This is a genomic window from Nocardia sp. PLKS1-43 (genome assembly GCF_059510335.1).
On sequence record NZ_JCAJZQ010000002.1, the window covers coordinates 804,334 to 862,004 of the forward strand.

General features: G+C 68.0%; 51 protein-coding genes and 1 riboswitch (2 of these 52 only partly in view). Of the genes, 27 read left to right on the top strand and 24 right to left on the bottom strand.

Annotation, left to right across the window (positions count from 1 at the left end; translation table 11 throughout):
- Together sigJ and AC5WS7_RS11565 are read right to left on the bottom strand one after the other, a co-directional pair.
- Positions 1-318, bottom strand: partial view of an RNA polymerase sigma factor SigJ gene (sigJ, locus tag AC5WS7_RS11560; protein WP_495954543.1) — the start only. Its footprint begins 582 nt before the window's first position; only the first 318 of its 900 coding nucleotides appear in the window; the start codon lies at positions 316-318; its stop codon lies off the left edge, out of view.
- The gene (locus tag AC5WS7_RS11565; protein WP_495954413.1) at positions 315-1,391 is read right to left on the bottom strand and encodes an NAD(P)/FAD-dependent oxidoreductase; all 1,077 of its coding nucleotides are present in this window, start codon (positions 1,389-1,391) and stop codon (positions 315-317) included. Before AC5WS7_RS11565 ends, sigJ begins: the two co-directional genes overlap by 4 nt.
- Positions 1,392-1,647: 256 nt before the next feature.
- On the opposite strand from AC5WS7_RS11565, the gene AC5WS7_RS11570 reads away from it, so the two are divergent.
- From AC5WS7_RS11570 to AC5WS7_RS11585, 4 genes are all read left to right on the top strand, one after another.
- Positions 1,648-3,165 carry a DUF7782 domain-containing protein gene (locus tag AC5WS7_RS11570; protein ID WP_495954414.1) on the top strand — a complete coding sequence of 506 codons (1,518 nt, stop codon included), beginning with the start codon at positions 1,648-1,650 and terminating at the stop codon, positions 3,163-3,165.
- Between the two features lie 163 nt (positions 3,166-3,328).
- Positions 3,329-4,297 (top strand): sigma-70 family RNA polymerase sigma factor, encoded by a 969-nt coding sequence (locus tag AC5WS7_RS11575; RefSeq protein WP_495954415.1) that lies wholly within the window; start codon positions 3,329-3,331, stop codon positions 4,295-4,297.
- A gap of 185 nt (positions 4,298-4,482) precedes the next feature.
- Entirely contained in the window at positions 4,483-4,770 is a 288-nt protein-coding gene (locus AC5WS7_RS11580) for a DUF427 domain-containing protein (protein WP_495954416.1), read from the top strand.
- A gap of 52 nt (positions 4,771-4,822) precedes the next feature.
- On the top strand, positions 4,823-5,257 hold the full coding sequence (locus AC5WS7_RS11585; protein ID WP_495954417.1) for a DUF8021 domain-containing protein: 435 nt from the start codon (positions 4,823-4,825) through the stop codon (positions 5,255-5,257).
- 16 nt (positions 5,258-5,273) lie between these two features.
- On the opposite strand, the gene AC5WS7_RS11590 is transcribed toward AC5WS7_RS11585, so the two are convergent.
- The 3 genes from AC5WS7_RS11590 to ppc form a co-directional block, all read right to left on the bottom strand.
- Positions 5,274-5,714, bottom strand: a complete 441-nt coding sequence (locus tag AC5WS7_RS11590) for an SRPBCC family protein (RefSeq protein ID WP_495954418.1) — start codon at positions 5,712-5,714, stop codon at positions 5,274-5,276.
- Between the two features lie 2 nt (positions 5,715-5,716).
- A complete protein-coding gene (locus AC5WS7_RS11595; protein WP_495954419.1) occupies positions 5,717-6,073 on the bottom strand; it encodes an ArsR/SmtB family transcription factor in 357 nt (118 codons plus the stop codon).
- Between the two features lie 243 nt (positions 6,074-6,316).
- On the bottom strand, positions 6,317-9,094 hold the full coding sequence (gene ppc / locus AC5WS7_RS11600) for a phosphoenolpyruvate carboxylase (RefSeq protein WP_495954420.1): 2,778 nt from the start codon (positions 9,092-9,094) through the stop codon (positions 6,317-6,319).
- 108 nt (positions 9,095-9,202) lie between these two features.
- Here ppc and AC5WS7_RS11605 point away from each other — a divergent pair, with 108 nt between their 5' ends.
- Positions 9,203-9,712: a DUF3291 domain-containing protein gene (locus AC5WS7_RS11605; protein WP_495954421.1), complete on the top strand. Its 510-nt coding sequence runs from the start codon at positions 9,203-9,205 to the stop codon at positions 9,710-9,712.
- A gap of 27 nt (positions 9,713-9,739) precedes the next feature.
- Here the strand turns inward: AC5WS7_RS11605 and AC5WS7_RS11610 are convergent, their stop codons facing one another.
- Both AC5WS7_RS11610 and AC5WS7_RS11615 read right to left on the bottom strand, forming a co-directional pair.
- Positions 9,740-12,430, bottom strand: coding sequence for a bifunctional acetate--CoA ligase family protein/GNAT family N-acetyltransferase (locus AC5WS7_RS11610; RefSeq protein ID WP_495954544.1), 2,691 nt, complete (start codon positions 12,428-12,430; stop codon positions 9,740-9,742).
- 43 nt (positions 12,431-12,473) lie between these two features.
- Positions 12,474-13,718, bottom strand: coding sequence for an acetoin utilization protein AcuC (locus AC5WS7_RS11615; protein WP_495954422.1), 1,245 nt, complete (start codon positions 13,716-13,718; stop codon positions 12,474-12,476).
- A 246-nt stretch (positions 13,719-13,964) separates the two neighbouring features.
- On the opposite strand from AC5WS7_RS11615, the gene AC5WS7_RS11620 reads away from it, so the two are divergent.
- Both AC5WS7_RS11620 and galE read left to right on the top strand, forming a co-directional pair.
- Complete coding sequence (locus AC5WS7_RS11620) at positions 13,965-14,651, top strand: iron-dependent transcriptional repressor DtxR (protein WP_495954423.1); 687 nt, start codon at positions 13,965-13,967, stop codon at positions 14,649-14,651.
- 3 nt (positions 14,652-14,654) lie between these two features.
- Positions 14,655-15,635: a UDP-glucose 4-epimerase GalE gene (galE, locus tag AC5WS7_RS11625; RefSeq protein ID WP_495954424.1), complete on the top strand. Its 981-nt coding sequence runs from the start codon at positions 14,655-14,657 to the stop codon at positions 15,633-15,635.
- 32 nt (positions 15,636-15,667) lie between these two features.
- Here the strand turns inward: galE and AC5WS7_RS11630 are convergent, their stop codons facing one another.
- Both AC5WS7_RS11630 and AC5WS7_RS11635 read right to left on the bottom strand, forming a co-directional pair.
- A complete protein-coding gene (locus AC5WS7_RS11630; protein ID WP_495954425.1) occupies positions 15,668-16,864 on the bottom strand; it encodes a DUF4192 domain-containing protein in 1,197 nt (398 codons plus the stop codon).
- Positions 16,865-17,038: 174 nt separating this feature from the next.
- Positions 17,039-17,761 carry a sensor domain-containing protein gene (locus AC5WS7_RS11635; RefSeq protein WP_495954426.1) on the bottom strand — a complete coding sequence of 241 codons (723 nt, stop codon included), beginning with the start codon at positions 17,759-17,761 and terminating at the stop codon, positions 17,039-17,041.
- A 321-nt stretch (positions 17,762-18,082) separates the two neighbouring features.
- Here AC5WS7_RS11635 and AC5WS7_RS11640 point away from each other — a divergent pair, with 321 nt between their 5' ends.
- The 5 genes from AC5WS7_RS11640 (at position 18,083) to AC5WS7_RS11660 (ending at position 24,810) form a co-directional block, all read left to right on the top strand.
- Positions 18,083-19,039, top strand: a complete 957-nt coding sequence (locus AC5WS7_RS11640; protein ID WP_495954427.1) for a proteasome assembly chaperone family protein — start codon at positions 18,083-18,085, stop codon at positions 19,037-19,039.
- A 149-nt stretch (positions 19,040-19,188) separates the two neighbouring features.
- Positions 19,189-21,696, top strand: coding sequence for a DEAD/DEAH box helicase (locus AC5WS7_RS11645; protein ID WP_495954428.1), 2,508 nt, complete (start codon positions 19,189-19,191; stop codon positions 21,694-21,696).
- A 259-nt stretch (positions 21,697-21,955) separates the two neighbouring features.
- Positions 21,956-23,074 carry a type III PLP-dependent enzyme gene (locus AC5WS7_RS11650; RefSeq protein ID WP_495954429.1) on the top strand — a complete coding sequence of 373 codons (1,119 nt, stop codon included), beginning with the start codon at positions 21,956-21,958 and terminating at the stop codon, positions 23,072-23,074.
- Between the two features lie 8 nt (positions 23,075-23,082).
- Positions 23,083-24,300, top strand: a complete 1,218-nt coding sequence (gene speD / locus AC5WS7_RS11655; protein ID WP_495954430.1) for an adenosylmethionine decarboxylase — start codon at positions 23,083-23,085, stop codon at positions 24,298-24,300.
- A 63-nt stretch (positions 24,301-24,363) separates the two neighbouring features.
- The gene (locus tag AC5WS7_RS11660) at positions 24,364-24,810 is read left to right on the top strand and encodes a hypothetical protein (protein WP_495954431.1); all 447 of its coding nucleotides are present in this window, start codon (positions 24,364-24,366) and stop codon (positions 24,808-24,810) included.
- Positions 24,811-24,957: 147 nt separating this feature from the next.
- Here the strand turns inward: AC5WS7_RS11660 and AC5WS7_RS11665 are convergent, their stop codons facing one another.
- From AC5WS7_RS11665 to AC5WS7_RS11685, 5 genes are all read right to left on the bottom strand, one after another.
- Complete coding sequence (locus AC5WS7_RS11665) at positions 24,958-28,443, bottom strand: indolepyruvate ferredoxin oxidoreductase family protein (RefSeq protein WP_495954432.1); 3,486 nt, start codon at positions 28,441-28,443, stop codon at positions 24,958-24,960.
- A gap of 236 nt (positions 28,444-28,679) precedes the next feature.
- Positions 28,680-29,177 carry a gamma-glutamylcyclotransferase family protein gene (locus tag AC5WS7_RS11670; RefSeq protein ID WP_495954433.1) on the bottom strand — a complete coding sequence of 166 codons (498 nt, stop codon included), beginning with the start codon at positions 29,175-29,177 and terminating at the stop codon, positions 28,680-28,682.
- A complete protein-coding gene (locus AC5WS7_RS11675) occupies positions 29,174-29,368 on the bottom strand; it encodes a hypothetical protein (RefSeq protein ID WP_495954434.1) in 195 nt (64 codons plus the stop codon). Before AC5WS7_RS11675 ends, AC5WS7_RS11670 begins: the two co-directional genes overlap by 4 nt.
- Before the next feature lie 58 nt (positions 29,369-29,426).
- Positions 29,427-30,245, bottom strand: coding sequence for an MBL fold metallo-hydrolase (locus AC5WS7_RS11680; RefSeq protein ID WP_495954435.1), 819 nt, complete (start codon positions 30,243-30,245; stop codon positions 29,427-29,429).
- A gap of 114 nt (positions 30,246-30,359) precedes the next feature.
- Positions 30,360-31,268 (bottom strand): hydrogen peroxide-inducible genes activator, encoded by a 909-nt coding sequence (locus AC5WS7_RS11685; RefSeq protein ID WP_495954436.1) that lies wholly within the window; start codon positions 31,266-31,268, stop codon positions 30,360-30,362.
- Between the two features lie 115 nt (positions 31,269-31,383).
- On the opposite strand from AC5WS7_RS11685, the gene AC5WS7_RS11690 reads away from it, so the two are divergent.
- Both AC5WS7_RS11690 and AC5WS7_RS11695 read left to right on the top strand, forming a co-directional pair.
- Positions 31,384-31,971: a peroxiredoxin gene (locus tag AC5WS7_RS11690; protein ID WP_495954437.1), complete on the top strand. Its 588-nt coding sequence runs from the start codon at positions 31,384-31,386 to the stop codon at positions 31,969-31,971.
- 24 nt (positions 31,972-31,995) lie between these two features.
- The gene (locus AC5WS7_RS11695) at positions 31,996-32,535 is read left to right on the top strand and encodes an alkyl hydroperoxide reductase (RefSeq protein WP_495954438.1); all 540 of its coding nucleotides are present in this window, start codon (positions 31,996-31,998) and stop codon (positions 32,533-32,535) included.
- Positions 32,536-32,632: 97 nt separating this feature from the next.
- On the opposite strand, the gene AC5WS7_RS11700 is transcribed toward AC5WS7_RS11695, so the two are convergent.
- Positions 32,633-33,241, bottom strand: coding sequence for a DUF5134 domain-containing protein (locus AC5WS7_RS11700; RefSeq protein ID WP_495954439.1), 609 nt, complete (start codon positions 33,239-33,241; stop codon positions 32,633-32,635).
- Between the two features lie 110 nt (positions 33,242-33,351).
- Entirely contained in the window at positions 33,352-34,575 is a 1,224-nt protein-coding gene (locus tag AC5WS7_RS11705) for an aminotransferase family protein (protein WP_495954440.1), read from the bottom strand.
- Positions 34,576-34,761: 186 nt separating this feature from the next.
- Here AC5WS7_RS11705 and hrpA point away from each other — a divergent pair, with 186 nt between their 5' ends.
- Both hrpA and AC5WS7_RS11715 read left to right on the top strand, forming a co-directional pair.
- Positions 34,762-39,870, top strand: a complete 5,109-nt coding sequence (gene hrpA, locus AC5WS7_RS11710; RefSeq protein WP_495954441.1) for an ATP-dependent RNA helicase HrpA — start codon at positions 34,762-34,764, stop codon at positions 39,868-39,870.
- Positions 39,871-40,074: 204 nt separating this feature from the next.
- A complete protein-coding gene (locus AC5WS7_RS11715; protein WP_495954442.1) occupies positions 40,075-40,491 on the top strand; it encodes an SRPBCC family protein in 417 nt (138 codons plus the stop codon).
- A 48-nt stretch (positions 40,492-40,539) separates the two neighbouring features.
- On the opposite strand, the gene nrdR is transcribed toward AC5WS7_RS11715, so the two are convergent.
- The gene (gene nrdR / locus AC5WS7_RS11720; protein WP_495954443.1) at positions 40,540-41,031 is read right to left on the bottom strand and encodes a transcriptional regulator NrdR; all 492 of its coding nucleotides are present in this window, start codon (positions 41,029-41,031) and stop codon (positions 40,540-40,542) included.
- A gap of 126 nt (positions 41,032-41,157) precedes the next feature.
- Entirely contained in the window at positions 41,158-41,658 is a 501-nt protein-coding gene (locus AC5WS7_RS11725) for a LysM peptidoglycan-binding domain-containing protein (RefSeq protein WP_495954444.1), read from the bottom strand.
- A 347-nt stretch (positions 41,659-42,005) separates the two neighbouring features.
- Here AC5WS7_RS11725 and lexA point away from each other — a divergent pair, with 347 nt between their 5' ends.
- Positions 42,006-42,755 carry a transcriptional repressor LexA gene (gene lexA, locus AC5WS7_RS11730; protein WP_495954445.1) on the top strand — a complete coding sequence of 250 codons (750 nt, stop codon included), beginning with the start codon at positions 42,006-42,008 and terminating at the stop codon, positions 42,753-42,755.
- A gap of 50 nt (positions 42,756-42,805) precedes the next feature.
- Here the strand turns inward: lexA and AC5WS7_RS11735 are convergent, their stop codons facing one another.
- Positions 42,806-43,783 carry a cytochrome c oxidase assembly protein gene (locus tag AC5WS7_RS11735; RefSeq protein ID WP_495954545.1) on the bottom strand — a complete coding sequence of 326 codons (978 nt, stop codon included), beginning with the start codon at positions 43,781-43,783 and terminating at the stop codon, positions 42,806-42,808.
- A gap of 159 nt (positions 43,784-43,942) precedes the next feature.
- Positions 43,943-44,932: a cation diffusion facilitator family transporter gene (locus tag AC5WS7_RS11740; RefSeq protein WP_495954446.1), complete on the bottom strand. Its 990-nt coding sequence runs from the start codon at positions 44,930-44,932 to the stop codon at positions 43,943-43,945.
- Between the two features lie 138 nt (positions 44,933-45,070).
- Positions 45,071-45,239, top strand: a riboswitch (M-box (ykoK) riboswitch).
- Positions 45,240-45,563: 324 nt separating this feature from the next.
- On the opposite strand from AC5WS7_RS11740, the gene AC5WS7_RS11745 reads away from it, so the two are divergent.
- From AC5WS7_RS11745 to AC5WS7_RS11765, 5 genes are all read left to right on the top strand, one after another.
- Entirely contained in the window at positions 45,564-45,734 is a 171-nt protein-coding gene (locus tag AC5WS7_RS11745) for a hypothetical protein (RefSeq protein ID WP_495954447.1), read from the top strand.
- Between the two features lie 93 nt (positions 45,735-45,827).
- Positions 45,828-47,573: an NRAMP family divalent metal transporter gene (locus AC5WS7_RS11750; protein WP_495954448.1), complete on the top strand. Its 1,746-nt coding sequence runs from the start codon at positions 45,828-45,830 to the stop codon at positions 47,571-47,573.
- Positions 47,574-47,615: 42 nt separating this feature from the next.
- Complete coding sequence (locus tag AC5WS7_RS11755) at positions 47,616-48,089, top strand: MarR family winged helix-turn-helix transcriptional regulator (RefSeq protein WP_495954449.1); 474 nt, start codon at positions 47,616-47,618, stop codon at positions 48,087-48,089.
- 329 nt (positions 48,090-48,418) lie between these two features.
- Positions 48,419-48,754, top strand: a complete 336-nt coding sequence (locus AC5WS7_RS11760) for a histone-like nucleoid-structuring protein Lsr2 (protein WP_067898431.1) — start codon at positions 48,419-48,421, stop codon at positions 48,752-48,754.
- Between the two features lie 134 nt (positions 48,755-48,888).
- The gene (locus AC5WS7_RS11765; protein WP_495954450.1) at positions 48,889-50,199 is read left to right on the top strand and encodes a diguanylate cyclase domain-containing protein; all 1,311 of its coding nucleotides are present in this window, start codon (positions 48,889-48,891) and stop codon (positions 50,197-50,199) included.
- Between the two features lie 425 nt (positions 50,200-50,624).
- Here AC5WS7_RS11765 and AC5WS7_RS11770 read toward each other — a convergent pair whose 3' ends face one another.
- On the bottom strand, positions 50,625-51,641 hold the full coding sequence (locus AC5WS7_RS11770; RefSeq protein WP_495954451.1) for an alpha/beta hydrolase: 1,017 nt from the start codon (positions 51,639-51,641) through the stop codon (positions 50,625-50,627).
- Positions 51,642-51,981: 340 nt separating this feature from the next.
- Here AC5WS7_RS11770 and AC5WS7_RS11775 point away from each other — a divergent pair, with 340 nt between their 5' ends.
- Positions 51,982-53,253, top strand: coding sequence for a PucR family transcriptional regulator (locus AC5WS7_RS11775; protein ID WP_495954452.1), 1,272 nt, complete (start codon positions 51,982-51,984; stop codon positions 53,251-53,253).
- Positions 53,254-53,300: 47 nt separating this feature from the next.
- Here AC5WS7_RS11775 and AC5WS7_RS11780 read toward each other — a convergent pair whose 3' ends face one another.
- Positions 53,301-53,492 carry a hypothetical protein gene (locus tag AC5WS7_RS11780; RefSeq protein WP_495954453.1) on the bottom strand — a complete coding sequence of 64 codons (192 nt, stop codon included), beginning with the start codon at positions 53,490-53,492 and terminating at the stop codon, positions 53,301-53,303.
- 377 nt (positions 53,493-53,869) lie between these two features.
- Here AC5WS7_RS11780 and AC5WS7_RS11785 point away from each other — a divergent pair, with 377 nt between their 5' ends.
- From AC5WS7_RS11785 to AC5WS7_RS11800, 4 genes are all read left to right on the top strand, one after another.
- The gene (locus AC5WS7_RS11785; RefSeq protein WP_495954454.1) at positions 53,870-54,772 is read left to right on the top strand and encodes a Scr1 family TA system antitoxin-like transcriptional regulator; all 903 of its coding nucleotides are present in this window, start codon (positions 53,870-53,872) and stop codon (positions 54,770-54,772) included.
- A 158-nt stretch (positions 54,773-54,930) separates the two neighbouring features.
- Positions 54,931-55,755: an SAM-dependent methyltransferase gene (locus AC5WS7_RS11790; RefSeq protein ID WP_495954455.1), complete on the top strand. Its 825-nt coding sequence runs from the start codon at positions 54,931-54,933 to the stop codon at positions 55,753-55,755.
- A 72-nt stretch (positions 55,756-55,827) separates the two neighbouring features.
- Positions 55,828-56,226 (top strand): hypothetical protein, encoded by a 399-nt coding sequence (locus AC5WS7_RS11795; protein WP_495954456.1) that lies wholly within the window; start codon positions 55,828-55,830, stop codon positions 56,224-56,226.
- A gap of 277 nt (positions 56,227-56,503) precedes the next feature.
- Positions 56,504-56,782, top strand: a complete 279-nt coding sequence (locus AC5WS7_RS11800; RefSeq protein WP_495954457.1) for a LysR family transcriptional regulator — start codon at positions 56,504-56,506, stop codon at positions 56,780-56,782.
- An 18-nt stretch (positions 56,783-56,800) separates the two neighbouring features.
- On the opposite strand, the gene AC5WS7_RS11805 is transcribed toward AC5WS7_RS11800, so the two are convergent.
- Together AC5WS7_RS11805 and AC5WS7_RS11810 are read right to left on the bottom strand one after the other, a co-directional pair.
- Complete coding sequence (locus AC5WS7_RS11805) at positions 56,801-57,490, bottom strand: SCO2521 family protein (RefSeq protein ID WP_495954458.1); 690 nt, start codon at positions 57,488-57,490, stop codon at positions 56,801-56,803.
- Positions 57,487-57,671, bottom strand: the final stretch of a protein-coding gene (locus AC5WS7_RS11810) for an NtaA/DmoA family FMN-dependent monooxygenase (protein WP_495954459.1). 1,180 nt of this gene lie beyond the right edge of the window; only the last 185 of its 1,365 coding nucleotides appear in the window; the start codon falls outside the window, past its right edge — the gene reads right to left on this strand; it ends in the stop codon at positions 57,487-57,489. The genes AC5WS7_RS11805 and AC5WS7_RS11810 overlap by 4 nt, the downstream gene beginning before the upstream one ends.

The following is a 57,671-nucleotide window of genomic DNA, read 5'->3' on the forward strand; positions in this document are numbered from 1 at the left end:
ACCGGTGAGCACGTGCCGGATACCCTCGGTCTCCTCCTGCCCGTCCGCGGCCAGCGGTTCGGGCAGCCACGGACCCACATAGGTCTCCCGGCGCCGCGCGGCCGACCGCAGCGCCGTCATCGCCTGCCGGGTGACGATCTGCGCGAGATAGGCACGCGGATTGCCGATTTCGGCGAAATCCACCGTGCGCCAACGCAGATAGCTGTCCTGCAGCACGTCCTCGGCGTCACCGACAGAGCCGAGGATCTCGTAGGCGATCGAGAACAGCAGCGGCCGATGCGCGGTGAACTCCTGGTCCGGATCCGGCGGCGAAGTCACCCCGGTCCCCGCAACCACGCGTAATTCGCCGTCCTCGCACCGTATTTCGCCCACCGGCACACAGTCTCCTTGACGACCGCGCCGCCGCGCCCGGCCAGGAACATCCGGCGGACCGAATCGTCCCGGCGGACGAGCTGGATCACCGCGTCCCGGCGACCGAGACTCAGCCCCTGCCCGGCATAGCCCATGGAGTACGGCCTCGGTGCGCGCCCGGCCGCCAACCGGGCCAGCGTATTCGCGGCGTGTGCGCCCTGCGGTTCCGCGGTCGCACATGCCAATCGCGCGCCCGGAACCGCCGCGCAGTCCCCGATCACGAAGATTCGCGGGTCGTCCACGCTTCGAAGATAGTCGTCCACGACCGCGCGGCCGTCCCGGCGCACGGTCAGACCGCTGCGCGCGGCCAGATCCGGTACGGCGGCCACGATCGCCCAGAGCGTCAGATCCGTGGGAAGCCGCGCACCCGAGCGCAGCAGCACGGCGTCCCGGGCGACCTCCTCGACGGTGTCCTCCACCACCTCCACGGCCAGGCGTGCCAATCCGGCACGTGCTCGGCGCCGACCACCCTCGGACAGGCTCGCCGCGATCGTGGAGCCCACCAGGCGCACACGCAGATCCGGCCGGGCCTCGGCGATCTCGGCGGCGGTCTCGATTCCGGTGAGACCGCCGCCGACGACGGTCACCGCCTGCCCGCCGGTCAATGCGGCCAGTTCCGTGTGCGCGGTCCGCGCACCCTCCCACGTGCCCACCGCGACCGCGCCCGCCGGCGGTTCGACGGTGCTGCCGATGGCCAGGAACAGATGGTCGAAGGGGATGCTCGCCCCGTCGTCGAGCCGGACGGTGCCGTCACCGATCTTCTCCACGGTGCCGATCCGGGTGTCGATGCCCGGGCGCAACATCGCCGTGAGCGGCGTCGCGGCGGCTCCCGAACCCGCGATCTGCTGATGCAGCCGCACCCGCTCGACGAATTCCGGCCGGGGATTGATCACCGTGATCTCCGCCTCGGAGATCTTGCGCGCCAGCCGATTCGCCGCGATCGTGCCCGCATATCCGGCACCTACCACCAGGACCTTCATCTCTATCTCCTGTCGTCGAGGGTCCTGTATGAGATGCCGGGCGGCCGTGGTCTGTGATGGGGCTCGACCGTGACGTGCGTCACCCAGGACGAAACAGCTGGTCATCTCGTTTTCGCCGGCGGAGGCGGCCGTCCTCGGCAGCCCGATTCGCTCCCGCGTGGCGATTCCGGCCGGTCCGCGCGAGCAGGCTGTCGCAGCTCCCGTGACGGCCCCCGCCAGCAGGTGATCGGCGGTGATCCTGGCAGAGTTCCGAGTCATGTCCCCCAATCCGACGACCGTCGTCTCACCGCTGGCCGCACTCGCGCCCGATCTGCGCACCGCGCTCACCCGCGCCCGCTACGACGCGGACACCCTGCTCGAGGTGCTCGGCAACGACGCGCACACCGCCCTGGGCCGGTCCGAGCCCGTGCCGGTGCGCCGGGCGGTCCGTGACGCGGGCGAGCTGGGCACATTGGTCCGGCTGCTGTTGCTCGGTGATCCGGAACCCGAACGCGACGTCGCGGCGGCGCTGGCCCCGCTGGATCTGGACCGGGCGGTGGCCGCCGGACTGCTCGAACGGGACGGCGGCATCGTGCGGGCCGCGCTCGATCTGCGGCCGCTGGATCTCGGCGGTGGAACTCGCTGGGTGCTGTCGGATCTGGACGACTCGGTTCAGCGCCGCACGCTCAGCGCCGATCACGTCCTGGGCGTCGGCCACGCCTCGCTGTCGCTGCTGCGCGCCACCCCGACCGACCCCGTCGGCTCGGTCCTGGATCTTGGCACGGGGTGCGGGGTGCAGGCCGTGCACGCCGCCAGCTACGCGCGGGCGGTGACCGGCACCGACGTCAGCGCGCGAGCGCTGTGGCTGGCCCAGGCCACGGCCGCACTCGACGGACTGGATATCGAACTGCTGCAAGGTTCCTGGTTCGAGCCGGTCGCCGGGCGACGATTCGATCAGGTGGTCGCCAATCCCCCGTTCGTGGTCGGGCCGGCCCGCATCGAACACACCTATCGCGATTCGGGTCTGGCGCTGGACGGCGCCAGCGAACTGGTCGTCTCCCGGGCGCCCGAGCTGCTCGCCCCGGGCGGCACCGCGGCCATGCTGGCCTCCTGGGTGCATCGCACCGGCGAGGACTGGCGCGCCCGGGTGTCCTCGTGGCTGCCCGATCACGGCGTGGACGCCTGGATCGTGCAGCGCGATGTCGCCGACCCCGCTCTCTACGTCGGTACCTGGCTGCGCGACGCCGGGCTCGATCCGCGCGATCGCGACGCGCAGGAACGTGCGCGAGCATGGCTGGATGCCTTCGAGGACGCCGAGGTCGAGGGCATCGGCTTCGGGTTCGTTTATCTGCGGGCGATCGACGGGCCCACCGAACTGCTCGCCGAGGATCTCACCCACGGTTTCGACGATCCGCTCGGGGCCGAGGCGACCGCTTACTTCGAACGCTCCGCCTGGCTGCGCGCGGTCGCGGCCGATCCGGATCTGGCCTGGTCCGCGCGGTTCGGCGTGGATGCGGCGACCGCGCTGGAGCGGGTCTACCTGACCGGGCCGGACGGCTGGGAGCAGCGCGTCGCGCGGCTGCATCGCGGCAACGGCCCGCGCTGGCAGCACGAGGTGGACGACTCCACCGCCGCCCTGCTCGCGGGAATGCGCGCGGACGGCCTGCCGTTACAGGAACTGATCGATCTGCTCGCGGTCGGTCACACCGGTACGGAGGCGACAGCCGAATTCCGTGCCACCGCACTCACGATCGTCTCCGGGTTGGTTCGGCATGGTCTGATCCACCCCGCGTAGCACGCGACCCGCGGCCGTTCCCGCGCTGCGCCCTTCTTAGGAACTTCTCAGATGGGTGTGGTGAAAGCCGCAGCTCAGCACGGTTTATCGCCGAGGTGTCGGGGAACTTTCCCACTGTCGGGTCCGTTGATCGGAGTGAGACACCACCGACAGGAGGCAAGTCATGACAAGCCCCGCCACCACTGGGCTGCGCGCCAGCGATCAGGACCTCGACGCCACGAGCCCCGCAGCCGACCTGGTACGCGTGTACCTGAACGGCATCGGCAAGACTGCGCTGCTCACGGCCGCCGACGAGGTCGAGCTGGCCAAGCGCATCGAGGCGGGCCTCTATGCCCAACACCTGTTGGAGACCGGTAAGCGGTTGGCCGCCACCCGCAAGCGTGACCTCGCGGTTCTGGTCCGGGACGGCCAGGCCGCCCGGCAGCATCTGCTCGAGGCCAACCTGCGCCTGGTCGTGTCGCTGGCCAAGCGCTACACCGGACGCGGCATGCCGCTGCTGGATCTGATCCAGGAGGGCAATCTGGGTCTGATCCGGGCGATGGAGAAGTTCGACTACGCCAAGGGGTTCAAGTTCTCCACCTACGCCACCTGGTGGATCCGGCAGGCCATCACCCGCGGTATGGCCGATCAGAGCCGCACCATCCGGCTCCCCGTCCACCTGGTCGAGCAGGTCAACAAGCTCGCCCGGATCAAGCGCGAACTGCATCAGCAGCTCGGCCGCGAGGCCACCGACGAGGAACTGGCCGCCGAATCGGGCATTCCGGTCGAGAAGATCGCCGATCTGCTGGACCACAGCCGCGATCCGGTAAGCCTGGACATGCCGGTCGGCAACGACGAAGAGGCTCCCCTCGGTGACTTCATCGAGGATTCCGAGGCCACCTCCGCCGAGAGCGCCGTCATCGCCGGAATCATGCACAACGACGTCCGCAGCGTGCTGGCCACCCTGGACGAGCGTGAACAGCAGGTCATCCGCCTGCGCTTCGGCCTCGACGACGGTCAGCCCCGCACCCTGGACCAGATCGGCAAGCTGTTCGGCCTGTCCCGCGAGCGGGTTCGGCAGATAGAGCGTGAGGTGATGGCCAAGCTCCGCAAGGGCGAGCGGGCCGACCGACTGCGTGCCTACGCCAGCTAGATCCCCCAGACGCTGGGCCGTCCGGAATCCGGCCCAGCTCCCCGTGGTGATCGGGGCCCGATCCGGTCACCCGAAGCGCCGGTCGGCGACGCGCGCCCTTCCCCCTCCCCGGGCCTGCGCGAACCGGCCGGCGCTGTAGCCGTTCTTCGGTTGCCTGGATGATCGATTGCGGCACAATGGATTACATGACGGTAGCCATCTGGAACGGACAGCAGCTCGCCGAGAGCGACGCCACGATCGTCGTCGAGGGCAATCACTACTTTCCGCCTGAGTCGATCGATCGGCGGTTCTTCGAGACGTCGGAGAGGCACACCATCTGCGGATGGAAGGGCCGGGCCAGCTACTACACGGTCGCGGTCGACGGGACGAAGAACGCGGACGCGGCCTGGTACTACCCCGACCCACTGCCCGCGGCCGAGAACATCAAGGACTACGTGGCGTTCTGGCGTGGTGTTGAGGTGCGCGATAGCTGAGCGTTGGTCGGCTGCGCTGTCCCGGCGAGGCGCGATCTCCTACGATCGCTCCATGCAATGGAAACAGGTTTCAGTTCTGGCGCTACCCCTGCTGGCCGCACTGGCCGCCACGCCCAGTGCTGTCGCCGCACCCGCCAACCAGCGCGAGGCCATCGCGATGGCCTATATCGAGGCGCTGACCTCCCACGATGCCGCCGATGTCCCGTTCGCGCCCGATTGCACTCGCGTGGAGGCCGGTATCCAGACCGGTTACTCCGGCGCACAACTCACCCACGACCTGGACACCGGTCCGCAATACCAGCTCGTTCAGCGCATCTACGACGTCCGGCTGAGCACCGCGGGCGATGTGGTGACCGCGCGTTATCACCTGGACTCGGGTTTGGCCGGGCAGCGCCTGGTCACGGTCGGCATCACCGAAACCTTCGATATCCCGGACGGGACCATCCACCGCATAGTCGCCGACATCGTCCCGGTCTCGGGGTCCTGACCGCGGCAAACGGAGTTCAATCCTCTTGGCCCAGCACGGTTTCCAGCTTGTCGTGCATGCCGGACCAGCCAGGGCTCATGATGGAGCGGGCGCGCCGCATGAGCGGGTTGTCCGGGTCGAAGCCGGTGTGGCTGAACAGGATACGGGTTCCGTGGCCTTCCGGGCGCAGCCGCCAGGTGATGATCCAGCCGGTCGGAGCGTCGGCCTGAGCATCGTTCCAGGTCATGCGCAACAGTTCGGGGGCGGCGACCTCGAGCACCTCGCCGCGGATGTGGCCGGAGAAATTCTGGCCCGGCATGGGGTGGGTCTTCATCTCGAAGGTATTGCCCGCAACGGGTTCGAAGCCGACCGGTTCCATCATCCACCGCGCCATCAGCGTCGGAGTGGTGAGCGCCCGCCACACCTTCTCGGGCGGGTGCGGATAGTAGTGGTCCAGTTCTATCGCGGTCTCGCTCACGGTCACTCCTCGGTGTCATCCGGATCGTCGGGCATGGTGTCGAGCACATCGCCGAGGGCGCGCAACCGCGCACGCCAATAGCGCTCGAAGGGGCTCAGCCAGGTCCGCAATTCGTGCAGCGGTTCGGGCTCGACGCGGTAGTACCGGTAACGCCCGCGCTTGTCCTCTCCGACGAGCCCGCAGTCTCGCAGCACCCGCAGGTGTTCGGACACGCTCGGTCGGGTCATCTCGAAGCGCTCGGCAATGACCTGCACGGTCCGCTCGCCGTCGAGCAACATCTCCAAAATCTCCCGCCGCGTGGGACTCGCCAGCGCGGCGAAGATTCGGTCCGCGTCCGCACGGTCGATCTGCTGAGCCATGTCCGTCACCATAGGTAGGCTATTACCTACCTGTCAACCGTAGGGAAAATCCTACCTATTTTTCCACCGAGCGAGCCACTCGGACGATTCGTTCACGAAAAACGCGAACGGCCCGAACCGCACAGTGCGGCAATCGGTTCCGGCGAGCGGCAGACACTGCCGACCGTCCGGGCACGCGCGAACGTTCTCGGCGGGCACCTCAGGCAGGTCGAGCGTGATTTCGACGGTGACCGCGACGATCGGCTATCCCGAATTCCGCAGCGCGGTCGCGAGTCCGTTCATGGTCAGCAAGATGCCACGTTCGACCAATTCGGAGTCGTCACCGGCACGGCGGCGGCGCAAGAGTTCGACCTGCATCTGGTTGAGCGGTTCGAGGTACGGGAAGCGGTTGCGAATCGATTCGGCCAGAGCCGGGTTGTCGGCCAGCAGGTGGTCACTACCGGTGACGGCCGCGTGCATGCGCACGGTGCGGTCGAATTCTTCGCGGATCATGCCGAAAATGGTGTCGCGCAACGTGTCGTCCTCGACCAGTTCCGCGTAGCGCGCGGCGATGTCCAGATCGGCCTTGGCCATCACCTGAGCGAGGTTCGACATGACGGTCCGGAAGAACGGCCAACGCCGGTACAGATCGGCAAGAACCGCCATTCGCTTCGGATCCTCGCCCGCCCACTGCTCGATCGCGGTACCGGTCCCGTACCAGCCGGGCAGCATCACCCGCGACTGGCTCCACGCCATCACCCACGGGATCGCCCGCAGATCACCGACCGAGCTGGTCGGTTTACGCGAGGCGGGCCGGCTGCCCAGATTGAGATCCCCGACCTCGGCGATCGGAGTCGAGGCACGGAAGTACTCCACGAAGCCCGGTGTCTCGTGAACCAGCCGGGCGTACGCCGTCCGGGCCAGCTCGGCCAGTTCGTCGAACAGTTCGTAGGCCGGTTCGGCGTCCGCGCCCAAACCCTCCACATCCAGCAGCGTCGACTCCAGCGTGCCCGCGACCAGCGCTTCCAGATTTCGGTAGGCCGTGCCCTGTTCGGCGTACTTGGTGGAGATGACCTCGCCCTGTTCGGTGAGCCGCAGCGAACCGCGCACCGCCCCGGCCGGCTGCGCGAGGATGGCGTCGTAACTGCGTCCGCCACCGCGCCCGACCGTGCCGCCGCGACCATGGAACAGCCGCAGCCGGATTCCGGTCTTGCGCGCGGCCTCCACCAGATCCAGTTCGGCCCGGTACAACGCCCAGTTCGCGGCCAGATAGCCGCCGTCCTTGTTGGAATCCGAGTAGCCGAGCATGACCTCCTGCCGCATGCCCCGGGCGGCCACCAGCCGGTGATACGCGGGCACTTCCAGCGCCGCGACCAGAGTCTGCGCACCCTGGCGCAGGTCCTCGATGGTTTCGAACAGCGGCACCACTCCCGCCGGACTGCTCGGCGGGACCTCCGCATCGCCGGGATCGAGGATGCCGGCCTCTTTCAGCAGCAGCGCCGCTTCGAGCAGGTCGCTGACCGAGGTGCACATGCTGATGACGTAGTTGGGCACGGTATCCGGGCCCAGATCGTCCAGCGCGGCTTTGGCCGCACGCAGCACACCAAGTTCCTTTGCGGCCAGATCGCTCAGCCGCGCGCCGGGCCCCAGCAGAGGGCGGCGGGTGGCGAGTTCGGTCGCGAGCAGTTCCACGCGGCGGTCCTCGGGCAGGCTCGCGTAATCGGCGTGAACTCCGGCCCAGGCCAGCAGTTCGGCGACCACCTGCTCGTGCACCTCGGAGTTCTGCCGCATATCCAGGCCCTGCAGGTGGAATCCGAACGTCTCGACCGCACCGCGCAACGCGGCCAGCCGATCGTCGGCGAGCAGGCCGTCACCGGAGGCACGCAGCGAGGCGTCCACCACGGCCAGATCGTCCAGTAACTCCTGGGCGGTGGCGTAGGGCTCGACCCCGCCGGCAACGGCGTCGAGGTCGACCCCGCCTGCGGGGATCTCCCCCAGAGCGCGATGCGCGGTGGCGGTGAGGCGAATGCGGATGCCGTGCACGGCACGGCGGTACGGCTCGTCCGCACGCTGCGGCGAATCGTCGAACGACGCCTCGGCCAGACGGGCCAGATCATCGGTCACCGCAGCCAGGCGGACCGACAGTGACAACGTCTTCTCCAGACCGACCAATTCGGTCAGATAGTGCCCGAAGGCCACCGCGCCGGCACGGTGGGTGGCTCGCCGCACGACCTCTCCGATGACGTTCGGATTGCCGTCCCGATCGCCGCCGATCCAGGAACCCGGCCGCAGGATCGGGCGTTGCAGCAGTTCGTATTCCGGCCAGCGAGCCCGCAGTGCGGCGCGCACATCGGCGTTGATCCGCGGTATCACCTCGAGCAGCGTGAGATCGTAGTAACGCAGCCCGACCTCGATCTCGTCCTGAATCCGCAAGCGCGCCAAACGGATCAGCGCGGTCCGCCACAGGGTGAGCACCTGGCGGCGCAAGCGGGTCTCCACTTGCGCGTACCGCGGTTCGTCCGGCGCGTAGCGCTGGCGCTCGCGCATCAGATCGGTGATCCGGGACTGTACGTCGAACACGGTCCGGCGGCGCGTCTCGGTCGGATGCGCGGTGATGACCGGTGACATCACCGCGTCGTCGAGCAGATCTGCGACCAGTGCGCCGTCGGGGCGCGCGGCGTCGAGTTTGCGGTAGGTGGCCGCCAGGCTGGAGTCCTGCGGCGGCTCCCCGGCCGCCAGATGCACCGCGCGGCGCCGATCGCGTTGCAGATCCTCGGCCAGATTGGCCAGCAACAGGAAGTGGCTGAACGCCCGGATCAGCGGAAGCGCCGTGCGAATATCGGTGTCGCGCACCATATCCGCGACCGCACTTCGCTCCACCTCCGATCGGCGAACCCGGAACGCCTCGACCCGGACCCGTTCGATGAGATCGAAGACCTCGGGGCCTTCGTGATCTCTGATCGTCTCGCCCAGGATCGCTCCCAGGAAGCGAATATCGTCCCGCAGCGGCGCGGTGGCAGTTTCGATCTGATCTTCGCGCATGGGGTCCAGTATCGACCACCGCTCCACCGGCGCCGCGTTGCCGGGCCCCGCAGACCACACATTCGCCATACTGAGAAGATCTCCTCACTTCTGGGTTACGCTCGTCTCATGACCGGCCATCACCTCGCCCAAGTGAACATCGCCCTCCCCCTCGAACCACTCACCTCCGCCCGGCTGTCCGGTTTCGTCGCCGCGCTGGACGAGATCAACGCACTTGCCGATGCCGCGCCCGGTTTCGTCTGGCGTCTGCAAACCGAGGACGGCGACGCGACCGCCATCCGGCTGCTCGACGACGATCGGCTGATCGTCAATATGAGCGTGTGGTCATCGATGACGTCGCTCACCGAATTCGTCTACCGCAGCGACCATGTGCGGATCATGCGTCAGCGCCGCGGCTGGTTCGAAACGATGTCCGAGGCGTACCAGGCGCTGTGGTGGGTGCCGGCCGGCCACCTGCCGACCGTGGCCGAGGCCGAACAGCGCATCACTCACCTGCGTGCACACGGCCCGACCGGCTACGCCTTCACCTTCCGCAACTCGTTCGCCTCCCCTTCGTCGTCGGCATCTCCGACGTCGGCGATCCACCGGACCAGCGCGGACCTGACCTGTCCCGCCTGATCGGGTGACGGCCGCGGCCCTCGGTGCTCACCCCAAACGGCGCGGGCCGATGTCGAAGTGATTGGGCTCGGGTCCGATCCGGACGCGTCCGTACAGGACCGCGGCGCCCGCCGGTGAGGCAAGAATCGGCTCGATCGCCAACTCACGCACCTCCGGCAGGTCATCGCACAGGGCCGAAATGCGTTGCGCCAGTTCGGAAAGAGCGGCCTTGTCCGCCGGTTCGCCGATGGTTCTGCCGGCCACCCCGGCCCGGCCGTCCAGTAGCGGCGCGGCGCGCGGCGCGTCGATCAGAGCGATCGATTCGGCCTCCGACAACGGGAGTGCGCGATAGACGCGATCACCCAGCAGATCGATGATCATGCCGGACAATCCGAAGCTGATCACCGATCCGAACGACGGATCGTCCTGGACACGCAGCACACAGCCGACTCCCTTGGTGGCCATCCGTTGAATGTGCACGACCGCGTTGCCCGACACCTCGGCCAGGTCGTCGTAGGCACGCTGCACAGCCGAGGGCCGCCACAGATCCAGTCGCACACCGTTGAGATCCGAACGGTTGCGCCACAACTCACCGGTCGCCTTGGCCGCGACCGGATAACCGAGTTCCTCGGCCGCCGCCTCCGCCGAGGCGGCATCGCGAACCTCACGGAACTCGACAATGCCGATGCCGTAGCAGTCCAGCAGTTCCACCGCCTCGAGATCGCCGAGCCAGCCTCCCTCGGGCGAACGGGTCATCCAGCGCTGGACCAGGTTTCGCGCCCGTTCGATATCCAATCCGTCGGGTCGCCGGGTAAGCGAGACCGGTGTGTTGCGCCACTCGGCATAACGCTGCACGCGGCCCAGCGCCCGCGCCGCGCGTTCGGGGTCCGGATAGGACGGAATGGACCCGCTGCGGACCATACCGCCGGTCCCCCGGGTGGCGAGCAGATTCGGCATTCCGTGATCGGCGACGAACGTCGTCAGCACCGGTTTGGCGATGGCGGATTCGGCGCCGGATCGAATCGCCTCGGCATAGGCGGGCACCGCGGTCGGCACCGGCGGCGCGAAGATCACGATCACGGCGTCGACCTCCGCGGACGCCACGGCTGTCGCCACGGCCGCGAGGAAATCCTCCGGTCCGGCCTGCGGCCCGAGATCCACCGGATCGCGCACCTCGAGTTCCGCGCCGCGCGCCGCGTCCACCGCCAGCCACCCCAGAGCGGCACTGTTGCCGATCACCGCCAGCCGTGGCCCGGCGGGCAGCGGTTGATAGGCCAGCAGCATCGCGCAGTCGAAAAGTTCGGAGATCGTGTCGACCTGCACGATTCCCGCCTGCGCGAACAGGTCCCGCTCCACCGAGCGTTCCAGCTGGGAGGGCGGTGTGGTGCGGGAGGCGTTGCGGCCACTGCTCACGGCCACAATGGGTTTCGCACGCGCGACCCGCCGCGCGATCCGGGAGAACTTGCGTGGATTGCCGAACGTCTCCAGGTACAGCAGCACCACATCGGTGTCCGGGTCGGTGTCCCAGTACTGCAGCAGATCATTACCCGACACATCGGCGCGGTTACCCGCCGAGACGAAGGTGGACAACCCGAGCCGCCGCGCGGCGGCCTCGGCGAGGATCGCCGCGCCCAACGGTCCGGACTGACAGAAGAATCCGACCCGGCCGCGCCCTGGCATGACCGAGGCCAGCGTGGCGTTCAGCGAGACCGCGGGATCGGTATTGGCGATCCCGAGCGCACTCGGGCCCACCACCCGCATGCCGTGCCCCCGGGCCGCGGCCACCAGGTCGCGTTCGGCCGCGTAGCCCGCCGGACCGGTTTCGGAGAATCCGGCGGTCAGCACGACAAGTCCCTTGACGCCCTTGGCCATACAGTCGTCGAGCACCGCGGAGATCTCCACGGCCGGCACCGCGACCACTGCCAGATCCACCTCGTCCGGGATGTCGCGAACAGTGTTGTAGGCCCGCACTCCGCGCACCGAGCCGCGGTTCGGATTCACCGGGAATACCGGCCCCTGGAACACCCCGGACAGCAGATTGGCGAGCACCGCACCGCCGACCCGGCCCGCGGACGGCGTGGCGCCGATGACCGCGATCGACTTCGGATGCAGCAGATTGCCGACACTGCGGGCCTCGGAGGCCCGTTCGCGTGAATCACGCACCGACAGCAACGCTTCGGTGGGATCGATGGCGAATTCCAAGTGCAGCACCGACCCGTCCCGGCTGCGCTGCATCTGATATCCCGCGTCCCGGAAGACGGTCACCATCGTGTTGTTCTCGGCCAGAACCTCCGCGACGAAGGTTTCGATGTCGTTCTCTGCCGCCGCACCGGCCAGATGTTCGAGCAGGATCGAGCCCAGACCGCGGCCCTGATGCGCGTCGGCGACCACGAAGGCCACCTCCGCCGCACGGGGACCCTCCCGGTCCGAGAGCAACTCGTAGCGCCCGACCGCGATGATCACCTCGCCCAGCTCGATCGCCAGGCCAACCCGGTCGTGGTAGTCCACATGTGTGGTGCGGTACAGATCCTTGGGCGTCATCCGCGGATACGGGCCGAAGTAGCGCAGATAGCGGGTGCGATCGGACAGCCGGCCGTGGAAGGCCACCATCGCCTCGGCGTCGTCGGGGGTGATCGGGCGCAGCCGCACCACACCGCCGTCGGAGGCGAGCACATCGGCGAACCAGTGTTGCGGCGGAGGTGGCGGGTTCCGCGGTGTGTCGGGACCGAATTCGGCCAGCCAGGCGGGGGGCTGCTGCGGAGCCGGAGTGCTGTGCTCGGCGTCAGTCACGGGGGTCCTCCGGATCCAGGCCGAGCAGCGGGAACGCTGCCCGGCGCGTGGCCAGTACGGCGGTGTCGACCGCGCGCTGCGCCCGATCGGCGCGCGCGTCACCGGAATCGGGAGCGCCGCCCGGACCGTCCCAGCGGACAAAGTCCGGCGCGGTTCCGTCACTCATCGTGCGCGGCGGTTCGATCGCGGGCGCATACGCGCGCACTTGGGCGAGCCAGTCCGCGGGAATCTCGGTCGCCGGGTCTATATCGCGGTCCAGCACCGCGGCCAGGAGATGGGTCCAGGCGCGCGGCACCACCCGCACCAGGCCGTATCCCCCACCGCCGACCGCGAGCCAGCGGCCCTGCGCATAGCGATCGGCCCACTCGCGCATCGCCCGGAACGCCGCGTTCTGCCCGTCGACGCTCAGCTCCAGATCCGCCAGCGGATCCTCCCGATGGGTGTCGACACCACACTGACTGATCAGCAGCTGCGGCTGGAAGGCGGCCAGCGCGCCGGGCACGACGGCGTGAAAACCGCGCAACCACTGGGCATCCCGGGTCCCCGGGAGCAGCGGGAGATTGATCGCCGAACCTTCACCCGCACCCGCGCCGGTCTCCTCGGGCCATCCGGTATTGGGCCACAGAGTCGCCGGATGCTGGTGGACCGAGATGGTCAGCACCCGCTTGTCCCCATAGAAGGCGCGCTGCACACCGTCGCCGTGGTGGACGTCGACATCGACGTACGCGATGCGGTCGAAACCGTGGTCCAGCAGCCACGAGATGGCAACGGCCACATCGTTGTAGACGCAGAATCCCGCGGCCGAGTCGGCCATCGCGTGATGCATGCCGCCGCCGATGCTCACCGCCCGCCGGGTGCGGCCCGCCGCGATCTCGCCGGCCGCGGCCAATGTGCCGCCGACGATCACCGACGCCGCCTCGTGCATGTGCGGGAACACCGGATTGTCCTGTGTCCCCAGCCCATACGGCGCGGTGCTCGGCAGCGGGACGCCCGGCGCGGCCGGCACCGCATGGCGCACCGCGTCCAGATAGGCGGGGGTGTGGATCCGCAGCAGGTCCGTCTCGTCCGCGATCGACGATGCGAGCGTCTCGACGCCCTCCAGCAGGCCGAGACTCCGCGCGAGCGCCATCGTGAACCGCAGTCGAGCGGGTTTCATCGGATGTTCCGGTGTCCAGGCGTAATCCAGGAACCGATCGGTCCACACGAGCGCCGGGTCGCCGGCCGGTGCGCTTGCCATGAATCTCACGCTAATGCACCCTTCCTGCGGGCGGACGTGCCGTGACCCACAGCCGAACACGGGAAGGGACGGCCCCGTTTTGTCGTTGCCATGCAGTAGAAAGGCTAGGCAGTGCGGCGCATCGGGTTCCGTCCGCGCCGGGCCGTGCCCGGATAGCCCGGAGTTTCCGCAGCACAAGCCGAATATCCTCGCGCACCAATCCGCGACCGCGCGTGGGTAGAATCTTTGCCGACGAAGGGGTAACAGGTGAAGGATCTGGTCGACACCACGGAGATGTATCTCCGTACCATTTACGACCTCGAGGAGGAGGGTGTCACACCGCTGCGCGCACGCATCGCCGAACGCCTCGAGCAGAGCGGACCGACGGTGAGCCAGACGGTTGCCCGCATGGAACGCGATGGGCTGCTGCTGGTGGCGGGCGACCGCCACCTCGAGCTGACCGACAAGGGCCGGTCCATGGCGGTCGCGGTGATGCGCAAGCACCGCTTGGCCGAGCGACTTCTGGTGGACGTCATCGGGCTCGACTGGCAGAACGTGCACGCCGAGGCCTGCCGCTGGGAACATGTGATGAGCGAGGACGTCGAGCGCCGGCTGGTCGAGGTGCTGGACAACCCCACCACCTCCCCCTACGGCAATCCGATTCCGGGCCTGGACGAGCTCGGCGTGCTCGACGCGGGTTCCGCGGAGGAGAAGCTGATCCGGCTCTCCGATCTGCCGCCCGGTCAGATCGTCGCGGTTGTGGTGCGGCGTCTGTCCGAGCACATCCAGACCGATCCGGAGGTCATCGGCCAGCTCCGGGAGGTGGGCGTGGTGCCCGATGCCCGCGTCACCGTCGAGACCCGCCCGGGTGTGGTGGTCATCTCGGTGCCCGGTCACGGTGGATTCGAACTCTCGGACGAGATGGCGCACGCCATCCAGGTGAGGCTGGTCTGACATATGAAACTTCTGGTCACCGGAGGCGCGGGCTATGTCGGCGGCGTCTGCGCCCAGGTCCTGATCGAGGACGGTCACGACGTGGTCGTGGTCGACGATCTCTCCACCGGCAATGCCGAGGGCGTGCCCAGCGGTGCGAAATTCGTCGACGGTGATATCGCCACCGTCGGCGTGGAACTCGTCGAATCCGAGTCCTTCGACGGGGTTCTGCATTTCGCAGCGCAATCGTTGGTCGGTGAGTCGGTGCAGAAACCGGAGAAGTACTGGCACGGCAATGTCGTCAAGACACTCGCCCTGCTCGACGCGATCCGCCGGTCCGATACCCCGCGGCTGGTGTTCTCCTCCACCGCGGCGGTGTACGGCGAGCCCGAACAGGTGCCGATCACCGAGGCCGCCCCGGCCCGGCCGACCAACCCCTACGGTGCGTCCAAGCTGGCGATCGACCACGCCATCACCTCCTACGCGGTGGCACACGGACTCGCCGCGACGAGTCTGCGCTACTTCAACGTCGCCGGCGCCTACGGCGGGCTCGGCGAGAACCGCCTCGTGGAAACCCATCTCATCCCCCTCGTCCTGCAGACCGCTCTGGGCCATCGGGAGTCGATCTCGGTCTTCGGCACCGACTACCCGACCGACGACGGCACCGCGGTTCGCGACTACATCCACATCCGGGATCTGGCGCAGGCACACCTGCTGGCACTCGCGCAATCCCGCCCCGGCGAACACCGCATCTTCAATCTCGGCAGCGGTACGGGTTTCTCCGTGCGCCAGGTGATCTCGGCCTGTGAGCGAGTCACCGGCCGGCAGATCGCCTCGATCGACGCCGCCCGCCGCGCGGGCGATCCGGCGGTTCTGATCGCGTCGAGTGAGCGGGCCATCGCCGAATTGGGCTGGCAGCCGGAGCACAACGATCTCGACGAGATCGTCACCGACGCTTGGGCTTTCCTGCAGTCGCTGGGCGACCGCGCACACAGCGCCCGATAGCGCCGCGCCCGGCGAGCATTCGACACCGGCGTTCACGGTCGCAGCCAATCGGCCCGCAGGTCGAACTCGACGCCCAATTCGGCGGCCTTGGCGCGACCGCTGTAGGCCAGTTTGCGAACCTCCTGCGGCGGCATACCCGTGCCCAGCGCGGTGTCGAGCAATCGGGCGATGGTGTGATCCGGATCCGATTCCAGGGCCGCACGCAGGGCGATGCCGGCGAGGACGCCATCACCCCGGGTATAGGCGCTGTACCCGAAGAGGGTGGCCGCCTCGGCCCGGTCCGATCCCGTGGTGACGCGACACAGCTGCGCCCACATTCGCGCCGCGGCCTCGGCCCGATGGCCGCCGGCCAGGGCGAACACCGCATCCCGGACGGTCGGATCCCGCAGTGCGACAACCGTTTCCGCCAGCGCCCGGGCATCCACCGTACCGTCGGAAGCCAGGACCGCGACCCGATCGAGTACCCGGTTCAGCAGGGTTCGTCGGTAGCGATCCAGCTCATCGCGGAATATCGCGGTGCGGAATCGCTGCCCCGCGACCAGTCCGGCTCGGTCCACCTCCGGCCGGACTTCCGCGCACAGTTGCGCGTCCAGCGCCACCAGAGCCTCCAGATCTTCCCGCGAGGCCTTGATCCGGTATCCGTCCACGGCCTCGGCCAGGGCGATCGGTGAAGCGGCCGGATCGGACTGCACCCCGGTGACGGCGGGATCCTCGACGGCCCACCACGGCTGCCCGGCGGCGATCTCGCGAACCGCCCACACCTCGTCCAACATGATGTGCTCGGCGGCCAGGGCTCGTTCGAGTGCGCGCATGAGGTAGCGATGTCGGCCCGACCGCACACCGGGAGTACCCGCATGAGGTGCACCGGCGCGATCGTCGACGATCAACGCGAGCACGGCAACGGTGTTCTCCCGCACGCAGAGCGTGGTCAGATGGGTGGCCAGCCGCGCCCAGCCGCCACGGCCGGGCGGCTCCAGATCGTGCCGGGCCACCGCGCTCAGCGATGCCGGACCGGTCCCGCCCGGCGGCTGTCGCAGCAGGTACACCACGAGCGATCGGTGTGGCACGAAACCGAGCAGCGCGGGCACCGCGGCAATGCACTCGCGCGGATCGTCGGCCCGCAGCGCGGGCCGAGCCCCGTTCGCGCCCCGATCGGTATCGCCGGGCGATCCGGCGGATGTCGCGGCGAATTCGTCGTCGGCCGGTGTGGGTTCGATAGCGGTCGTCATGTGTCCGACCATGCCCCCCGACTCGCCCCGCAAGACCTCGACGACCTGGCCTTTCACCAGCCCTGGGGACAATAGCGAGGCTGTGCATCAAACGCCCGGACGGACTGCCGCCGCGCATTTCCTGTCGGACCCGCCTGCTATGGTTCCGACCGGGCACGTATGGCCTGACTCATCTCATCCCTTGCCGACGTCCTGCACCGCGGCGGTGAACACCTGGTCCAGCGCCGTCATATCGGGTGCGTCCTCGCCGAAGGTGAGATAGGTCGCGATGATCCGCACATCGCCGAGCTGCGCCGCGAGAGTGCGGATGGACCGGGTCAACCCCGGACCACCACGCTGACCGCTCACCGTGCGACGCCAGGCGAGCGAATCGTCGGCGTTCACCGGTGCGGCCGGATCCAATTGGGTGACAACGGTATTGGTGATCGGCCCGTGCTGGGCACGTACCGTTCCGCACTGCCGCAACAGGTTACGCAGGCGCGCGAGCGGGTCGGTGGTACGAATCAGTTCGACCGTGATGCTCGCGCGGGTGTCCTCGTCGGTGCCGACCGCCGCCGCGATGCGCTGCGGATCGGACGGGGGCCGGGACGCGCATTGCGGTGGATCGACCGCCGCTCCGGAGGGAATGCCGCGCAGATCGGCATCGGCGCCGATGGCATCCGAACCGGACAACACCACAGGCGGATACGTCTCGGGGAACTGCGCCGCGGTCGGCAGCATCGACCCCAGATCCGCGGCGATATGCCTGGTCACCGTCGGCTGGCGGGATTCGGCGGCGGGATGTCCGGACACGGTGGACCCGCAGGCGGTCAGCAGCAGCCCCAGCGCCGCGCACCCGGCGACGCCGACGAGCCCGAATCGGCGCGGCCCCGGCTCCGGAGTCTCCGGCACGTTCACTCGGCACACTATGCCCAATGCTCGCACCCGGTTTCCGCCGCCACGCCGGGGGCACGCCGTGGGTGTGCGCAATTGTGACGGAGTGGGAACCGGGTATCTCCACCCGAAACGAGATCCGGCCCACAATCCCGGAATGAGATGGCCCGCCGACATGTTGTCACCCGAACACGGCCGCTCGAAGCGAGACCGACGGCGTCGCCGCGAATGGGTATGAGGGACAATGGAAGGTGGTCCCGAAAGACCACATCGGCAGGCGGCGCCGGGTTCGCCACCACCCCGCCGCCGACCGGTTGTGGCGGACCACCCAGGAAGGAGTAAGCGATGGAGGATTACGAGTCGCGAATGTACGAACTGGAGTTTCCCGCTCCGCAGCTGTCGGCCGACGACGGTGCGGGTCCGGTGCTGGTACACGGTCTGGAAGGTTTCACCGACGCGGGTCACGCGGTCCGCCTGGCGACCACCCATCTGCGTGAGAGTCTCGAGGCGGAACTGGTCGCCTCCTTCGATGTGGACGAGCTGCTCGACTACCGCTCGCGCCGTCCGCTCATGACATTCAAGACCGACCACTTCTCCGACTACGCCGAGCCCGAGCTGAGCCTCTGGGCCGTGAAGGACACCGCGGGTACCCCGTTCCTGCTGCTGGCCGGCCTGGAACCGGATCTGCGCTGGGAGAAGTTCGTGACCGCGGTGCGGCTGCTGGCCGAACAACTGGGCGTACGCCGCACGATCGGCCTGAGCGCCATTCCGATGGCGATCCCGCACACCCGCCCGCTCGGTGTCACCGCGCATGCCAGCGACCGCGATCTGATCGGTGAGCATCAGCGCTGGCCGGGCGAATTGCAGGTACCGGGCAGTGCGTCGTCACTGCTGGAGTTCCGGATGGCGCAGCACGGCCACGAGTCGATCGGATTCTCGGTCCACGTGCCGCATTATCTGGCCCAGACGGCCTATCCCGAGGCTGCGCAGACCCTGCTGGAGAACGTCGCCGACAATGCCGGGCTGGATCTGCCGCTGGCGGCGCTCGGCGAGGCGGCGGCGCGGGTGCGCGAGCAGGTGAACGAGCACATCGCGGGTAATGCCGAGGTGGAGACGGTCGTGCAGGCGCTCGAGCGGCAGTACGACAGCTTCGTCACCGCGCAGGAGCGTCAGTCCAGCCTGCTGGCCAGTGACGCCGATCTGCCGACCGGAGAGGAGCTCGGTGCGGAATTCGAGCGTTTCCTGGCCGAGCAGACCGGATTCGGCGATTCGGACACCCCGGGGAACGACGACCTGCGCTGACTCCGTGCCGGACCCGATGATCGGCGTTCGCGGTCCGGCCCGGTCCGCCACACCGCTCTGACGGACGGCGCGACCGCCTTGTGCGGGTGTGCCAGGACGCTTCGGGGGCCGTTCGCATGCCGCACCGGCACGGAGGCAGAATAGGCACAGTGCAGCTGTCCGAACTGATCCCCGACCGTGCCGTGCCCGACGTGGATCCCGATTGGCTGTTCGAGTCGTTCTCCGGCTGGGCCTCCGAGCAGGGTCTGACGTTGTATCCAGCGCAGGAGGAAGCGCTGCTGGAGTTGATGACCGGGGCCAACGTGATCCTGTCGACCCCGACCGGCTCCGGGAAATCGATGGTCGCCATCGGCGCGCACTTCGCCGCCCTGAACACCGGTCAGCGCAGTTATTACACCGCGCCGATCAAAGCACTGGTCAGCGAGAAGTTCTTCGCCCTGTGCGAGGTGTTCGGCGCCGACCGGGTCGGCATGGTCACCGGTGACGCCGCGGTGAACCCGGACGCGCCGATCATCTGCGCGACGGCGGAGATCCTGGCGAATCTGGCCCTGCGCGAAGGCGCGAACGCCGATGTCGGCCAGGTCGTGATGGACGAATTCCACTTCTATGCCGACCCGGATCGCGGCTGGGCGTGGCAGGTTCCGCTGCTCGAACTGCCGCGGGCCCAATTCCTGCTCATGTCCGCCACTCTGGGTGAGGTCGACTTCTTCGCGACCGACCTGCATCGCCGCACCGGACGCCCGACCGCGATCGTCAGCGGCTCGGAACGTCCTGTGCCCCTGATGTTCTCGTATGTGCGCACTCCGATCACCGAAACGCTCGAGGATCTGGTCACCACCAGTCAGGCCCCCGTGTACGTGGTGCACTTCACCCAGGCCGCCGCTCTGGAACGGGCCCAGGCGCTCACAAGCGTCAACTTCGCCTCGAAGGCGGAGAAGGAGGCGATCGCCGACGCGCTTGGCGGCTTCCGATTCGCGACCGGCTTCGGCAAGACGCTCTCCCGTTTGATCCGGCACGGAATCGGCGTCCATCACGCCGGAATGCTGCCGAAATATCGCCGCCTGGTGGAACGGCTCGCCCAGGAGGGCCTGCTGAAAGTGGTGTGCGGCACCGACACTCTCGGCGTTGGCATCAACGTGCCGATCCGCACCGTCCTGCTGACCGGCCTCACCAAATTCGACGGCGTGCGCACCCGCCGGCTCAAATCGCGGGAATTCCATCAGATCGCCGGACGCGCAGGACGCGCCGGCTACGACACCATGGGCACCGTCGTGGTCCAAGCCCCCGAACACGAGGTGGAGAACGCGCGACTGCGCGCCAAGGCGGGCGACGATCCGAAGAAACAGCGCCGGGTGCAGTTGCGCAAACCGCCGGAAGGTTTCGTGTCCTGGTCGGAGGAGACGTTCGACCGGCTGGTCGCCGCCCAGCCCGAACCTATGGTGTCGCGGTTCCAGGTCACCAACGCGATGCTGCTCAACGTCATCGCCCGGCCCGGGAACTGTTTCGACGCGATGCGGCATCTGCTCGAGGACAATCACGAGCCCCGCCCTGCGCAGCGCAAACATATCGTCAAGGCGATTCGCCTGTATCGCGCGCTGCGCGATGCTGGAGTTGTGCAGCAACTCGACGAGCCCGATGCCCTCGGCCGGCGCGCACGCCTCACCGTCGATCTGCAACGCGATTTCGCCCTCGATCAGCCGCTTTCGCCGTTCGCCCTGGCCGCCCTGGATCTGCTGGACGATTCCTCGCCCACCTACACCCTCGACGTGGTATCCATCATCGAGTCCACCCTCGAGGATCCGCGCCAGCTGCTGATGGCCCAGCAGCACAAGGCGCGCGGCGAGGCCATCGCGGAGATGAAGGCCGATGGCATCGAATACGACGAGCGGATGGAACTGCTCGAGGAGGTCACCTGGCCCAAACCCCTGGCCGAGTTGATCGAGCCCGCGTTCGAGACCTACCGCGGCGGTCACCCGTGGGTGTCGGAATTCACACCGTCGCCGAAGTCGGTGGTCCGCGAGATGATCGAGCGCTCACTGACCTTCGCCGAACTGGTGAGCAACTACGAGCTGGCACGCTCGGAGGGTGTGGTACTGCGCTACCTGGCCGACGCGTATCGCGCCCTGCGCCGCACGGTGCCCGAATCCGCCCGCACCGAGGAGCTCGAGGACCTCACCGAATGGCTGGGTGAGCTTGTGCGCCAAGTGGATTCGAGCCTGTTGGACGAGTGGGAGCAGCTCACCAATCCGGGTGCGGAGAACGATTCCGAGCAGCTGGCCTTCGGTTCGGAAACGGTCCGGCCGATCTCGGCCAACGAGCGCGCGTTCCGGGTCCTGGTTCGCAACGCCATGTTCCGCCGCGTGGAGCTGGCCGCGCTCGGCCGCTGGGCCGCGCTGGACGATCTCGACGACGGCCCGAACTGGGAAGCCGAACTGGAGCCGTATTTCGCCGAGTACGACGAGATCGGCACCGGCCCCGACGCGCGTGGTCCGCAACTGTTCCAGATCGAAAAGCGGCCAGGTCTGTGGCGGGTACGCCAGGTGCTCGCCGACCCGGTCGGCGACCACGGCTGGTCGATCGACGCCGTGGTCGACCTGCCCGCCTCCGACGCCGCCGGCGAAGTGGTATTCGACGAGGTCACGGTGAGTGCGGGATGAGTACCGCACAGCACGCCGCCACCCCCGTCCGCACGCTGCGCCGAAAACCCGGTACCGTGCGCACCGGTCGCGAAATCCGCTGACCCACCTGCCGTCTTCGCCTGCGCGCGGTTCATTGCCGCACCCGTGCTCACGTGATCAGGACGACCTCGATCCAGTTCGTTTTCTACCGCCTCCCGCTGATACGCTCTCGCTCGCTGTCCGCCGTGGGAGGCTGCCCGGAAAGAAAGAGAGTTCGCTCAGATTGTTCGGTCCACACGTGCCCGAGACGCCCTGTCTCGTCATCGACCTCTCCCGCGTACGCGACAACTTCCGCGCGTTACGATCCGCGCTGGGCGATTTGGGCAACCGTCATCCGGTGCGAATTCGCTTCGCGGTCAAGGCTTCTCCCATGCCGGAGGTCATCCGGCTGCTGGCCGCCGAAGGCGCGGAGTTCGATGTCGCCAGTATCGGTGAGATCGAACAGTGCCTCGAGCTCGGCGTGGATCCCTCGGTGCTGAACTTCGGCAATCCGATCAAGAAGGCCGCCCATATCGCGGCGGCCTATGCCGCGGGTGTGCGACGCTACGCCTTCGATACCGAGGACGACCTGACCCGGATCAGCGAATACGCGCCGGGTTCGGAGGTGGAATGCCGGTTCCTGGCCTCGACGCCGCAGTCGCGGACGCCGTTCGGCACGAAATTCGGCTGCGCCCCGGGCGAGGCGGTGCGGCTGCTGGTGCGTGCCCGTGATCTCGGTCTGGTACCCGTGGGCCCCTACTTCCACGTCGGTTCACAACAGCTCGACCCGTCCGCCTGGCGGATCGGCATCGAACAGGCCGCCGCGATCACGGAAGCGCTGGCGGTCAAGGACATTCCGGTACGATCGGTGAATATCGGTGGCGGACTGCCGATTTCGTACGCCGATCCGGCGCCGGAGCTGTCCGAGCTGGGTGCGGTGATCGCCGAGACGGCCGCACGCCACCTCCCCGAGCACACCGACGTCGTCGTGGAACCCGGCCGTGCCCTGGTGGGCAATGCCGGCGTGATCCACGCCGAGGTCGTCAATGTGCGCATCGCGCCGGACGGGCGGCGCTGGGTATACCTCGACATCGGCCGCTACAACGGAATGGCCGAGACCGAGAACGAGTACATCGCCTACCGGATCGTGACCTCGCGAGACGGTGACGCGGCGGACGAGGCGGTGATTGCCGGTCCGACCTGCGACGGGGACGACGTACTCTATCAACGCACGCGTGTACTTCTCCCGACCACGCTGCGAGCCGGCGATCCCGTTCGGATCCTCGATGCCGGCGCCTATACGGCGAGCTATTCGTCGGTGTCCTTCAACGGTTTTCCGCCTTTGACTGTTCACGTCATCGGCGCTGAGCGAGAGTGAGTTCAGCAATGACGGCAGAATTCACCGGCTGGCACGTGCTGGCCGAGTTCGGTGGTGTCGACACGGCCCTGTGCGACGATCTCGAACGACTCGAAGCCGCCCTCCGAAAATCGTTGGTCGCCGCGGGGGTGACCATCTGCGACGTCGTGCACAAGAAGTTCGACCCGCAGGGGGTCACCGTGCTGGCGCTGCTGTCCGAATCCCACGCGTCCATCCACACCTATCCGGAATCCGGCGACATCTTCGTCGACGTGTTCACCTGCGGAAGTATCGGTGCGGGCGCCACCACGGCGGTGGAGTTGCTGCGGCAGGAGCTGTCCCCCGCGTCGGTGCACACGGAGGTGATCCAGCGCGGGCGCGGCGCCCGGCGCATCCACGAGCCGGTCGGCCCCGGGACGACCCGGGTGTGGAATCTGCACGACGTCATCGTCGACACCCGGACCCCGTTCCAGCACATGGTGATCGCGCGCACCGAGCAGGGCGTGAGCCTGTTCTCCGACGACGATCGCCAGTCCACCGAATTCTCCCAGCTGACCTACCACGAGGCCATGCTCGTCCCCGGTTACGCGCTGGCCGAGAAGCTGGATCGGGTGCTGATCGTCGGCTCCGGCGAGGGCGTGGCCGCACAGATGTCGGTCGCCGCGGGCGCCTCGATCGTCGACCACGTGGATATCGACCGGCAAGAGGTGGAGTTGTGCGCCGAGCACCTCCCCTACGGATATTCCCCGGCGGATCTGGCCGAGGCGGTCGCGCAGTCCGGCCCGATCAAGATGCACTTCGCCGACGGCTGGGACTTCCTGGCCGAGGCCGAGGCGACGGGTGTGCGATACGACCTGATCTGTATCGATCTGCCCGACGAGCGAGTCGAGGAAGCACAGCACAACCGGCTGTACGAGGACGAGTTCCTGGAGCGATGCCGCGCACTGCTGTCCGAGGGTGGGGTGCTGGCCGTCCAGGCGGGTTGTCAGACCATGTGGCGCAACGAGACGCTCAAGCGTTCCTGGGCCCGGTTCCACGCGCTGTTCCCCACGGTCGTGCCGTACGTCAGCGACGAGCACGAGTGGACCTTCCTGTTCGGCACGCCGAAGGCGATCGATGATCCGGTGGCGAAGATGACCGCGACACTGCCGCGACTGCCCTACCGCGCGCAGACGGTCGACGAGCGAGCCCTGGTCCGCGGCGCGATCGAACCGCACGCACTGCGTTCACCCGTGGGCGTCGGCTGAGATTCACCGACTGGACCTCTGCGAGTCGGGGGCGAAATCCCCCGCTTCGCAATACCGTGGAGTATGCGCACTTTCGTCCATCTCCTCCTGCTGGTTTGCGCCGTCGCGGTGGCGGTGGGAACCTTCGGGCCGCTCATCGGCACCCTCGAGGCCCGGCATGTGCAGCTCACCGAACTGCGCGACGGGTTCCCCGCCGGTCGCAGCCTCGATCAGATCCAGGCGCAGTCGGTCAGCCTGCAGACGTCGCTCGCGATAATCCTGCTCGGCGTCGCGGCGGTGATCCTGCTGGCGACACTGTTCGGCTCGCGTCTGCTGGGCTGGCTGGGCGTCTTGGTCGGCCTCGCCGCCCTCGGCGTGCTGGCCTGGCGCCTGGACAGCTCCTTCGACAACCAGATCCGGACCGACTACCACCACCTGTTCTCCGGCACCTGGGGCCTGTACGCGGTGGGCGGTGGTTTGATCGTCGGGTTGCTGTGCCTGCTGGTCCCCCGCGAGCGGCGCGGGTTCTGAGCGTTCGCCGACCGTATCCGGCGGGCCGGCTGGGACCCGCCGGAACCGACCGGTTCTGCGTGCGCGGGCCGTAGCCGGGCGGTGTTCCCGCAGTGATTCCGCGTCGCCGGGCGGACAGGGCGACGATCACGACCTGAGTTCCACCGTTCACGGCAGGGCGGGCGGTTCGATGCCCAACTCCCGCAAACGATCACGATAGATCTCGACGTTGGCGAGCTTGATCTGCTCGTAACCGCGGATCATCTCGGGCAGCGAGGCCGCCTCGACGGCATGGTCGTAGCCGGTCGTCAGGGTGGTGCGGAGGGTGTCGATCATCTCGATGTAGTGCGCGAGCAAGGCCCGTTCGACGCGACGGACGTGCGCGTATCCGAATGGATCGAATGCGGTGCCGCGCAAGCGTTTTCCCTTGGCCAGCACGCGCAGGGCCCAGTGGGACCGAGGGCCCAGGCCGATCTTCTCGGTCCGGCCCAGGGCTCGCAGGATCGGCGGATGCAGCCGATAGGTCAGCTTCGCGCCGCCGGGGACGGCGGCGGTCACCTCATCGAGGAAGGCCGGATCGGTCAGGCGGCGAGCCACCTCGTATTCGTCCTTGTAGGCGGTGAGCTTGTACAGCCCGCGCGCCACCTGCTCGCTGAATTCGGTGCGATCGGTGACCGCGCGCTCGGATTCCCACACTCGCTGCACGAGGGCGACGTACGCACGGGCGACGCGCACGCCGCCGAAACCGATCAGCTCACCCGCGCGGTGCTCGACCAGCCGCCGGGTCTCACCGGTCGCGCTCAGACCGGCCAGCAGCTCCGCCGGGACCTCGGGCGCGACACGTCCGCCGGGGCCGGGCGAGGTCGCGGCGGCGAATTCATCGGGACATGCCACCGCTGCACGACCCCAGCGGAAGGCCGCGATGTTGGCGGCGACCGCGACGCCGTTGATCTCGATGGCCTCCTCGATCGCCGCGGCGGGCAGGCGCAGCGCACCGACCTGGTATGCGGCGCCGACCAGCAGGAAGTTGGCCGCGGTCGTGCTGCCGAACAGCGCCTGCGCGGCGGCCAGCGCGTCGAACGCGGTCATCGACCGCGACACCGCGGACAGCCGGGCGAGCAGATCATCGGTGTCCGGATACCGCACCGCCACGTCGTACACCATCGCACCGGTGGGCGTCCGGCTGGTCGAGGCCACCGTGATCGTCTGCTGCGCCGACCCGTAGGCCAGGTTCTTCGGATCACCCGCGGCGAGCAGGTCGAAGGCCAGGACGCAGTCCGCCGAGCCGGGCGTGAGCCGGTTGGCGGGCTCGAGCGAGGTCGCCGCGAAACGCATGTGCGACACCACCGGACCGGCCTTCTGGCTCAGCCCGATCTGGTCCAGGCCCGCGACCTGATACCCGGCCCGCATCGCGGCGGTGGCCAGAACCTGATTGACGGTCACGATGCCGGTACCGCCGATTCCGGCCAACAGCACGTTCCAGGTGGCGTTCGGCGATTCCATGCCGACGTCGGGCAGCTTCGGCGGTTCGGGATGAACATGCTTGCGGCGCAGCGTTTTCCGCGACGGCTTGCCTCCGGGTTCGGGCGTCTCCACGGTGACGAAGGACGGGCAGTCCCCCTTCAGGCAGCTGTAGTCGGTATTGCAGGAGGTCTGATCGATCCGGGTCTTGCGGCCGAATTCGGTGTCGACCGGCTGTACGGACAGGCAGTTGCTCTGCACACCGCAGTCGCCGCAGCCCTCGCAGACCGCCTCGTTGATCACCACCCGGGTACGCCGCACCGGCAACTCGCCGCGCTTGCGTTTGCGGCGCGCGTCCGCGGCGCAGTGCTGGTCGTAGATCAGCACCGTGACCCCCGGGATTTCGCGCAGCATCCGTTGCGCCTCGTCCAGCCGATCCCGGTGCCACAGCAGGGTTCCCGGCGCGAGGTCGCGCTTGCGGTACTTGTCCGGCTCGTCGGCGCACACGATGATCTGCCGCACCCCCTCATCGGTGAGTTTGCGCGTCAGACGGGGAACCGCCAGTGCCCCTTCGGCGTTCTGGGCTCCGGTCATGGCGACCACATCGTTGTAGAGCAACTTGTAGGTGATGTTCACCCCGGCGGCGATACATGCCTGGACCGCCAGTTGACCGGAGTGGAAATACGTTCCGTCGCCGATGTTCTGGAACAGGTGCGGCACATCGGTGAACGGGGCCTGCCCGATCCACTGCGCGCCCTCCCCGCCCATCTGCGTCAGCCCGACCACCTTGCTGTCGGTGCGACCGGACATGGTCACCAGGGTGTGACAGCCGATTCCGCCTCCGGCCAGGGAACCTTCGGGCACGGCGGTCGAGCGGTTGTGCGGGCAGCCGCTGCAGAAGTAGGCGGCGCGCCCGGTCGGCAGCACCGACAGCGACAGTGGCTGCGGCAGTGGGCGTCTCATATCCAGATGACCGTCCAGCACACGCCGCAGCGGGGCCAGGATCCGCCCGGCGGTCAGTTCACCGTCGGAGGCGAACAGCACCCGGCCCTCGGCATCGCGTTTGCCGAGAATCTGCGGCGCATCCGCTGTGCCGTACAGGATCTCGCGGATCTGCGTCTCGACGAAGGCCGTCTTGTCCTCCACCACGATCAACCGGGACAGGCCGGATGCGAATTCGCGGACCCGTTCGGAGGCAAGGGGATACGGCATTCCGATGCGCAGCAGCCGCACTCCCGCCCGCCGCAGCGCGGCGTCGTCCGCGCCGAGATCGGCCAGGGCCTGGCGCATCGCGTCGAACGCGGTTCCGGTTGCCGCGATGCCGATCTCGGCATTCTGCGGATTCACCTCGATGACATCCAGATCGTTGAGCGTGCTGTAGGCCAGGACGGTCGCCCAGCGCGGACCGTGCAGATCGGCCTCGGCGAGCAGGCTGTCCGCGGGCGCGCCCATCGGCCGCTGCCGGTACGTGAACGATGCGCCCTCCCAGGAGATCTCCGGGACGACGATATCGATGTCGCCGATCGTCGCCGGGACCGTCCACGCACCGTCGGCCACATCGGCGACGATCTTCAGCGCCACCGGACAGCCCGAAGCCCGCGACAGCGCGACGCCGTGCAGACCCATGGTGACGATCTCACCGGCGTTGCGCGGGAACAGCACCGGAATGTTCATCGCGGCCAGGGACCGCTCGGAAGCCGCGGGCACCGTGGAGGATTTCGCCGCGGGATCGTCACCGACGAGAAGTAGCACCCCGCCCCGGGGATTGACGCCGTACACCGCGGCGTGCCGCAGCGCGTCCGTGGCACGGTCGAGCCCCGGGCCCTTTCCGTACCAGACCCCGACCACACCGTCGTGGGTGGAATGTCCGCCCGGCAGCTCGGCCTGGGAACCCCAGACCGACGTGGCCGCGAGCTCCTCGTTCACCCCAGGCACGAAATGGATGTCGTGCTCGGACAATACTCCGGGCATTCCGCCGAGCAACCGGTCGACCCCGCCCAGCGGCGAGCCCTGATATCCGGAGACGAAGGTGCCGACGCGCCTGCCCGCGCGCAGATCCCGGACGTGCTGTTCCACCAACTGCCGCGCGATCGCCTGAACCCCGGTCAGGACAACGGTTCCCGCGCCGACGCGGTAGCGGTCGGCGAGATCGTACGGTGCTGGGATCAGATCGCGATCGGCGAGCTCGGTCATCAGTTCCACCCGTCCGGCCGGCACCGATCAGGTGCGACCTAGATTGAGCATTCGACGCCGCCATACTGTCCCCGCAGCGCGGAATGAACAACCTACACCGCAAAAGTTGAGCATTCTGCACAGATTGCAGCACCCTGACTGCGCAGTAACAATGCAGCTTGCGACCTCGGATGTGATCGCGAACACGGCACCGCCGAGTACAGGATGTTCGTAATGCTTTTCGGCCGGTGCGACTCTCAGCGGGCCCGGCGGACGAATTCGGCGCGCCATCGGCCGCACAGGGTGGCGTATCCGCGCAGATGGTCGGCGGCGAATTGCTCGGGATACCAGTCGTGGTCGGAGACGACATCGGTCCAGACATAGGTCGGCACCGGCTCCTCGAGGCCGATCACACGGACCGTGCGCAACTCGTACTGCTCGTCCTCGAACGCGTCGATGACCTCCCAGTCGGCCTCGGTGAGTCCTTGCAGCACCAGCCCGGAGGCCAGCCGGCCCGGTTCAACGACCAGGCCGGGATAGGCACGTTTCGGTAACGCCGCCACCCGGCGGTCGCGGACCACGCCCAGTTCCGCATCGGGCACCCGCCCGAGCAGCTCCGCGAGCACGGGGCCGAACTGCAACGTGCCATAGGCGAACAACGTGTCCGCCTGCGAGGCCGAGGAACTCGGCCGGCGCACGGGCGCGGCGGTATCGCGACGCGGCCCGGCGGGGCCGCGCGCGCCGCCTTCGGTCATGCGAGCCCGCGTTCGACCCGTCCGTCGGGCAGAACGCGGTACGCGAGGCGGATTCGAGTACCGCCGGCGAGTTCGCCAGTTATTTGCGGAGCCGGGGTATCGAGCGCGGCCAACGCCGCGACGATCCGCGCGATGTGATCGGGGCGCGCGACCGGCACGTCGGAATCGAGCTGGGGCGCATTACGTGTCATGTACCCATGGTGCCTCATCGAGGCTCGGGAAACATGATATTGGGGGTGGTGAACTGACTCACGCTCCGGATTCGCCGCCGCGCCATTGCGTGGGCCGCACGGTCGCGGACGCCAGCCGAGTGAACGTTTCACCGTCGTGAGCACTGAAAATGGTGATATCGGCACCGTGCGCGCGGTTCAGTTCCAGCAGCCGACGGCGGTTGTCGCGGTAGGGCATCCCGGCCACCGCGGCCAGTTCGTACAGGCGCCACAACAGCGGCGTATGCGGTTGTGCCGGATCGATTTCGCTGCCGACGCCGAACGCGTCGCCCGCGTGCAACAGCCACCCCCGGCCGGTATCGATCGCGACGCCGACATGTCCGCGCGTGTGACCGTGCAACGGCACCACCAGAATTTCCGGCGGCAGACCGGGCAGATCGCGCACCGCGCGGAAGCCGAACCACTCTTCGCCACCGTCGATTTCGTTGACCATCCACCGCGGGCCGTGCGCCCACTGCCGCGCCCGGTACCGGGTCCGCTCGGAGAACGTCCGGCGCGCGGTCGCGGCCCGGAATTCGGGACCGTGCACGTGCACGGTCGCCTCCGGGAAGTCCGAGAGTCCGCCCGCGTGATCGAAATCCAAGTGCGTGAGCACGATGTGTCGGACATCGGCTGGGTCGTAGCCGAGGCCCTGAATCTGACGGTACGCCGTCTCGTGTTCGGCGAGTTCGAGACCGAGCACGAAACGACTCGGGCCCACCATCGTGCCCGGATCACGCACGCAACCGAGACCGAATCCGGTGTCCACCAGAACCAGTCCTGCCCCGGTCTCGACGAGCAGACAGTGATCGACGGCGCCCAGCGCCATGCTGCCGCAGTTGAGATGATGAATCCGCACGCCGAGAGCGTCCCAGACGCTCCTGCGCCGGTCAATCGCATCCCCCCTCGGCACCTGGCAACGGCGCGAATTCGTGTCCCGGAACACTTCGGGGCCGAGGCCGGTCGGCGAGGATCACACCGGCCGCTGCGTGCGAATCACGTCGGCGAGCTGTTCGTAATCCTCGGTGCGCGCGGTGGATCCGCGGAAAACCAGCCCGAGCGTGCGCCCCGGAGCGGGCGCGGCGAATCGGGCGATGCGCAGTGTGCCACGAGAGGTTTCGGCCGCCACGGCCATTTCCGGAATCAACGTGACGCCCAAACCTCCTGCGACACACTGCACGACCGTCGACAGCGAGGCGGCCCGGGTGTCCCCCACCGGCCCCGGCCGGATGTCCTGGGCGCGGCACAGATCCAGGGTCTGATCCCGCAGGCAGTGCCCCTCGTCCAAGAGCAGCAGCGGCAGCTCGTCCAGTACCGCGGGCGAAAGGCCGGTGCGCCCGGACAATTCGTGCCCCTCGGGCACCACCAGAACGAATTCCTCACTATAGAGCGGGATTTCGAGCATGCCGCCGGTATCGGACGGCAGCGCGAGCAACGCCACGTCCAGGATGCCGCTGCGCAGTCCGTCGAGCAGCCGCGCGGTCTGGTCCTCGATGACATGCGGCACCATCGCCGGGAATCGGCGCCGCAGTTCCGGCAGCACGGCGGGCAGCACATAGGGCGCGACAGTGGGAATGATGCCCAGACGCACCGTGCCGCCGAGTCCGTCGCCGACCGCGGAGGCGATGAACCGGTCGGCCGCCTCGAGCGTCGCCATCGCTTGCGGCAACAAACGCTTACCCGCCGCTGTCACCAGAACTCGACGCGTACTGCGTTCGATCAACTGCAGTTTCAGGCCGTTTTCCAACGATGCCAAGGACTGCGATAGCGTGGGCTGGCTCACGTTCAATCGCGCGGCCGCCGTGCCGAAGTGGCGATACTCGGCGATCGCCACGAATGCACGCAGCTGTGACAGGGTGGGCTGATAAGTCTGATCAGTCACGCCTATCAGTGTAGTGCGACTGATCACGTTTACCTTTTGCCTGGCTGCGGGCAAGATCACAAGGTAGATACTTCCGCACGGCAATCCCGACAACGAAGGACGAGAAGGAGACAGCATGGCTCTGCTGACCATCGGCGACCAGTTCCCCGCGTACAACCTCACCGCCGTGATCGGCGGTGACCTGTCCAAGGTCGACGCGAAGCAGCCCGACGACTACTTCACCCAGGTCAGCAGCGACGACCACGCCGGCAAGTGGCGCGTGGTGTTCTTCTGGCCCAAGGACTTCACGTTCGTGTGCCCGACCGAGATCGCCGCGTTCGGCAAGCTGAACGAGGAGTTCGCCGACCGTGACGCCCAGGTGCTCGGCGCCTCGGTCGACAACGAGTTCGTGCACTTCCAGTGGCGGGCCCAGCACGAGGACCTCAAGACCCTGCCGTTCCCGATGCTCTCGGACATCAAGCGTGAACTGGCCACTGCCACCGGCGTTCTCAACGCCGACGGTGTCGCCGATCGCGCCACGTTCATCGTCGACCCGAACAACGAGGTGCAGTTCGTCTCGGTCACCGCGGGTTCGGTGGGCCGCAACGTGGACGAGGTGCTGCGCGTGCTCGACGCACTGCAGTCCGACGAGCTGTGCGCGTGCAACTGGAAGAAGGGCGACCCGACCATCAACGCCGGTGAGCTGCTCGCCGCCAGCGTCTGACCGACCCCGAAGGAGTTATCGGCTGTGACCGTCGAGAACCTGAAGAACTCGCTCCCCGAGTACGCCAAGGACCTCAAGCTCAACCTGTCGTCCATCGCGCGCTCGACCGTGCTCAGCGAACAGCAGCTCTGGGGCACCCTGCTGGCCTCGGCGGCCGCCACCCGATCGGCGGTCACGCTGCGTGAGATCGCCGAGGAGGCCGCCGACACGCTGTCGGCGGAGGCGTACAACGCCGCCCTCGGCGCGGCCTCGATCATGGGCATGAACAACGTGTTCTACCGGGGTCGTGGATTCCTGGAGGGCCGGTACGACGATCTGCGTGCCGGACTGCGGATGAACATCATCGGCAATCCGGGCGTGGACAAGGCCGATTTCGAGCTGTGGTCCTTCGCGGTCTCCTCGATCAACGGCTGCCAGCACTGTCTCGAGGCGCACGAGAACACCCTGCGCGAGGCCGGGGTCTCGCGTGAGGTGATCTTCGAGGCGCTGCGCGCGGCGGCGATCGTCGCGGGCGTCGGGCAGGCGGTGCAGTCCACCGAGGCGCTCGCCGCGGCCGGGGTCTGATACCCGCGGGCGTTTCAGCGTCGCAGCACATCTCGCGATGGCCGCGTACTCGGCGAGTACGCGGCCATCGGCGTGTTCCCGGTCGGTCCCGCGTGAGTCAGCTCGACGCCGCGGCGACGAGCATGAACGCGGTGCCCAGGTCCATCACCACGTGCGGGATCACGGTGGCCGGGGTCATCGCATGCCCGACCGCATGGCGCAGAAGCGATTTCGGCCCCGGAACGAACATCAGGACAGCGTCCAGGACGAACACGGCCGCGAGTACGAGCATCGGGGCCGCCGACCCGGGATGCGGATGATCCCCGCTCATACGCATCGCGTGCCCGGACATGGACCACAACATCGCCACGACCGCCACCAGGTGGTATGCGATCGTCGCGGCCCGCGCGGGCAGGCAGTCGCCGTTGCGCCAGGCGCGCACCCGTTCGGCCAGCACCGCCACGTACACCACCGTCATCGCGGTCAGTACGCCGCGCAGGGCGTCCGGGGCGGCGACCATCGGGAAGACCAGCATCGCCAGCATCACCAGGCACATCAGCAGATGTGCGGCATCGGATTCGTGATCGGCGACCGGACCCGGCACGCGCTCGCTCACGCCACCGGATGCGAAGACCGGGAGCCTGCCCGCGACCAGAACCGCCGCGAGCACGAAACCCGCCACGATCCCCCAACGCAGCACCGAGTATTCCGCCACGAAACCACCCACACCCCACCGCCTTCCCGCGACGCGCGCACGCCTTCGTCCATGCTCGCATCCCGTACCGGGCCGGGGCACCCTTTCATTTTGGCGTCCGGCGCGGCAACGGCCGTGCGGCCTCAGCCCAGGGCGCGCCCGAAGGCCGCCGCCAGCTCCGCGACCTGCTGTTCGGTGATGACGAAGGCCGGCGAGATCTGCAATGCGCCCTGCCCCGCCGCACGCGCGGAAACGCCCTGGGCGCGAAGGGCTTTCACCATCGCGGGCCCTTCGGCCGGATCGGCCAGCTGCACCGCGGCGACCGCGCCCAGCCCACTGCGCACCTCGGCCACCCGAGGATGCGCCGCCAACGGCGAGAAATGTTCGTGCAGTAGCGCTTCCAGATTCTTACTGGCGTCGATCAGGTTCTCACGCTCGAGAATATCGAGATTGGCCATCGCGGCCGCGGCGGCGCCGGCGTGGCCGCCGTAGGTGTAGCCGTGCCGGAACCAGACATCGCCGGAATAGAACGGCTCGGCCACCCGGGGCGCGGCGAAGACCGCGCCCATCGGAAGGTAGCCGGAGGTCAGGCCCTTGGCCGTGGTCATCAGATCCGGTTCGAGCCCGAAACGCGTCGAGGCGAACCAGGAGCCGCCGATGCGGCCGAATCCGGTGACGACCTCGTCCGCGACGAAGAGGATGTCGTTCTCCCGGCAGATGCGCCGCGCCTCGGCCAGATAGCCCTCCGGCGGCAGATACACCCCGCCCGCGCCGATGATCGGCTCACAGAAGAACGCGGCGATGCGGTCCGCACCGGCCTCCTCCACGAGTGCGGCCAGCGACCCGGCGTCGTCCCATTCCACGGTCCGCGCGTCCGGGACGAGTTCGCCGTAACCCGCGCGGTTCGGCGCGATACCGCCCAGAGCCGTTCCGGCGTAATGCATTCCGTGGTAGGCCAGACGCCGGCCGACGATCAGGGTCTTGTCCGGCTTGCCCGTCTCGTGCCAGTACCGACGCGCCAGTTTGGCGGCTGTGTCGACCGAATCGGATCCGCCGGAAGTGAACATGATCTTGCTGCCTGCCACCGGGGCCAGCTCGGCGAGACGTTCGGCCAGGTCCTGTGTGACCGGCGCGGTGATATCACCGAAATTCGAGTAATGCGCCAGGGTGGACAGTTGAGCGGCCACCGCGTCGGCGATCTCGCGGCGGCCGTGGCCGACGTTGGTGAACCACAGTCCGGCCGTGGCGTCGAGGTAGCGAGTACCGGCCTGATCCCAGATGTAGGCCCCTTCGCCGCGCGCCACCGCGAACGCGCCGTCGCGCTCGACCGCGCCCATATCGGCGAATCCGTGCCACAGCGATCCCATGTCCGGCTCCTTTCGTCCACACCTCCGGCACCCGTCGTCGCCGGACCCGCGCGAGGCCAGACTACCCGCGAGTACGACCACCGTCGCGTGGCGCGAACGCCGCGGGACATGATCATCGCCCCGACCGCCGTGGCCCGATAACCGGTGGCGGAGCCGGGGGATGAATTCGCTAGGCTGGAGGATGCAATGACCAGGACCGCCGCCACATCACGCGAGCTCCGTACCCGCCTGGCCGAACTCTCGATCCGCGACGAACACCGGTTACGACGACGGCTCGACAAGGCTCGTGGCGGGGACCTCGCCGACATCGAGAACGAGATCACCGCCGCCGAGGCCCGTATCGCCGCCCGCCGCGCCGCCGTCCCGCAGATCCGTTATCCCGAACAGCTGCCCGTTTCCGCGCGCCGGGACGATATCGCCGCGGCCATCGCGGCGCATCAGGTGGTCGTCATCGCCGGTGAGACCGGTTCGGGTAAGACCACCCAGATTCCGAAGATCTGCCTGGAGTTGGGCCGAGGCATTCGCGGCACGATCGGCCACACCCAGCCGCGCCGCCTCGCCGCCCGCACCGTCGCCGAACGCATCGCCCAGGAACTGGGCACCGAACTCGGCGATGTGGTCGGCTATACGGTCCGCTTCACCGATCAGGCCTCCGATCGCACCCTGGTCAAACTGATGACCGACGGCATCCTGCTCGCCGAGATCCAGCGTGACCGCATGCTGCGCCGCTACGACACGATCATCATCGACGAGGCGCACGAACGCAGCCTCAACATCGATTTCCTGCTCGGCTACCTGAAACAGCTGCTGCCCAAACGCCCGGACCTGAAGGTCGTCATCACCTCGGCGACCATCGATCCGGAACTGTTCGCCCGGCACTTCGGCACGCAGACACCCGTGGGACGCACCGGCTCCGATCCGAGCGGCCCGGGTACTACCGCGGGAGCCGCCGACCCGAAGCCCGCGGACGCCGCCGCACCGGCTGCCGGCACCGGCTCGCAGACACAGCACTCCGATCGGCACGACGCCGAATCACCGGAGAACCGGGTTACGGCACCTCCGGCCCGCGGGGGCGGCGTAGCTTCCACCGCCGCCGCGGCATCGACGGATGCGGACGCCGCACGGCCGACGTCCGATTCGGCAGCGAGGCAAGCGGATCGGCTGGAGAGCGAGCCCCGCGGCGCCGGTGAATCGCAACTCCGGGGGAACGACGACGCGCCCGACGGTTCGGGCGCGGCGCCGGCCGACTCCGGATCGGAGCAGTTCGGGATCGCGCCGGGCGAAGAGTCTCGCCCGAATGCCGGCCGACCGGATCGACGGGCGGACAGCGGCGAGACCACAGCCGCCGAACTCGAGCGGGCGGGCTCACAGCCAGGGCAGAGTGGGCCGGAGTTCACAGCGGCTCCGATCGTGGAAGTCTCCGGGCGGTCGTTTCCGGTGGAAGTGCGGTACCGGCCGCTGACGCTCGAAATGCCGGTCACCTCCGAGGATCTCGATGACGAAGACACCGAGATCGTGGACCGGGATCCGACCGATGCCATCGGCGACGCGGTGCGCGAACTACTCGCCGAGGGGGACGGCGACATCCTGGTGTTCCTGTCCGGGGAACGCGAGATCCGGGACGCCGCGGACACGTTGCGGGATATGCGGTTGCCGCGGACCGAGATTCTGCCGCTCTACGCGCGGTTGTCGGCGGCGGAACAGCATCGGGTGTTCGAACCGCACACCGGGCGGCGGGTGGTGCTGGCGACCAACGTCGCGGAGACCTCGCTGACCGTGCCGGGCATTCGCTACGTCATCGATCCGGGCACCGCGCGCATCTCGCGATATTCGTTGCGCACCAAGGTACAGCGGCTGCCGATCGAACCGATCTCGCAGGCTTCGGCCCGGCAGCGGTCGGGCCGGTGCGGCCGCGTCGCGGACGGCATCGCGATCCGGTTGTACTCCGAGGACGACTTCGAGTCACGTCCGAAGTTCACCGAACCCGAGATTCTGCGCACCAATCTGGCTGCGGTCATTCTGCAGATGACTGCCCTGGGGCTGGGCGATATCGAGAGTTTCCCGTTCGTCGAGCCGCCCGACAGCCGCGCCATCCGCGACGGTATCGCGCTGCTGGAGGAACTCGGCGCGCTGACCCGCCGCGACGAACAAGACCGAGCGGACGCGACACCGGGCAGAGCGCTGGCGCTGACCCCGATCGGCCGCGAGATGGCGCAGATCCCGGTGGATCCGCGGATGGCGCGCATGCTGGTCGAGGCACAGCGCGGCGGCTGTCTGTCCGAGGTGCTCGTCATCGTGGCCGCGCTGTCCATCCAGGATGTCCGCGAGCGCCCGGTCGAACATCAGCAGGCCGCCGACGCGCAGCACGCGCGCTTCACGGTCGAGGGTTCGGATTTCCTGTCCTACCTGCGCCTGTGGGACTATCTACGGGAGCAGCGAAAGGCACTGTCCGCCAACCAATTCCGCCGGATGTGCCGCGACGAGTTCCTGCACTACCTGCGGATCCGGGAATGGCAGGACCTGCACGGCCAGCTACGCACCATCACCCGTGGCCTCGGCTGGCATCCGGACGCCGACCGGCCTGCCGAATCCGACGGCGGTCCAACCGAATCCGGCGATCGGGGGCGCGAACTTCGGGGCGCGGGAACCTCCGGCCGCTCCCGGGATTCCAGTGCTCCGGAGTCCGGCAATGGATCCGGAGGCCGTCGATCCCGTTCCGGCACAAGCGGACCCGTTCGCCACGGAATCTCCGTGTCTTCGGACGATCCCGGAGCCGACGGCGACCGCGGACCGCGCACGGACAAATCTCGGCGCGCTGATGCCGAAAGACCGGCCGGTGACAGGAACGGCAGTGCATCGAGCCGGGACCCGCGCGACGACGAACCCTCGTCCGAGAGTGACGAACCCACCCGGAAGGGCCGCCGTACGCAACGTCACGGCAAGGCCGGACGTGACAACGATGCCCGTCTCGGCGGTGGCAAATCCGCGTCCGGCGAAGGGGCATCACCGGACGCCGAGACTCGAAACCGGCGAGGAGGCCCGGCAGACCGCGAGCGGCGAAACAATGACGCCGATGGCTCCGGCCGGCGCGGCCGGTCGGGTGGTAAACGCGAATCCGACCACGGCGCAGCCGAATCCGTACTCGGACGGGGCGCCGTGCAGCGTGCCGGGCGCGCGGACGTACTGGCCGCGAGTGCGCCACAGCCGGACGGGTTGCCGTGGGATGTGACGTCGATTCATCAGGCGCTGCTCGCGGGAATGCTGTCGCATATCGGGGTGCGCGAGGCGGAGACGCGCGAGTTCCTCGGCGCGCGCAATGCCAAGTTCATGATCTTCCCGGGGTCGTCACTGGCGAAAAAGCCGCCGCGGTGGGTCATGGCGGCCGAACTCGTGGAGACCTCGCGGCTGTGGGGGCGCACAGCGGCCCGGATCGAGCCGGAATGGGCCGAGCGGCTGGCCGGAGATCTGGTCAAATGCACGTATTCCGAACCACACTGGTCCGCCAAACGGGGTGCGGCCGCGGCGTACGAGCGGGTGACGCTGTACGGCATTCCGCTGGTGGTACAGCGGCGCGTGGATTTCGGCCGCATCGACCCCGAATTGTCGCGCGAGTTGTTCATCCGGCACGCTCTGGTACAGGGCGAATGGCAGACGCGGCACGAATTCTTCGCGCGCAACCGCGAATTGCTGGAGGACGTCGCCGATCTGGAGCATCGGGCGCGCCGCCGCGACATCCTCGTCGACGATCAGGTGCTCTTCGATTTCTACGACGAGCGGATTCCCGCCGACATCGTATCGGTCCGGCATTTCGACAGCTGGTGGCGCACCCAGCGGCGCAAGGATCCGAATCTGCTGGACTTCACCGCCTCGACCGTGGTGAACGACGATGCGGCCGTGCTGGACCCGGCCGCGTATCCGGACGGCTGGCGACAGGGTGAGCTGAGTTTCCCGCTCACCTACCAGTTCGAACCCGGACAGGCCGACGACGGCGTCACCGCGCACATCCCGGTCGCCCAGTTGGCGCATGTCCGTGCGGTCGGCTTCGACTGGCTGGTGCCGGGGATGCGCGAGGAACTGGCGGCGGCATGGATCAAGACTCTGCCGAAACACCTGCGCCGCAGCGTGGTTCCGGCGCCCGACTTCGCTCGCGCGGCCCTGGCGCAGCTGACGCCGCGCGCCGAACCGTTGCGCACCGGGCTGGCCCGGGAGCTGTCCCGGCTCGGTTCGGTGACCGTCCGGCCCGCGGATCTCGATCCCGCCGCGCTACCGGACCATCTGCGGATGACCTTCGCCGCCACGGCCCCCGACGGCACGATCGTGGACCGCGACAAGGATCTGGCCGCGCTGAAAACCCGCCTGGCCGATCAGGTCTCGAAGTCCGTCGCGCGGGCCACCGCCGCGGCGGAACGCCCGGCGAGCACGGTGTGGACCTCGGAATCGCTCGGCGCCCTGCCGACGACGGTGCGGCGGGAGGTGGGCGGACAGACCATCACCGGCTATCCGGCGCTGGTTCCCGAAGGCGCGGGTGTCGCGGTCCGGGTGCTGGCCTCGCCCGCGGCACAGGCGGCAGCCATGCGCACCGGCACCCGGGTGCTGCTGCTGAATCAGCTGCCCACGTCGGCTCGCGCGGCCACCGCGGGGCTCTCCCCCGCCGATCGCCTTGCGCTGAGCCAGAATCCGTCCGGATCACTGGATGCGTTGGTCGAGGATTGCAGGGCCTGCGCCGCGGACGAGCTGATCGCCGAGAACGGCGGCCCGGTCCGAGGCCCCGAGGAATTCAAGGCGTTGGTCGAGCGGATCCGCCACCGGTTCGGTGCGGAGGTGTCCCGCATCGTGCGTCTGGTGGTTCCGGTCCTCACCCAGGCTCACCACGTGCGCAGCGCCCTGGCGAGCACCGCCGATCGCGAGATCGCCGAGGACGTCCGGCATCAGCTGGACGACCTGGTCTTCGCCGGATTCGTGACCGAATTCGGCAGCGCGCGCCTGCGCGAACTCCCCCGCTATCTGCAGGCCGCCGCACTGCGTCTGGAGGCATTGCCCGCATCGGCGACCCGCGATCGCCAGGGCATGGCCGAACTCGACCGCGTGCACGCCGCCTATCAGCGGCTCCTCGACGCGCTCCCCGAAGCGCGCCGCACGGGCCGCGACGTCACGGAGATCTGGTGGATGATCGAGGAACTGCGGGTCAGCCTCTTCGCCCAGCAACTCGGCACCCCATACCCGGTGTCGGCCAAGCGAATCGAACGAGCCATCACCGCCGTCCGCACGGCCCCCGCCGCACGCCGCACACACTGAGTCCGCTCACCCGGACCGGCCACTGTCGGCTGGCCCCCAACTCGTGTCAGTGCCGGGCCTCGGGACGTACCGGTGCTTCGCCGGACCGAGCCGAGGCGCTGTAGTGCAATGCGAGCACACGAGGTGGGCCGCCAGTGCCATCGCCGGACTCGCGACCGTGCGGCGGCGGATCGGCGGGCGGCACAACACACGTATCGTGGTCCGGTGACGTATCCAGTGCGGACCATCACCGTCGACATCGACCGACCGTTCGTCGATGTCACGGATTTTCTCGCCGAGCCACTGAATTTTCCGCGCTGGGCGACCGGCCTGTCGTCCGGTATCGAACCGGGTTCGCCGAGCGCCGGTGCGGAGCCCGGCGAGTGGGTCGCGGATTCGCCCCAGGGTACGGCTTTCGTTCGATTCAGTCCGCCCAACGAGTACGGAGTGGCCGATCACCGGGTTCGGCTGCCGGACGGCTCCGTGGTGGATATCCCGCTGCGCGCCATCCGCAACGGCGACGGCACGACGATCACGTTCACTCTCTTCCGGCTGCCCAGTGTGGACGACGAACAGTTCGACACGGACAGCGACTGGGTGCGGCGCGACCTGCAAACCCTGAAAGCGTTGTTGGAGAAGTAATCCGACGCGCAGTCCCCAGGTTCTGCCACCACGGCCGACTCGCCGGAATCAGTCCTTGCCCGCGGAAACCGGTTGCTCCTCACGAGCCTGTTCGGCACGGCGGCGGCGCAGATCCTCGATCTCGCGTTCGAAATCGTCTGCGGAGCTGAAGGATCGGTACACCGAGGCGAAGCGTAGGTAGGCGACCTCGTCCAGGTCGCGTAGCGGGCCCAGGATCGCCAGGCCTACCTCATGACTGGGAACCTCGGGAGAACCCGTGGCGCGCACCGCATCCTCGACCTGCTGGGCGAGCAGGTTGAGTGCGTCGTCGTCGACCTCGCGGCCCTGACATGCGCGCCGCACGCCGCGAATAACCTTCTCCCGGCTGAACGGCTCGGTGACACCGCTGCGCTTGACCACCGATAGAATGGCGTTCTCGACGGTGGTGAACCGTCGCCCACATTGCGGGCAGGCACGACGGCGCCTGATGGCGGTGCCTTCCTCGGCCTCACGCGAGTCGACCACCCTGGAGTCCGGGTGCCGACAGTATGGGCAATGCATCCGAGTTCCTTCGTCGATGCCTGCAGTAGTCCATAGCCATGCTGTATCTCCACAGCACTGTCGAGGATACCTGTCGGCCCGCCAGGCCTCGGATGCGGCGTCGCCGCCACCACCGCCCACGGAACACTACCGTCCGGATGTCGGCACGATCAGCGTCCCGCCGCCGACGACCTCCGCGCCCCGCAGCGAATTGAGCTGCACGATCCGATCGACCGTCTGCCGCACCGGAACTCCGGGGGCCACCCGCGCGGCCACCTCCGCCAGCGGCTCCCCCTCGCGCACCTGGACGACCGTCGTCGGCGCCGGACTCGGCACCGCCCCCGCGCGCAACTGGGCGATTCCGAGTAGCCCGCCCACCGCCAGCGCACTCAGCAGAGCGGCCAGCGCCAGCGTCGCGAATCCGATCCGCGCCTGCTGGACCCGGGTCTGCGGATGCGGCGTCCCGGCGAATCGAAGCCGGGGCCGGTTGTAGCGCATGCCCCCCGAGGGCGGGCGCCCGGCGCGGGTACACCCGGCGCGCACATCCCGGCGGGGGGCGCCGGTCGTACGCGGCCGACGAGCGGGCGCTGCCGCGCCGTACCCCGAATAACTTGCGGCGTTATCGATTTCGCTGATCGTGGTGCGCATCGGACGGACCTCCGGGGGCGGTGTGCTGGATCGATTTCCGGTTTTCGATCATGTGTTCGAAGAACTGATGTTCGATTCTTACCACGCGCCGCCGACAAAGTCACCACCATCCGCGACATGCGTCGAACAGATGTTTGAAACCTGGCCGAGACCGGACTACATTCGGAGCACGCGATCCGGCGTGGGCCGGTAGGAGCGGATCAGGCCGGCGCGGTGGCGCAGTGTCGGCGCACGACCCGAGGAGGACGAAGCACACCCATGAACGGGAGGACCACGACCGTGAGTGAGCGCAGCGAGGCAACCACGGACACCGCGCACGCGCGACCCAGCATCGGCGAGGTGCGGTCGTGAACGAGCACACAGCCGAGGGCCGCGACGACTCGGCCGGTCCGGCCGGCGTCGACGACGGCGTCGAAACATCCGGCGCCGGAACGGATCTCACCGCCCGGCAGCGCAAGGTACTCGAGGTCATCCGCACCTCGGTCACCGAGCGCGGCTATCCGCCGAGCATCCGGGAGATCGGTGATGCCGTCGGTCTCACCTCGACCTCTTCGGTCGCCCATCAACTTCGCGCCCTGGAGCGCAAGGGCTATCTGCGGCGCGACCCCAACCGGCCGCGCGCGGTGGACGTGCGCGGGCTGGACGAGACCGCGGTGCGCGCGGTCACCGGCGTGACCACCCTGCACGCGGTGCCGAGCGACGCCGAATCCGGCGATCAGCCCACCCCCACCTACGTCCCGGTGCTGGGCCGGATCGCCGCCGGTGGGCCGATCCTGGCCGAGCAGGCGGTGGAGGACGTGTTCCCGCTCCCCCGCGAACTGGTCGGCGAGGGTTCGCTGTTCCTGCTGAAGGTCGTCGGTGAGTCGATGGTCGACGCGGCGATCTGCGACGGCGACTGGGTCGTGGTGCGCCAGCAGAACGTCGCGGACAACGGCGATATCGTCGCGGCGATGATCGAGGGCGAGGCCACCGTCAAGACGTTCAAGCGCACCGGCAAGGACGTCTGGCTGATGCCGCACAACCCGCATTTCGAGCCCATTCCGGGTAACGACGCGCAGATCCTGGGCAAGGTCGTCACCGTCATCCGCAAGATCTGAGTTCGGCACCCGCCTGCCGTGCCGCTTCGGTGGCACGGCAGGTACGCGTTTCAGCGGCCGAAGCGCTGCCGCAACTGCGGATCGTTCTCCCACCACAACCCGCTCTGCACCGCATCCGATCCGGCGGCGACAGTGGTGTCCGGGCCGGACCGGCCGATTTTCGGCCGCCGGGCGGGCGGCGCGGTCTCGACGGTGGCCGCCGCCGCATCGAGTTCGGCATCCACCTCCGCGGCCTTGCGCCGTTCGTCCGAGGCCCATGCCCGCATCAGCGCCAGGAGATACGGCAGACCGAGCACATCGCCGAGTACCCAGATGATGCCCGCGGCGATGGTCTGATCCATTCGCAGATCCGGCCCCCAGGTCCGCCCGACCTCGGTGTAGTAGCCGAGCGCCACCAGTGGTCCCCACCACAGGACGATGCCGAGGATGCCGTCGGCGAGTGATTCGAAGACCGTGATCAACAGGGACAGCCCCTGCGAATAGCGGTGCGGCACCGGGTCGGTCTGCAGCCGCGAGTAGAAGTACACGAATCCGACGGCCACCAACGCGATCCGGGTGAACGCGTCCGCAACGCCGTGTCGCAGCACGATCTCGTACCAGGGACTCAGGAACAGCAGCCACGGCGCGGCCAGCATCGCCAGCGACGGCGCCAGCGGAAAGGTCACCGCGCGCGCGAGGGTCGATTCCAGTATCCGGTCGAGCCGGGCCCGCCCCTGCGGCCCCAAAGCCTCCCGCAACACCGTGAACGGCCTGCCGCTGGCCAACCCGAACGGCACCACGTACAACAGCAGGAGCGTCTGCAGCGCCCGCACCCACATCAGCGTGTCGGAATAGACCCCGACCATGCTGATCCCGCTCAGCAGCCAGAGCCCGAGTCCCATCAGGATGAACGCCGCCGGCCGGCCACCGGGGATCACCGTGCCGCGGCGGCCCGCACGCGTGCGGGCCGCCCAATATCCGGCACCCAGCGCGGCGGTCACCACCACCGTCGAGGTATCCCAGCGCCAGGATTCGAAGGCGGACTGCATGGTCAGCGGCGTCTCGATCCATCCCACGGCAGCCAGTATGCTCCCGTGCGGATCACCTCTTCGACGAGGGCAGCGTAGCGTCGCCGGCCGGCCGGGTGCCGAATCCGCAATGACCGAACCACCGTCCGACGCGTCGGTTCGGCGCGCGCGCCGAACCGATCAGCGGCGCATCGTCTTCGGGCTCGGATGCGCCTGCCCGTGGGTATCGGCGCACTGCGGCGCGGGCGGCGCACCGAGTGCGAGCAGTTCGGGCGAGGCGTGCTCGACCTGCAGGGTGGCGTGCGCGATGTGGTGCTCCTCGTCCAGCCAGTGCGCCAGCCCCTCGCGCACGGCGTGACAGTCCCGGCCGGACTCGACGAGGACATGCGCCGACAGCGCCGGCGAACCCGCGGTTATCTCCCAGATGTGCAGATCGTGCACCTCGACCACACCCTCGCGGGCCGCCATCGCCCGCCCGATCTCGGTCGGATCGAGATCGGCGGGAGCGGCCTCGAGGAAGATCCGGCTCGAGGCACGCACCAGTGCGACACCGGCGCGCAGCATCAGCACGACCACCACCAGCGTCGCGATCGCGTCGGCCCGGACGAATCCGGTCAGCAGGATGACCACACCGGCCACCGCGGTCGCGATGAAGGCGAACAGATCGGTCAGGATGTGCTGATAGGCGCCCTCGACGTTGAGACTGGTCCGGTTGGCACGCGAAATCATCCATGTCGCAAGTAGATTCACCACGACCCCGACGAGCGCGGTACCCAGCACGAGCCCGCCGGTCACCTCCGGCGGATGCAGCAGGCGGCGGACGGCCTCATAGGCCAGCCACACCGACAGCAGCAGCAGAGTGATCCCGTTGGCCTGGGCCGAGAGGATCTCGACTCGTTTCCAGCCGAACGTCATCCGTCCCGCGGCCGGCCGCGCGGCCAGCCGGATCGCCCAGAACGCCAGCGCGATCGACGCGGCGTCGGTCAACATGTGCGCCGCATCCGAGAGCAGCGCCAGCGAACCCGCGGCAATTCCGACGATCACCTCGGCGAGCATGAACGCCGCGATCACCGCCAGCGCACCGGCGAGCCAGCGCCGATCACTCTCGGAATTCGCCTGCACGTGCGCATGCGCGTGGTCGTGCGCATGCCCGGCGTGCGCTGACCCCATACCGGTCTCCTTCCGGCGTAGACGATCTTCCACCTGCGATAGTATGCACACATCACTATGTATGCAAGAACCTCCGGATTGCCCTGTCACAGCATCGCCGACTTGACTTCTCGGGTCGGAGGGCCGAACATTTCCGGGTCAGCACCTCGCTAGGCGAGGCTCCTGTACGAACACAGGCCACTGATCCGACGACGTCGAGAGACGCCCAGGGTTAGGACAGATCTTCCCGGATTAAGGGGTGATCCGAAGTGGCTTCCCGGCCGGGATACGTCGTACAGTGCCGAAGCTCTGACGAGAGGGGTGCAGGCTCCAGTCGTTCCGAGCGGAGCCTCCCCCTTTTCGATCGTCGTGGTGCCGATGAACGAACGACGACGCGCACGTGCGTCCTGGCAGCAAGGAGGTGAGGGACGAGATGAAATCCGGCGATAGTCCGTATCCGAGTCCGGTTCGAAAACCCGTTTCGTTCCCAACTTGCTGCACCTTCCTCGCGGCCTGACCGACACGGAAATCAACCATCGACATCCTCGCGGATCCTTCCCCGAGGGTCTGCCGATGGGGTCTCCGCGCGTTCGGACATGCCTGGATCCAGTTGCGGCGGTTGGCTTTTCGCAAGGAGCACACCATGATCCGCATGGCCTTCCCCCACCGCGCCGCCCTGCGGGGCGCTCTCGGCGAGTCGGTTCGGCGCATCCGCGCGCGTTACGACCTCACGCCGCAGGAGCGGCACAACCTGCACCTCGCGCACGTCCCGCCGGCGGTGGTCACCGCATCCCTCGGCGGCCACGCCGGGCATCTCTCCTAGCCACCCACGAAATCCGCCCACGCTCCGCCACAGCTGTCGCGGGCCACGAAATGCCCGGCACAGCAAATGATTTCAGGAATCGAGGGAACGGCCATGGCCTTCTTCTCCAACGGCGCGCCCCGCCGCGCCACCACCACCGCACCGGTTCCGGCCGATGCCACCACCGCGGTGCTGGACAGTGCGCACGTCGGCGATATCGTCGGCGCGCTGGGCACCATCGGCCGGCACGACACCGTCGAGGGACGCAGCCGGTGGCAGCGGTTTCGGATGCTGCTCGCCGTCATAGGTCCCGGTCTCATCGTGATGGTCGGCGACAACGACGCCGGAGGCGTGGCCACCTACGCACAGGCCGGGCAGAACTACGGTATGGCCCTGATGTGGACGCTGGTGCTGCTCGTTCCGGTGCTGTACGTCAACCAGGAGATGGTCGTGCGGCTCGGCGCGGTCGCCGGGGTCGGCCACGCACGGCTGATCTTCGCGCGGTTCGGCAGGTTCTGGGGCGCGTTCAGCGTGGGTGACCTGTTCGTGGTCAACGCCCTGACCATCGTCACCGAATTCATCGGCGTCTCGATGGCTCTCGGCTACTTCGGGTTGCCGAAGCGAGTCTCGGTGCCGGTGGCCGCGGTCCTGCTGTTCGCGGTCGTCGCGGGCGGCTCGTTCCGGCGCTGGGAACGGTTCCTGTTCGCCCTGATCGCGATCAACGTCGTGATGTTCCCGCTGGCGTTCATGGTGCACCCGAACGTATCGGCCACGGCGCATGGGCTGATCCCGTCGTTCCCCGGCGGGTTGAACTCGACCCTCCTGCTGACCATCGTCGCCATCGTCGGCACCACCGTCGCGCCCTGGCAGCTGTTCTTCCAGCAGTCCAACATCGTCGACAAGCGGATCACCCCACGCTGGATCCGGTACGAGCGGGTGGACCTGTGGGTGGGGATCGTCGTGGTGATGATCGGCGCGGTCGCGATCATGGCCGCCGCCGCCTTCGGCCTGGGCCCGGCGGGCAGGGGCGCGTTCTCCGATGCCGGGACCGTCGCGCACGGACTGTCGGCACACCTGGGCACGACGGCCGGCGCGATGTTCGCGATCCTGCTGCTGGACGCGTCACTGATCGGCGCGAACGCCGTCGGCCTGGCGACCACGTACACGCTGGGCGACACCCTCGGCAAGCGGCACTCGCTGCACTGGAAGATGAGCGAGGCGCCGGCCTTCTACGCCGGATACGCGCTGTTGCTGGCCACTGCTGCGGCGGTGGCGTTCAGCCCCGACCACGTGCTGGGCCTGCTGACCCAGGGCGTGCAGGCCCTGGCCGGCGTGCTGCTGCCATCCGCCACCGTGTTCCTGGTTCTGCTGTGCAACGACAAGGCCGTGCTCGGGCCGTGGGTGAACACCACCCGGCAGAACATCGTCGCGGGCGTCATCGTGTGGGCGCTGGTACTGCTGTCGCTGGCCCTGACCGCGGCGACCTTCTTCCCGAACCTGTCCACGGCGAGCCTCGAGCTCGGCTTCGGCGCCGGCGCGGCGGTCGGACTACTCGGCGGAGTCGTGCTCGCGGTCACCCGGCACCGAGGCGAACGGCGCGGCGCCGAACGAACCGCCGCGGAACTCGGCGGCCTGGACCCCGATCAGGTCGAGGAGCTGGACGCTACGCCGCTGTCCCGGCAGGAGCGCAGATCGATCGTGGCGGCCGATCGCTACGCCTGGCGCACCCCCGCACTGGACGAACTCGAACGCCCGAACTTCTCCCCGTCGCGCATGGCGGGCATGATCGCCCTGCGCGGCTATCTGGCCGTCGCGGTCGTCCTGGTCGCGGCGAAGGTCGTCCAGCAGATCGGCGGGTAGCGGGCCCGTCAGCGCTCGCGGTCCGTATTCCATACTGGATTCGTGACCGGGGAAACGCAGGACGACACCGCGCCGACCGATGCCCGATCGGCGAGCGAACTGGCCGAGTCGGCCGCCGAGCTGCGGGTCGCCCTCAGTCGCATCCTGCGCAGGCTGCGGGCGGCCCACTCGGGCATGGAGGTCACGCCGTCGCAGGGAGTGGTGCTGAGCCGGCTGCACCGCGACGGCCCGGCGACCGTGGCCGCCCTGGCTCGCGCGGAAAACGTTCGCCCGCAATCGATGCGGGTAACCCTGGCCGCACTCGAGGAACGCGGCCTGGTGTCCCGGAGTCCGCACCCGACCGACCAGCGTCAGGTGCTGCTGTCGATCACCGATACGGCCGGACAGCAACTCGCCGCCGCACGCAGTGCGAAAGAGGACTGGCTGGCCCAGGCGATGGCGACCGAACTGACGCGCGCGGATCAGGACGCGCTGCTGGCCGCAATCCCGCTGTTGCAGCGATTGCTCGAACACTGAACCGCCGGAACCTCCCGAACACCTCCAAAACCGCATTCGGCAAATATCCCGCACCCATCCATACCACCATCACTGGTTCATCTTGGAACAGCGGCGAACATTGGGCATACACATCGCCCCGGGGCGTTACCATCGTGAGCGGTCACAGGATTCACATATCCGAATGCTCGCAGCCCGGACAATTCCAGCAGTGCGGATTGTTCAATACCTTTAGCCACATTCCGGTACCGGAAACGCGCCGAATAGCGCCGGATTCGCTGCATTCCCCGGTAATGCGGTACGGTATATGCAATCCGAGTTGATCCGTGTCCGTGCGAAAGGGCTCAGTGATGGCCAAGAAGGTCACCGTCACACTCATCGACGATTACGACGGGAAGTCCAAAGCGGATGAGACCGTACAGTTCTCGATCGATGGTGTGGCCTACGAAATCGATCTGTCCACGTTGAATGCCGGCAAGCTGCGGGGCTCACTCGAGCCATGGACGGATAAGGCACGCAAGGTCGGCCGTCTGAAGGCGGGCAGCACCTCGCGCTCGAAGTCGGCCGCGGATCGCGAGCAAACCGTCGCCATCCGGGAATGGGCCAAGAAACACGGCTACAACGTGTCGGCTCGCGGCCGAATTTCCTCCGAGATCGTCGCGGCTTATCACAAAGCCAACAAGTAGTCGGTCCTCTCCTCGTCGTTTCTCCCGAGCCCCGGTGGTCGCGCGACCGCCGGGGCTCGACGGTTTCCGGTAGCCTGGGATTCCGGTTCGGCACTACGCCGTTCCCGCAAGTCACAGCGTCGGATCGAGCGGGGGTGGGTTTGACACGAGATCACCGCATCGCGGATCTCGCCCGCAGGTGGTGTGTGGCGGTCGTCGACACCGGCTTCGTGCCGATGTCCCACCGCCAACTCGAACGGCTGCTGCGCGATCTGCTCGATCGGATGATCGTCGCGCTCACCCGAGAATCCTTCGATGCCGAAGCGGCCGGCGCGGCCGGCGCCGCACTGGTTCGCGCGAATTTGACCGATCCGCAGGTGCTGGCCCGTTCGGCGCGAGTATTGAGCGAACTCACCGCACTGATCGCCCCGTACGAGGCGCGATTGATTCCCGCACTCGGCGAGATGGCGCGCGGCTACACCGACGAATTGCTCACCCTGCGCGCCGAGCATCAGGAGATGCTGCACGCGGCGATGGCCGATGCTCGGATCGCCGCCGAAGCCAGGTTCCGCGTCGTATTCGACAATGCCGCGATCGCCATAGCCATCGGCGATACCGGCGGCCGGGTCTTGGACGCCAATCCGGCACTGGCCACCATGTTGGGCCGGCCCCTGCCCGAACTGCGCGGACTACCGGTATGGGATCTGATCCATCCCGACGATCACGACCAGGTGCGATCGCGTATCTTCGACGAACTCTTGGTCGCCGGGTCGGGCACGGTGCGCCTGGAGGTGCGGTACCTGCGCGCCGACGCAACCGTCGGGTGGGTGTCCTGGGCGGTCACGCTGGTGCCGGCGGTCGCCGGACGCGCGGCCTACCTGCTGGTGGTCGGCGAGGACACCACCCAGCGCCGTGCCCTGCAGGCCGAATTGCACCGCCAGGCGCGGCACGATCCGCTGACCGGATTGTCCAATCGGCGGCAACTGGTGGAAACGTTGTCGCAGATCATCGCCCAGGCCGATCCGGACGACCGGATCGGCCTGGGCTTCATCGACCTGGACGGGTTCAAGACCGTCAACGACACCTACGGCCACAGCGTCGGCGACCGGCTGCTCACCGCCGTGTCGACGCGAATGGCCGAGCGCATCGGCGATGCGATGCTGGCCCGGGTCGGCGGGGACGAATTCGTCGTCCTGCTTCCGCCGCCGTGCGACGCGGCGCGGATCACCTCGGTCGCGGAAGCGCTCTCGAGCGCACTGGAAGAACCGGTACCGGTCGACGAACATCGACTGACCATTTCGGCCTGTATCGGGGCGGTGGTGACACCGGTATCCGGAGCGGACGCGGAGAAACTTCTCGATGCCGCTGACGCGGGGCTGTATCGGGCCAAAGCCGCGGGGCCGAATCGCTGGGTGTTGCACAGCGTGGACATGACGGCCGGGACGGGGTTCACGGGCCCGCTATAAGCCGGTCTGCGACAGGACATTCCGGCGCCGGGCGCGATGAATGCCGGGCGGGACCTGCTTTTCGGATCGGCCGAGACGATGCGACGAACCCGAGGGTGCTGGCCGATAGCTCGAATTCGACGGCGTTACACGGTATTCCACCGGATCGACTCCCGTGCCGTGGGCACACACTCCCACTCCGGCCGAGCGGGTTTCAGGGCAGCAGCAACCGAGCGAGGAAGGTGGAGATCATGGAGCCGAGCTGATCGAGGAAATGCGGAATCATTGCCGGAGTCCTTTCTGTCTCGCGAGGTGATATGCGCCGGTTGTGGCGCGGACGCGGATCGGCACGGCCTGCCGGACCCGCTGGGCATCTGATCAGGTATTCGGTACGGGCGGCGCGCCGGATGGGCCGAATCGTCCGCGGGACCGAGATATCCGGCCGGTCAGATGCCCAGTGCGCGCGCGAATCCGGGCCAGGCGGCATGCAGGGACTGCTGCCAATAAGGCCAGGAGTGCTGACCGCCGGGCACGTACCGAAAGGTTGCCGGTATGCCCAGCCGAGTGGTCGATGCCTGCAATCGGCGCGTGCAGTCCGCCACCACCGATTCCAGCATGCCGCCCGCGGGCGGAGTCGCCCCCGCAGCGTCGGGGCCACCCGTGCCCGCGCTGAAATACAGGTCCGGCGCGCGCAACCGGCTCAGGTTCGCATCGGTCGACGGATCGTTGGCCGGCCAGCCGGGCGAACCATCGGGGCCCCACATGTTCCACGGGTTGCCGCCGCCCGATGCGACCACGGCCTGTACATAGCGGCGTCCCGGGTCGGTGCTGGTCTGCGCGCACCCGCTGAACGACCCCACCGCCCGGTACAACCCGGGCGCGGCCTCGGCCAAGGCCAGGGACGAGGTGGCCGACATCGACACGCCCGCAATGGCATTGCGCCCCGAGGTGTCGTACGCGGCATCGATGATCGGCGGCAGCTCACGGGTCAGGAACGTGGTCCACTCGTTGCGTCCCAGCACGGGATCGGCGGTCTGCCAGTCGGTGTAGTAGGAGTACCGGCCGTCGAGCACCGTGACGACGTTGACGTTCTTGTCCGCCGTGAACGGGATCAGATCGGTCTTGGTCTCCCACGACGTCTCCGCGCCGTCCCAGCCGATTCCGTCCTCGGCGCCGTCGAGCAGATACAGCGTGGGCCGCGGGACGCTGGTGTCGGCCGCGCGGATGACGTCCAGGGCGATCACCCGATTCATCGCCGCGGAGTACACGTGGACCGTGGCCCGCCGGGCGTCGAGGCGCACCGTGTGGTCGATGTGCGAGCCATCCGAGGACGTCGGCGCCCGCACCGCGCCGGCGGATACCGGCGCCAGAACCGGCACGGCCGCGAACGCCAGGACCACCGCCGCGAACCGCAGCACGGTGGCCAGGCATCGCCCGGCCGCCCCGCGGATGTGATCGTTCATACCGCCGCCTCACCAAATACCCGGAAAGAGTCCGGAAAGAGTGCGGCACCATCGCCACACCGGCGTGGCACCGTGGAGGCAACGACCGGGTTATCCGTTCGAGTTCCGCGCGCACGGAGAATGCGGTGTAGGTCACCGCGAGTGGCGGTGGCGCATGGCCGAATTCCCCGGTCGAGGCCGCCCGCCCCCGATTTCCGGCCGGTACTGTGATCGATCACTATGAACGTCCGGTACCACGTTCCCAAACATCACGATGGTGCAGGAAAAGGGCCCTGCGGGATCTCAGGACAATTACGGTGACATGGCAGGGCAGTAACGGGGGGTGGAAGGGAGTTCGCCAATGTCTGTCACCACTCCGGACCGGCCGGGCCTGACCATGTCGGGGCGACCGATGTCGCTACCGCTCAAAGACGTCTGGGCGCTATCGCGACAGATGGTGGGCCACTTCGTGGAAAACGTCGCGCCGTGCGGGACACTCCCCGGCGACGCCATCTACGGCGACGTCACCACCATCACGCGCACCTGTCTGGAGCTGGCCGTCAGCATGCTGGACGGCAAGGACGTGCGCGCCAAGACCGAGCGGCTCGAGGACGCCGCCGGTCAGTGGGCGCGCGAGGGCGTACCCATCAACACCATCCACCACGCCATCCACGAAGGCTTCAAGATCGGCCTGGACCTGGTCACCGGCGCGGCGGTGCGGCATCAGTCGCTCGGCGCCGCCCCCGGCGACGAGCCCATGCTCACGCTGAACACCGCCGACTACGAGAACCTCGTCGACGGGGCCAAGCGCGTGGTGGAGATGCTCGACACCATGACCACAGCGGTCTCGGTGGCCTACGTCCGCGAACTCAAGGCGGTGGTGAGCGAGCATCACACCGCGGTGCACACCCTGACCTCGGCGCTGCTGGGCGGACATCCCACCTCGACGATGGCCCGGGAATGCGGGATCGAGATCGCCGAGCGGTATCGCGTTATCGCCGTGGCGATTCCGCCGCACCCCGAGGAGGCCAGCCCGATGCTGGACTCGAAAGTGGTGGCGCGGCGCAAACTTCGGCGCGTGCAGGCCGAATTGGCGCTGCGCTGTGGGGAATCCCTGCTGTCACTGCTGTCGGTGGACGGCGGCACCCTGCTGATCCCGGCCGAGCAGTTCGACGACGACGGCCTGGACAAGCTCGTCGGCCGCCTCTCGCACGCCGCGCGGGTCCCGGTGACCGCCGCGGTCGTCAACACCGCCGCCGCGGAGATCCCCACCGCCGCGGACCAGGCGCACCAGCTGCTGGATATGGTGCAGCGGCTGCAATCGGTGCCGGGGCTGTACCGCTTCGACGATCTGGCCTTGGAGTACCAGCTGACCCGGCCGGGGCCGGGCCGCGAATACCTCGGCTCGCTGCTGGATCCGCTGGACGAGCACGCCGAACTGCTCGACACTCTGCAGACCCATATCGCGCACAACCTCAACCGCCAGCGCACCGCACGACTGCTGCACGTGCACACCAACACCGTCGACTACCGCCTCAAGCGGATCGGCCAGCTCACCGGCTTCGACCCCACCCAGGCCAGCGGCCTGTGGTATTTGCGTTCGGCCCTGGTGGCCCGCACCTACGGGAGCTGACCGGCCGTCCGGCGCCCACCTCGAAAAGGCGGGCGCCGGAGGAAATCTCAGCGTTCGCGCGCGGAGTCGGGCCGGATCCGTCCGGCCTCGACGAGTGTGCGGTACGCGGCGCCCTTACGCGGACATTCCTCGCGCAGGCAGCCACGATGCCGCTGCATCGTCAGATGCGCCTCGCTGACGGTCAACGGGGCCTCGGGAGCCTCGTGCGGCCATCCGGCCGGCCACAGTGAGATATCCATATCAGTCGTCGTCCAGATCTGCGGAGAGGTACGCCACGGCGTCCAGCCATCGAGCGCACGAGGGCGCGTGTTCGACACCGAGGATTCGGCGTGCGAGGAGATCGGTCAGCTCACCCGGGAGATCGCCGCATACCCGACCATCACCGAATTGACAAGGTGCCGAACGCATTTGCGTGGTCGTCGTCATCCGACTCCCCCTCCGCCGAGGCGTAACCCGGTGGCCGGCAAGACCATCCGTGATACCGAAAACATGATAATCTGAACGTGATAGATGTTAGCGTGATTATCACGCGAGGGCTACAGCAAGATTGCGATCGGCCTCGGAAGTGGTTGCCGCGGAAGGAGTTTCAGGCGCTCCGCCGGTGCGCCGATGCGCCATGGGTACACGATTACGCACGGCCCGAAAACTGCTGCTGGGCCGCGAGATCGAGCACATGCTCAGCACCGCGGGGGTCAGCCAGAGCGAGGCCGCGAAGATCATCGAGACCAGCCAGAGCCGCATCGCCATGCTGATCGTCGGCACCGGCTCGATCACGGTGGGCGATCTGGAACGACTGGCCACCGAGCTCGGCTTCACCGACGAGAGCTATCTGGAATCGCTGAAAGAGCTTCGCCGCGACAATCATCGACGCGGCTTCTGGAACACCGGCTACCGCCGCGCCTACGTCGAGGATCTGCGCCTGCTGGTCGATCTGGAAGCCCACGCCGGTCAGCTGCGGGTCGCCGAGGCGGAGATCATGCCCGGACTCCTGCAGTGCGAGTCGTACATTCGCGCCCTGCACGAGCCCGAGGACACCATCGATCCGGACCCCGACACGGTCACCGTGGAGGAATCGGTGCAGGCCCGGCTGGCGCGTCAGGAGATCCTGCTGGCGCAGCGTCCGCCGGAGTTCCACGCGATCCTGTCCGAATCGTGCCTGCGTCGCGAATACGGCGGACGTTCGGTCATGGTCGAGCAGCTCGAACACCTTCTGGCACTGTCGAAACGGGCCAACATCCTGATCCAGGTGCTGCCCTTCACGGTCACCACCCGCGGCGCGGGCGCCGAGGACAGGTTCACCCTGATCCGGGTGCCCTCCCCCGGCGCGGCCGGCGATCTGGACATGGCGATCGTCGAATCCCAGGGCGATATCCGCTACATCGACGACAAACCGGCGGTCACCGCCCGCGAGGCGGTGTGGGCGCGACTGTCCGCAGCGGCGCTCAGCGCCGAGGATTCACGCCAGTTCATCGAGCATGTCGCGCGATCGTTCCGTCGCAAAACGTTCAACAACCGATAAGCGCCGATCCACCACTACGAGTTCGCCGGACAAACCTGTCGGCGAACAATTCGACGACTCAACATGATTCGACGACCCAACGAGGAGAGAGAACATATGCGCATACACGTCCGCCCCGTGGTCCGGGTGACCGCGGGCGCGTCGGGGGAGGCGGGCCGATGAGCTCCGAGGACTTCGAATCACGGGAGATCGATGCGTCCCGCCCCTCGGCGGCGCGCATGTACCACTACTACCTGTCCGGCGAGGCCGTGTTCGACGTGGACAAGGTGTTCGGAGAGCGGGTGTTCCAGGCCATCCCCTACCTGGACGTGATGGCCCACCACAACCGGGAATTCCTCCAGCGCGCCACGAGATTCATGATGGCGCAGGGAATCCGGCAGTTTCTCGACATCGGCTCCGGCCTGCCCACCGTCGGGAATACACACGAAGTGGCCGGGGTGCTGGACCCCGCGAGCCGCGTGGTCTACGTCGACAACGACCTGGAGGCGGTCAACCGCGCCCATGAACTGCTGACCGAGCAGCAGGCACTCGACCGCACCGCGATCGTCGAGGCCGATCTGCGACTGCCCGACGTCATCCTGAATCATCCCGATACCCGCCGGCTCATCGATTTCGACGAACCGATCGGTCTGCTCATCGTCAGCGTGTGGCCGTTCGTTCCCGACAGCGACCGGCCCACGGAGTTGATGGCCCGGCTGCGGGAGGCGCTGCCGTCGGGCAGCTATGTGGGCATGAGCCATGCGTCCATGACCGAGGCGCCCGAGGAACTCATCGCCCGCATGGCCGCGCTCACCGAGCTGTATCGCGAGACCTCCGATCCGGCGACGATGCGCAGCCGCACGGAGTTCGAGGCTTTCTACGAGGGCCTGGAGCTGGTCGAACCCGGCATCGTGTATGCCGCCGACTGGCGGCCCGAGCAGCCGGTCGATCCGCAGGATCCGGCACGCCCGTGTAATTTCGCCGCGGTTGGTTACAAGGGTTAGATGTAACCGGTGGACACGCGGGATCTCGTCGTCCCGCGTGTCTGCGTTTTTACTCCGTAGAAAGGGACACCGATGACGCTGCTACCTACCTTCACCGTGGGTGAATTCCGCAAGGCCGCACGCAGCTCCCCCAATCAGAACTGCGTCCGCGTCGCCCGCAAGCAGGGTTGGACGGCCGTCTGGGACGACAAGCGCGGCACCGCCGCCACCACCCCGGCGACGACGCTGCCGACCAGTGAACTGCTCCTGCTCACCGATGCCCAGTTCGACAGCTACCAGGCCGCCGTGCGCGCCGGGGACAGCGGCCGCTCACCGCTCGACGTCACCCGGCGCACCGACGGCATGTACGTCTTTCGCATCATGACAACGTCGTCGGATGCGGCACACACCGAAGTCGAACTCGTCTTCGATCAAGATGAACTCGACGCCTTCCACGACGGTGTGTTCAACCACGAGTTCGATCACGCCTAGGGACCTGCCGAACACGTCGACAGCGGTCGTGCGGTTCCATATGCCGCGAGCATGTTCCCCGCGACCGCTTCGACAAACCCCTTGCGCACCAAATATTTTAAGCCCAACCGCCGCCACGCGCAGCCGTACGCACAGATCTCATCATCGCCCGGGTCGACCGATTGTTCGCCGTCACAGGCGAATTCAGCCGGTACCGCCGGCCCGGTCGCGCTCGGCCCGCGGCACGGCGCACCTCGCGGAAATAGCGGAAACCCACCGCGCGTTACACGGATTCGATATGGGTGTGGAGCTGAAACATCTGCGATATTTCGTGGCCGTCGCCGAGAAGTTGAACTACTCGGCGGCCGCTCGCGGCCTGTACATCTCACAGCAAGCACTGAGCCGGATCATCCAGCAGCTCGAACGCGATGTGGGAGTACGCCTGTTCGACCGGACGACACGATCGGTCAGTCTCACCCCGGCGGGCGCGGCACTGCTGGAATCCGTGCGCCCGACGTTGGCCATGGTCGACAACGCGATCGAGCGTGCCCGCAGTCTCGGCAAGCGGCCGGGCTGACCGTATCCGTGGCCACGCTCACCAGCCGGCGTCCTTGTGCCGCACCGCGTGCAAGGTGGCAACGGAGATCTCGTCCCGGAGCCGATCGTGCAATGTGGTCCACTGTCGCGTGAATCCCGGGTCGGCCTGCAGTTCCCGCCACAGCGTGCACAGCTCTTTCGGGGTGTGCGCCCCGGGCATCCGGAGTCCGCTGAAATGCCGCACCAGGGGTTCGAGGATACCGAGCCGGTCCGCGCTCACCGATTCGAACCGGCCGGCCTGATCCAGTGCGTCGGCGACCACGGTGAGCAGCCAGTCGTGGGCGGCGAGATCCTCACAGAAGCGTTGCACCGCATCGAGTTCGGCTTCCTCGCGCACGGTCACGCGCACCGAGCGGACGGTCTCGTCGTCCAGGTGCAGCCGCACATCGGGACCGGCCGAACCACCGACCACCGCGGTCCAGCGCAGGCGTGTGGTGCCGGCCTGCACCGGGGGCGACTGATCCCGTCGCGGGTCGGTCCGGATCCGGCCGAGCAGCCTGCGGCTGGTCGAATCCAGATCCAGGATGTTGTCGAGGCCTGCCTCGGCCGGGCCCGCGTGATAGCCCTCGACCATGGCCGCGGCCACCGCCGGACGGTCCGGCGCGAAGAGTTCGATCTCCTCCGCGATGCCCTTGCGACCGATGTAGTGCGACCGCGCCTGCATCGGCGGATCGAGCGGGGACGTCACCCGCGCCGGGTCAGCGGCGGACGTAATCCGAGGTGTTCCCGCAGGGTGCTGCCGGTGTATTCGGTCCGGTACGAATTGCGTTCCTGCAGTTCGGGAATCAACCAGTCGACGATTTCGTCCAGACCGGTCGGCACCAGATACGGAGAGATGTTGAAACCGTCACTGGCGCCCTGGCGGACCC

Excerpts from the sequence above, each read along its gene's own strand:
- AC5WS7_RS11565 (WP_495954413.1), bottom strand. The coding sequence starts at position 1,391 with ATGAAGGTCCTGGTGGTAGGTGCCGGATATGCGGGCACGATCGCGGCG.
- AC5WS7_RS11570 (WP_495954414.1), top strand. The coding sequence starts at position 1,648 with ATGTCCCCCAATCCGACGACCGTCGTCTCACCGCTGGCCGCACTCGCG.
- AC5WS7_RS11575 (WP_495954415.1), top strand. The coding sequence starts at position 3,329 with ATGACAAGCCCCGCCACCACTGGGCTGCGCGCCAGCGATCAGGACCTC.
- AC5WS7_RS11580 (WP_495954416.1), top strand. The coding sequence starts at position 4,483 with ATGACGGTAGCCATCTGGAACGGACAGCAGCTCGCCGAGAGCGACGCC.
- AC5WS7_RS11585 (WP_495954417.1), top strand. The coding sequence starts at position 4,823 with ATGCAATGGAAACAGGTTTCAGTTCTGGCGCTACCCCTGCTGGCCGCA.
- AC5WS7_RS11595 (WP_495954419.1), bottom strand. The coding sequence starts at position 6,073 with ATGGCTCAGCAGATCGACCGTGCGGACGCGGACCGAATCTTCGCCGCG.
- ppc (WP_495954420.1), bottom strand. The coding sequence starts at position 9,094 with ATGCGCGAAGATCAGATCGAAACTGCCACCGCGCCGCTGCGGGACGAT.
- AC5WS7_RS11605 (WP_495954421.1), top strand. The coding sequence starts at position 9,203 with ATGACCGGCCATCACCTCGCCCAAGTGAACATCGCCCTCCCCCTCGAA.
- AC5WS7_RS11615 (WP_495954422.1), bottom strand. The coding sequence starts at position 13,718 with ATGGCAAGCGCACCGGCCGGCGACCCGGCGCTCGTGTGGACCGATCGG.
- galE (WP_495954424.1), top strand. The coding sequence starts at position 14,655 with ATGAAACTTCTGGTCACCGGAGGCGCGGGCTATGTCGGCGGCGTCTGC.
- AC5WS7_RS11630 (WP_495954425.1), bottom strand. The coding sequence starts at position 16,864 with ATGACGACCGCTATCGAACCCACACCGGCCGACGACGAATTCGCCGCG.
- AC5WS7_RS11640 (WP_495954427.1), top strand. The coding sequence starts at position 18,083 with ATGGAGGATTACGAGTCGCGAATGTACGAACTGGAGTTTCCCGCTCCG.
- speD (WP_495954430.1), top strand. The coding sequence starts at position 23,083 with ATGACGGCAGAATTCACCGGCTGGCACGTGCTGGCCGAGTTCGGTGGT.
- AC5WS7_RS11660 (WP_495954431.1), top strand. The coding sequence starts at position 24,364 with ATGCGCACTTTCGTCCATCTCCTCCTGCTGGTTTGCGCCGTCGCGGTG.
- AC5WS7_RS11665 (WP_495954432.1), bottom strand. The coding sequence starts at position 28,443 with ATGACCGAGCTCGCCGATCGCGATCTGATCCCAGCACCGTACGATCTC.
- AC5WS7_RS11670 (WP_495954433.1), bottom strand. The coding sequence starts at position 29,177 with ATGACCGAAGGCGGCGCGCGCGGCCCCGCCGGGCCGCGTCGCGATACC.
- AC5WS7_RS11675 (WP_495954434.1), bottom strand. The coding sequence starts at position 29,368 with ATGACACGTAATGCGCCCCAGCTCGATTCCGACGTGCCGGTCGCGCGC.
- AC5WS7_RS11690 (WP_495954437.1), top strand. The coding sequence starts at position 31,384 with ATGGCTCTGCTGACCATCGGCGACCAGTTCCCCGCGTACAACCTCACC.
- AC5WS7_RS11705 (WP_495954440.1), bottom strand. The coding sequence starts at position 34,575 with ATGGGATCGCTGTGGCACGGATTCGCCGATATGGGCGCGGTCGAGCGC.
- hrpA (WP_495954441.1), top strand. The coding sequence starts at position 34,762 with ATGACCAGGACCGCCGCCACATCACGCGAGCTCCGTACCCGCCTGGCC.
- nrdR (WP_495954443.1), bottom strand. The coding sequence starts at position 41,031 with ATGCATTGCCCATACTGTCGGCACCCGGACTCCAGGGTGGTCGACTCG.
- AC5WS7_RS11725 (WP_495954444.1), bottom strand. The coding sequence starts at position 41,658 with ATGCGCACCACGATCAGCGAAATCGATAACGCCGCAAGTTATTCGGGG.
- AC5WS7_RS11735 (WP_495954545.1), bottom strand. The coding sequence starts at position 43,783 with ATGCAGTCCGCCTTCGAATCCTGGCGCTGGGATACCTCGACGGTGGTG.
- AC5WS7_RS11740 (WP_495954446.1), bottom strand. The coding sequence starts at position 44,932 with ATGGGGTCAGCGCACGCCGGGCATGCGCACGACCACGCGCATGCGCAC.
- AC5WS7_RS11745 (WP_495954447.1), top strand. The coding sequence starts at position 45,564 with ATGGCCTTCCCCCACCGCGCCGCCCTGCGGGGCGCTCTCGGCGAGTCG.
- AC5WS7_RS11750 (WP_495954448.1), top strand. The coding sequence starts at position 45,828 with ATGGCCTTCTTCTCCAACGGCGCGCCCCGCCGCGCCACCACCACCGCA.
- AC5WS7_RS11760 (WP_067898431.1), top strand. The coding sequence starts at position 48,419 with ATGGCCAAGAAGGTCACCGTCACACTCATCGACGATTACGACGGGAAG.
- AC5WS7_RS11770 (WP_495954451.1), bottom strand. The coding sequence starts at position 51,641 with ATGAACGATCACATCCGCGGGGCGGCCGGGCGATGCCTGGCCACCGTG.
- AC5WS7_RS11775 (WP_495954452.1), top strand. The coding sequence starts at position 51,982 with ATGTCTGTCACCACTCCGGACCGGCCGGGCCTGACCATGTCGGGGCGA.
- AC5WS7_RS11780 (WP_495954453.1), bottom strand. The coding sequence starts at position 53,492 with ATGGATATCTCACTGTGGCCGGCCGGATGGCCGCACGAGGCTCCCGAG.
- AC5WS7_RS11785 (WP_495954454.1), top strand. The coding sequence starts at position 53,870 with ATGGGTACACGATTACGCACGGCCCGAAAACTGCTGCTGGGCCGCGAG.
- AC5WS7_RS11790 (WP_495954455.1), top strand. The coding sequence starts at position 54,931 with ATGAGCTCCGAGGACTTCGAATCACGGGAGATCGATGCGTCCCGCCCC.
- AC5WS7_RS11795 (WP_495954456.1), top strand. The coding sequence starts at position 55,828 with ATGACGCTGCTACCTACCTTCACCGTGGGTGAATTCCGCAAGGCCGCA.
- AC5WS7_RS11800 (WP_495954457.1), top strand. The coding sequence starts at position 56,504 with ATGGGTGTGGAGCTGAAACATCTGCGATATTTCGTGGCCGTCGCCGAG.